The 56,152-nt window shown below is 68.2% G+C and carries 52 protein-coding genes and 5 pseudogenes (1 of these 57 cut by a window edge); 29 read left to right on the top strand and 28 right to left on the bottom strand.

Going from position 1 to position 56,152, the window contains the following annotated elements:
* The 3 genes in view from ACFPZ3_RS53985 to ACFPZ3_RS53975 are tightly spaced (each overlapping or abutting the next) and all read left to right on the top strand, a layout consistent with a single transcriptional unit that may run on beyond the window.
* A protein-coding gene (locus tag ACFPZ3_RS53985; RefSeq protein WP_379522249.1) for an SDR family NAD(P)-dependent oxidoreductase crosses the window boundary here: on the top strand, positions 1-199 show its 3' portion. Its footprint begins 494 nt before the window's first position; only the last 199 of its 693 coding nucleotides appear in the window; its start codon lies off the left edge, out of view; its stop codon occupies positions 197-199.
* Positions 196-1,419: an FAD-dependent oxidoreductase gene (locus ACFPZ3_RS53980; protein WP_379522248.1), complete on the top strand. Its 1,224-nt coding sequence runs from the start codon at positions 196-198 to the stop codon at positions 1,417-1,419. Before ACFPZ3_RS53985 ends, ACFPZ3_RS53980 begins: the two co-directional genes overlap by 4 nt.
* Positions 1,416-2,378 carry a phosphotriesterase family protein gene (locus ACFPZ3_RS53975; RefSeq protein ID WP_379522247.1) on the top strand — a complete coding sequence of 321 codons (963 nt, stop codon included), beginning with the start codon at positions 1,416-1,418 and terminating at the stop codon, positions 2,376-2,378. The genes ACFPZ3_RS53980 and ACFPZ3_RS53975 overlap by 4 nt, the downstream gene beginning before the upstream one ends.
* A 4-nt stretch (positions 2,379-2,382) precedes the next feature.
* Here ACFPZ3_RS53975 and ACFPZ3_RS53970 read toward each other — a convergent pair whose 3' ends face one another.
* Positions 2,383-3,210 carry a poly(ethylene terephthalate) hydrolase family protein gene (locus ACFPZ3_RS53970; protein WP_379522246.1) on the bottom strand — a complete coding sequence of 276 codons (828 nt, stop codon included), beginning with the start codon at positions 3,208-3,210 and terminating at the stop codon, positions 2,383-2,385.
* Between the two features lie 76 nt (positions 3,211-3,286).
* Here ACFPZ3_RS53970 and ACFPZ3_RS53965 point away from each other — a divergent pair, with 76 nt between their 5' ends.
* The 4 genes from ACFPZ3_RS53965 (at position 3,287) to ACFPZ3_RS53950 (ending at position 7,385) form a co-directional block, all read left to right on the top strand.
* On the top strand, positions 3,287-4,597 hold the full coding sequence (locus ACFPZ3_RS53965; RefSeq protein WP_379522266.1) for a M28 family metallopeptidase: 1,311 nt from the start codon (positions 3,287-3,289) through the stop codon (positions 4,595-4,597).
* Between the two features lie 480 nt (positions 4,598-5,077).
* On the top strand, positions 5,078-5,668 hold the full coding sequence (locus ACFPZ3_RS53960) for a Pr6Pr family membrane protein (RefSeq protein ID WP_379522245.1): 591 nt from the start codon (positions 5,078-5,080) through the stop codon (positions 5,666-5,668).
* A gap of 369 nt (positions 5,669-6,037) precedes the next feature.
* On the top strand, positions 6,038-6,457 hold the full coding sequence (locus tag ACFPZ3_RS53955) for an RNA polymerase sigma factor (protein WP_379522244.1): 420 nt from the start codon (positions 6,038-6,040) through the stop codon (positions 6,455-6,457).
* A complete protein-coding gene (locus ACFPZ3_RS53950) occupies positions 6,447-7,385 on the top strand; it encodes a CU044_5270 family protein (protein WP_379522243.1) in 939 nt (312 codons plus the stop codon). Before ACFPZ3_RS53955 ends, ACFPZ3_RS53950 begins: the two co-directional genes overlap by 11 nt.
* A 59-nt stretch (positions 7,386-7,444) precedes the next feature.
* Here ACFPZ3_RS53950 and ACFPZ3_RS53945 read toward each other — a convergent pair.
* Positions 7,445-7,612 (bottom strand): annotated as a pseudogene (locus tag ACFPZ3_RS53945) (helix-turn-helix domain-containing protein); the annotation flags it as partial.
* A 90-nt stretch (positions 7,613-7,702) separates the two neighbouring features.
* Here ACFPZ3_RS53945 and ACFPZ3_RS53940 point away from each other — a divergent pair.
* From ACFPZ3_RS53940 to ACFPZ3_RS53930, 3 genes are all read left to right on the top strand, one after another.
* Positions 7,703-8,494, top strand: coding sequence for an alpha/beta hydrolase (locus tag ACFPZ3_RS53940; RefSeq protein ID WP_379522242.1), 792 nt, complete (start codon positions 7,703-7,705; stop codon positions 8,492-8,494).
* Between the two features lie 34 nt (positions 8,495-8,528).
* On the top strand, positions 8,529-8,846 hold the full coding sequence (locus ACFPZ3_RS53935) for a DUF885 family protein (RefSeq protein WP_379522241.1): 318 nt from the start codon (positions 8,529-8,531) through the stop codon (positions 8,844-8,846).
* 1,417 nt (positions 8,847-10,263) lie between these two features.
* Positions 10,264-15,777: an ATP-binding protein gene (locus tag ACFPZ3_RS53930; RefSeq protein ID WP_379522240.1), complete on the top strand. Its 5,514-nt coding sequence runs from the start codon at positions 10,264-10,266 to the stop codon at positions 15,775-15,777.
* Between the two features lie 440 nt (positions 15,778-16,217).
* On the opposite strand, the gene ACFPZ3_RS53925 is transcribed toward ACFPZ3_RS53930, so the two are convergent.
* From ACFPZ3_RS53925 to ACFPZ3_RS53910, 4 genes are all read right to left on the bottom strand, one after another.
* Positions 16,218-17,231: a hemolysin family protein gene (locus tag ACFPZ3_RS53925; protein WP_379522239.1), complete on the bottom strand. Its 1,014-nt coding sequence runs from the start codon at positions 17,229-17,231 to the stop codon at positions 16,218-16,220.
* Entirely contained in the window at positions 17,228-18,574 is a 1,347-nt protein-coding gene (locus tag ACFPZ3_RS53920; RefSeq protein WP_379522238.1) for a hemolysin family protein, read from the bottom strand. The genes ACFPZ3_RS53925 and ACFPZ3_RS53920 overlap by 4 nt, the downstream gene beginning before the upstream one ends.
* A gap of 506 nt (positions 18,575-19,080) precedes the next feature.
* A complete protein-coding gene (locus tag ACFPZ3_RS53915) occupies positions 19,081-19,368 on the bottom strand; it encodes a hypothetical protein (protein ID WP_379522237.1) in 288 nt (95 codons plus the stop codon).
* 327 nt (positions 19,369-19,695) lie between these two features.
* Positions 19,696-20,223, bottom strand: coding sequence for a hypothetical protein (locus tag ACFPZ3_RS53910; RefSeq protein WP_379522236.1), 528 nt, complete (start codon positions 20,221-20,223; stop codon positions 19,696-19,698).
* A 12-nt stretch (positions 20,224-20,235) separates the two neighbouring features.
* Between ACFPZ3_RS53910 and ACFPZ3_RS53905 the strand changes: the two genes are divergently transcribed.
* Entirely contained in the window at positions 20,236-20,367 is a 132-nt protein-coding gene (locus tag ACFPZ3_RS53905) for a hypothetical protein (RefSeq protein WP_379522235.1), read from the top strand.
* Positions 20,367-20,717, top strand: a complete 351-nt coding sequence (locus ACFPZ3_RS53900; protein ID WP_379522234.1) for a hypothetical protein — start codon at positions 20,367-20,369, stop codon at positions 20,715-20,717. The genes ACFPZ3_RS53905 and ACFPZ3_RS53900 overlap by 1 nt, the downstream gene beginning before the upstream one ends.
* 56 nt (positions 20,718-20,773) lie before the next feature.
* Here ACFPZ3_RS53900 and ACFPZ3_RS53895 read toward each other — a convergent pair whose 3' ends face one another.
* Positions 20,774-21,436 carry a DUF4097 family beta strand repeat-containing protein gene (locus tag ACFPZ3_RS53895; protein WP_379522265.1) on the bottom strand — a complete coding sequence of 221 codons (663 nt, stop codon included), beginning with the start codon at positions 21,434-21,436 and terminating at the stop codon, positions 20,774-20,776.
* A gap of 342 nt (positions 21,437-21,778) precedes the next feature.
* Complete coding sequence (locus tag ACFPZ3_RS53890; RefSeq protein ID WP_379522233.1) at positions 21,779-23,041, bottom strand: serine hydrolase domain-containing protein; 1,263 nt, start codon at positions 23,039-23,041, stop codon at positions 21,779-21,781.
* Positions 23,042-23,239: 198 nt separating this feature from the next.
* Between ACFPZ3_RS53890 and ACFPZ3_RS53885 the strand changes: the two genes are divergently transcribed.
* On the top strand, positions 23,240-23,899 hold the full coding sequence (locus ACFPZ3_RS53885) for a GbsR/MarR family transcriptional regulator (protein WP_379522232.1): 660 nt from the start codon (positions 23,240-23,242) through the stop codon (positions 23,897-23,899).
* 116 nt (positions 23,900-24,015) lie between these two features.
* On the opposite strand, the gene ACFPZ3_RS53880 is transcribed toward ACFPZ3_RS53885, so the two are convergent.
* On the bottom strand, positions 24,016-24,555 hold the full coding sequence (locus ACFPZ3_RS53880) for a hypothetical protein (protein ID WP_379522231.1): 540 nt from the start codon (positions 24,553-24,555) through the stop codon (positions 24,016-24,018).
* A 528-nt stretch (positions 24,556-25,083) separates the two neighbouring features.
* On the opposite strand from ACFPZ3_RS53880, the gene ACFPZ3_RS53875 reads away from it, so the two are divergent.
* Positions 25,084-26,625 (top strand): serine/threonine-protein kinase, encoded by a 1,542-nt coding sequence (locus ACFPZ3_RS53875; RefSeq protein WP_379522230.1) that lies wholly within the window; start codon positions 25,084-25,086, stop codon positions 26,623-26,625.
* Positions 26,626-27,109: 484 nt separating this feature from the next.
* On the opposite strand, the gene ACFPZ3_RS53870 is transcribed toward ACFPZ3_RS53875, so the two are convergent.
* On the bottom strand, positions 27,110-28,090 hold the full coding sequence (locus tag ACFPZ3_RS53870; protein WP_379522229.1) for a tetratricopeptide repeat protein: 981 nt from the start codon (positions 28,088-28,090) through the stop codon (positions 27,110-27,112).
* A gap of 469 nt (positions 28,091-28,559) precedes the next feature.
* On the opposite strand from ACFPZ3_RS53870, the gene ACFPZ3_RS53865 reads away from it, so the two are divergent.
* From ACFPZ3_RS53865 to ACFPZ3_RS53855, 3 genes are all read left to right on the top strand, one after another.
* Entirely contained in the window at positions 28,560-28,775 is a 216-nt protein-coding gene (locus tag ACFPZ3_RS53865) for a hypothetical protein (RefSeq protein ID WP_379522228.1), read from the top strand.
* A gap of 85 nt (positions 28,776-28,860) precedes the next feature.
* Entirely contained in the window at positions 28,861-29,565 is a 705-nt protein-coding gene (locus ACFPZ3_RS53860) for a DUF4097 family beta strand repeat-containing protein (RefSeq protein ID WP_379522227.1), read from the top strand.
* 414 nt (positions 29,566-29,979) lie between these two features.
* Positions 29,980-30,249 carry an SDR family oxidoreductase gene (locus ACFPZ3_RS53855; RefSeq protein ID WP_379522264.1) on the top strand — a complete coding sequence of 90 codons (270 nt, stop codon included), beginning with the start codon at positions 29,980-29,982 and terminating at the stop codon, positions 30,247-30,249.
* An 820-nt stretch (positions 30,250-31,069) separates the two neighbouring features.
* Here the strand turns inward: ACFPZ3_RS53855 and ACFPZ3_RS53850 are convergent.
* Positions 31,070-31,783: a WD40 repeat domain-containing protein gene (locus ACFPZ3_RS53850; RefSeq protein WP_379522226.1), complete on the bottom strand. Its 714-nt coding sequence runs from the start codon at positions 31,781-31,783 to the stop codon at positions 31,070-31,072.
* A gap of 174 nt (positions 31,784-31,957) precedes the next feature.
* Between ACFPZ3_RS53850 and ACFPZ3_RS53845 the strand changes: the two genes are divergently transcribed.
* Positions 31,958-32,500 carry a hypothetical protein gene (locus tag ACFPZ3_RS53845; protein WP_379522225.1) on the top strand — a complete coding sequence of 181 codons (543 nt, stop codon included), beginning with the start codon at positions 31,958-31,960 and terminating at the stop codon, positions 32,498-32,500.
* Positions 32,501-32,563: 63 nt separating this feature from the next.
* On the opposite strand, the gene ACFPZ3_RS53840 is transcribed toward ACFPZ3_RS53845, so the two are convergent.
* Both ACFPZ3_RS53840 and ACFPZ3_RS53835 read right to left on the bottom strand, forming a co-directional pair.
* Positions 32,564-33,166, bottom strand: coding sequence for a dihydrofolate reductase family protein (locus ACFPZ3_RS53840; protein WP_379522224.1), 603 nt, complete (start codon positions 33,164-33,166; stop codon positions 32,564-32,566).
* A gap of 622 nt (positions 33,167-33,788) precedes the next feature.
* Complete coding sequence (locus ACFPZ3_RS53835) at positions 33,789-34,655, bottom strand: hypothetical protein (protein WP_379522223.1); 867 nt, start codon at positions 34,653-34,655, stop codon at positions 33,789-33,791.
* Positions 34,656-34,758: 103 nt separating this feature from the next.
* On the opposite strand from ACFPZ3_RS53835, the gene ACFPZ3_RS53830 reads away from it, so the two are divergent.
* On the top strand, positions 34,759-34,980 hold the full coding sequence (locus ACFPZ3_RS53830; protein WP_379522222.1) for a recombinase family protein: 222 nt from the start codon (positions 34,759-34,761) through the stop codon (positions 34,978-34,980).
* An 81-nt stretch (positions 34,981-35,061) separates the two neighbouring features.
* Here the strand turns inward: ACFPZ3_RS53830 and ACFPZ3_RS53825 are convergent, their stop codons facing one another.
* Positions 35,062-35,631 (bottom strand): TetR/AcrR family transcriptional regulator, encoded by a 570-nt coding sequence (locus ACFPZ3_RS53825; RefSeq protein ID WP_379522221.1) that lies wholly within the window; start codon positions 35,629-35,631, stop codon positions 35,062-35,064.
* An 89-nt stretch (positions 35,632-35,720) separates the two neighbouring features.
* Here ACFPZ3_RS53825 and ACFPZ3_RS53820 point away from each other — a divergent pair, with 89 nt between their 5' ends.
* Entirely contained in the window at positions 35,721-37,181 is a 1,461-nt protein-coding gene (locus tag ACFPZ3_RS53820; protein WP_379522220.1) for an MFS transporter, read from the top strand.
* A gap of 504 nt (positions 37,182-37,685) precedes the next feature.
* Here the strand turns inward: ACFPZ3_RS53820 and ACFPZ3_RS53815 are convergent.
* From ACFPZ3_RS53815 to ACFPZ3_RS53805, 3 genes are all read right to left on the bottom strand, one after another.
* Positions 37,686-38,795, bottom strand: a complete 1,110-nt coding sequence (locus tag ACFPZ3_RS53815; RefSeq protein WP_379522219.1) for a hypothetical protein — start codon at positions 38,793-38,795, stop codon at positions 37,686-37,688.
* 210 nt (positions 38,796-39,005) lie between these two features.
* Complete coding sequence (locus tag ACFPZ3_RS53810; protein WP_379522218.1) at positions 39,006-40,010, bottom strand: helix-turn-helix domain-containing protein; 1,005 nt, start codon at positions 40,008-40,010, stop codon at positions 39,006-39,008.
* A gap of 42 nt (positions 40,011-40,052) precedes the next feature.
* Positions 40,053-40,499 carry a MerR family transcriptional regulator gene (locus tag ACFPZ3_RS53805; RefSeq protein WP_379522217.1) on the bottom strand — a complete coding sequence of 149 codons (447 nt, stop codon included), beginning with the start codon at positions 40,497-40,499 and terminating at the stop codon, positions 40,053-40,055.
* 17 nt (positions 40,500-40,516) lie between these two features.
* Here ACFPZ3_RS53805 and ACFPZ3_RS53800 point away from each other — a divergent pair.
* Positions 40,517-41,775: pseudogene (locus tag ACFPZ3_RS53800) on the top strand (IS256 family transposase).
* Positions 41,775-42,137 (top strand): hypothetical protein, encoded by a 363-nt coding sequence (locus ACFPZ3_RS53795; RefSeq protein ID WP_379522216.1) that lies wholly within the window; start codon positions 41,775-41,777, stop codon positions 42,135-42,137. The pseudogene ACFPZ3_RS53800 and the gene ACFPZ3_RS53795 overlap by 1 nt, the downstream one beginning before the upstream one ends.
* A 39-nt stretch (positions 42,138-42,176) precedes the next feature.
* On the opposite strand, the pseudogene ACFPZ3_RS53790 reads toward ACFPZ3_RS53795, so the two are convergent.
* Positions 42,177-42,257 (bottom strand): annotated as a pseudogene (locus tag ACFPZ3_RS53790) (MerR family DNA-binding transcriptional regulator); the annotation flags it as partial.
* A 49-nt stretch (positions 42,258-42,306) separates the two neighbouring features.
* On the opposite strand from ACFPZ3_RS53790, the gene ACFPZ3_RS53785 reads away from it, so the two are divergent.
* Entirely contained in the window at positions 42,307-43,191 is an 885-nt protein-coding gene (locus ACFPZ3_RS53785; RefSeq protein ID WP_379522215.1) for an NAD(P)-dependent oxidoreductase, read from the top strand.
* Positions 43,192-43,685: 494 nt separating this feature from the next.
* Here the strand turns inward: ACFPZ3_RS53785 and ACFPZ3_RS53780 are convergent, their stop codons facing one another.
* On the bottom strand, positions 43,686-43,820 hold the full coding sequence (locus ACFPZ3_RS53780) for a hypothetical protein (protein ID WP_379522214.1): 135 nt from the start codon (positions 43,818-43,820) through the stop codon (positions 43,686-43,688).
* 403 nt (positions 43,821-44,223) lie between these two features.
* Between ACFPZ3_RS53780 and ACFPZ3_RS53775 the strand changes: the two genes are divergently transcribed.
* Positions 44,224-44,574 carry a YciI family protein gene (locus tag ACFPZ3_RS53775; RefSeq protein ID WP_379522213.1) on the top strand — a complete coding sequence of 117 codons (351 nt, stop codon included), beginning with the start codon at positions 44,224-44,226 and terminating at the stop codon, positions 44,572-44,574.
* Between the two features lie 230 nt (positions 44,575-44,804).
* Positions 44,805-44,951: pseudogene (locus ACFPZ3_RS53770) on the top strand (IS5/IS1182 family transposase); the annotation flags it as partial.
* Between the two features lie 384 nt (positions 44,952-45,335).
* Here the strand turns inward: ACFPZ3_RS53770 and ACFPZ3_RS53765 are convergent.
* The gene (locus ACFPZ3_RS53765) at positions 45,336-45,620 is read right to left on the bottom strand and encodes a hypothetical protein (RefSeq protein WP_379522212.1); all 285 of its coding nucleotides are present in this window, start codon (positions 45,618-45,620) and stop codon (positions 45,336-45,338) included.
* A 25-nt stretch (positions 45,621-45,645) separates the two neighbouring features.
* Here ACFPZ3_RS53765 and ACFPZ3_RS53760 point away from each other — a divergent pair, with 25 nt between their 5' ends.
* The 3 genes from ACFPZ3_RS53760 (at position 45,646) to ACFPZ3_RS53750 (ending at position 47,606) form a co-directional block, all read left to right on the top strand.
* Positions 45,646-46,059: a Rossmann-fold NAD(P)-binding domain-containing protein gene (locus ACFPZ3_RS53760; RefSeq protein ID WP_379522211.1), complete on the top strand. Its 414-nt coding sequence runs from the start codon at positions 45,646-45,648 to the stop codon at positions 46,057-46,059.
* Between the two features lie 31 nt (positions 46,060-46,090).
* Positions 46,091-47,236, top strand: coding sequence for an FAD-dependent monooxygenase (locus ACFPZ3_RS53755; RefSeq protein ID WP_379522210.1), 1,146 nt, complete (start codon positions 46,091-46,093; stop codon positions 47,234-47,236).
* Between the two features lie 226 nt (positions 47,237-47,462).
* The gene (locus tag ACFPZ3_RS53750) at positions 47,463-47,606 is read left to right on the top strand and encodes a hypothetical protein (protein WP_379522209.1); all 144 of its coding nucleotides are present in this window, start codon (positions 47,463-47,465) and stop codon (positions 47,604-47,606) included.
* A 27-nt stretch (positions 47,607-47,633) separates the two neighbouring features.
* Here ACFPZ3_RS53750 and ACFPZ3_RS53745 read toward each other — a convergent pair whose 3' ends face one another.
* The 8 genes and pseudogenes from ACFPZ3_RS53745 to ACFPZ3_RS53710 all read right to left on the bottom strand — a co-directional run bounded on the left by ACFPZ3_RS53745 (position 47,634) and on the right by ACFPZ3_RS53710 (position 54,389).
* Entirely contained in the window at positions 47,634-47,798 is a 165-nt protein-coding gene (locus tag ACFPZ3_RS53745; protein WP_379522263.1) for a hypothetical protein, read from the bottom strand.
* A gap of 136 nt (positions 47,799-47,934) precedes the next feature.
* Positions 47,935-48,063: pseudogene (locus ACFPZ3_RS53740) on the bottom strand (CocE/NonD family hydrolase C-terminal non-catalytic domain-containing protein); the annotation flags it as partial.
* Positions 48,060-48,290: a hypothetical protein gene (locus ACFPZ3_RS53735; protein WP_379522208.1), complete on the bottom strand. Its 231-nt coding sequence runs from the start codon at positions 48,288-48,290 to the stop codon at positions 48,060-48,062. The gene ACFPZ3_RS53735 and the pseudogene ACFPZ3_RS53740, both read right to left, overlap by 4 nt.
* 414 nt (positions 48,291-48,704) lie before the next feature.
* On the bottom strand, positions 48,705-49,700 hold the full coding sequence (locus ACFPZ3_RS53730; protein ID WP_379522207.1) for a hydroxyacid dehydrogenase: 996 nt from the start codon (positions 49,698-49,700) through the stop codon (positions 48,705-48,707).
* Positions 49,701-49,809: 109 nt separating this feature from the next.
* Entirely contained in the window at positions 49,810-50,739 is a 930-nt protein-coding gene (locus tag ACFPZ3_RS53725) for a carbohydrate ABC transporter permease (protein WP_379522206.1), read from the bottom strand.
* The gene (locus ACFPZ3_RS53720) at positions 50,736-51,656 is read right to left on the bottom strand and encodes a carbohydrate ABC transporter permease (RefSeq protein WP_379522205.1); all 921 of its coding nucleotides are present in this window, start codon (positions 51,654-51,656) and stop codon (positions 50,736-50,738) included. Before ACFPZ3_RS53720 ends, ACFPZ3_RS53725 begins: the two co-directional genes overlap by 4 nt.
* 11 nt (positions 51,657-51,667) lie before the next feature.
* Positions 51,668-52,999: an ABC transporter substrate-binding protein gene (locus ACFPZ3_RS53715; protein WP_379522204.1), complete on the bottom strand. Its 1,332-nt coding sequence runs from the start codon at positions 52,997-52,999 to the stop codon at positions 51,668-51,670.
* Positions 53,000-53,309: 310 nt separating this feature from the next.
* Positions 53,310-54,389 (bottom strand): LacI family DNA-binding transcriptional regulator, encoded by a 1,080-nt coding sequence (locus tag ACFPZ3_RS53710; protein WP_379522203.1) that lies wholly within the window; start codon positions 54,387-54,389, stop codon positions 53,310-53,312.
* Between the two features lie 443 nt (positions 54,390-54,832).
* Between ACFPZ3_RS53710 and ACFPZ3_RS53705 the strand changes: the two genes are divergently transcribed.
* The coding region (locus tag ACFPZ3_RS53705) for an alginate lyase family protein (protein ID WP_379522202.1) at positions 54,833-56,152 on the top strand (1,320 nt) is incomplete at its 3' end.

The raw sequence follows: 56,152 nt of genomic DNA, 5'->3' as shown, positions 1-56,152 counted from the left end.
TCTCGTGGCCACGCCGATGAGTCTTCGTGCGCGTACGTCCGCTTCCGTCAAGGCCAGGATGCCCGCGCTGATGCCGCTCGGCGCGGCGCCCTGCCTGCCGGAGGAAGTGGCGCAGGCCGTGTTGTGGCTGCTCTCGCCGTCGTCGGGGCGGACCACGGGCGCGGTCATTCCCGTCGACGGAGGGTGGCATCTGCGGTGAACGTCCTGTGGGAAGGTGACGTGGTCGTCGCGGGTGGCGGCAGCGCCGGGTGCGCCGCCGCCGTCGCGGCCGTGCGTACCGGAGCGTCGTGCCTGCTGGTGGAGCCGGCGGGCTTCCTCGGCGGCACCGGTGTCGCCGTGCTCGACACCTTCTACGGCTTCTACGCCCCCGGTCCGGTCTCGCGCAGGGTGGTCGGCGGGATCGGCTGGGAGGTGTGCGAACGGCTCTTCGCCGCCGGCGCCGCCTTCGAGCGGCCCAACACCTACGGGGCCGGCACCGGCCTCACCTACGAGCCCGAGGAGCTCAAGCTCGTCTGGGACGAGCTCACCTCCGAGGCGAGCGTGCTCCTGCACGCCCGGGTCTGCGCGTACGTGCCTGGCGTCGGGGTCGAGGTGGAGACCGTGGCCGGACGGTTCCTGGTCAAGGCCCGGGTGATCGTGGACGCGACGGGCGACGGCGAGGTGGCCTGGCGGGCCGGCGCCGCGCTGGAGCGCCCCGGCCTGCGGGCGCAGCCGATGACGGCCACGTTCCGGCTGGGCGGGGTGGACCTTTCCGCGACGAGTTCGCCGGAGTTGCACGCGCTGATGGCCGACGCCGACCTGCCCAGGCGCGAGGGTTCGGTGCACAGGACCGTCAACGACGGGATCGTGCACACCAATCTCACCCGGGTGAGCGGGCTCGACCCGACCGACCCGTTCGAGCTGTCACGCGCCGAACGTGAAGGACGTGCGCAGGTGCGCGAGTACGTCCGCTTCCTGCGCGCCAAGGTGCCCGGGTACGAGTCGGCGGTGCTGCTGAGCACGTCGGTACGGATCGGCGTGCGGGAGTCGCGGCGCCTCATCGGTCGATATGTCCTGACTTCTGATGACGTATTGGCCGGCAGGGATTTCCCCGACACGATCGCCCGGTGTGGCGCGCCCATCGAGGACCACGCCGCCGGATCGGCCACCCGATGGGAGTACGTGCACGACTACGGGACCTACGGAATCCCGTACCGATGCCTGCTGCCCGTCGAGGTCGGCGGGCTGATCGTGGCCGGGCGGTGCCTGTCGGCGACGCACGACGCCCACGCCTCGGCCCGGTCGATGGGGCAGTGCATGGCGATGGGGCAGGCGGCCGGGACGGCCGCGGCGCTGGCCGTACAGGCCGGGCTGGATCCCGGGGCGGTGGACGTGGAGGTGCTGCGCGCCCGGCTGCGCGAGGAAGGAGCGCTCCTGTGACGCTGGGACCGGTTCGCACGGTGCTGGGGGACGTGGACTCGCTCGGTGTGACATATGCGCATGAGCACTTCTTCATGACCGGTGACTGGCCCGTCCGCAATGAACCCGACTACCGGCTGGACTCCCTGGACGCGGCCGTCGCCGAGGTGACGGCGGCCCAGCGGCTCGGGCTGTCGGCGGTGGTGGAGATGACGCCGCTGGGGTTCGGCCGCAGCCCGTCGCTGATGAAGGCACTGGCCGAGCGGACCGGACTGCACGTGATCGCGGTGACCGGCTTCCACAAGAGCGCCTACTACAGCGACGCCCACTGGCTGCACCACTACACGCCCGAGGAGATCACCGAGCTGCTGGTCGCGGAGATCGAGCTGGGCATGGACGAGTACGGGCTGGTCGGGCCGCTGGTGCGGCGGTCGTCCGCCCGCGCGGGAGCCATCAAGATCGCGACCGCTTACCACGCTTTCGGGCGCGGGGTGGAGCGGCTGGCGGGCGCGGTGGCGCACGCCGCCGTCCGCACCGGCGTGCCCGTCGTGACCCACTGCGACAAGGGCACCATGGGGCACGAGTTGCTGGACGCGCTGGCGCTCTGCGGGGTGGCGGCCGATCGGGTGGTGCTGGGGCACATCGACCACAACCCCGATGCCGGATATCTCATCTCATTGGCGGAGAGGGGGGCGTATCTGGCCTTCGACCGTCCCGGGCGGATCAAGTACGGGCCGGACAGCGAGATCGTCGCACTCGTCGCGGAGCTGGCCGGGCGCGGGCTCGGGCATCGGCTGCTGTTCGGCATGGACCTGGCGCGGCGGTCGTACTGGCCCGGGCTGGGCGGCGGGCCCGGGCTGACCTACCTGCTGGAGCGGTTCGTGCCCCGGCTGGAGGCGGCGGGGCTGGGGGAGGTGGCCGAGTCGGCGCTGACCGGCAACCCGCGCGCCGCCTTCGCGCTGCGCCCGGCCGTCCCGTGACGGCTCAGGGCAGGTTCTTCTCCGTCTGGTTCTGCCAGTCGGCGTTGGTGTTGATCTCGGGTGAGGCGCCCGCGAACGCGCCGCGCGCGTAGGTGTCGCCCTGGAGCTGGTACATCAGCCACGCCGTCACGTACCCGAGGAAGCCGCCGCCCGTGCCCTGGATCGTGTTGTGCCCGGCGCCCTTGAGCAGCGCCTTCGCCGCCGCGCCCGGGACCTGGCCGTAGTACGTCTGCAGCGCCGAGTCGGGCGAGATGATCACGTCGGTGGACCCGCTGACGAACAGCACCGGGCAGGCCAGCTGGCTCACCGAGAAGCTGTCCCCGGCGCCCACCCAGATCGGGGCGGGCAGCGCGATGGGCACGACGGTGTCGATCAGGCCGCCGGACTTGGTGGCGGTGTTCACCGAGCCGCCCGCGCCCTGGGAGTGGCCGACCGCGCCGACCTTGGTCACGTCGAGCTTGCCGTAGAAGACGCTGGAGGCGTCGGTGTTCCTGGCGATCAGGTACTGCGCCGCGGCGATCATCTCGGACCCGGTGCCCGTCGTGGTGTCGGTGGAGGCGACCACGGCGAACCCCCAGGAGGCCAGCTGGTTGAGCAGCCCCGGATACTGCGTGGGCACCGCGTTGGTCCCGTTGCCCCAGGTGACGATGGGGTGCAGGACGCCTCCGGCGCCGAGGTCGGCCGGGTAGTAGAGCTTGTACCCCGGCGCGTCGGCGGTCGCGACCGTCCACGGTCCGGCGACCTCGTAGTGCGCCTCGATGGTGTCGGCGGCCTGGGCCGGACTGGCCAGGAGTCCCAGTAAGACCGCGACGGTGAGCACGACCAGCTTCATACAAACTCCCAAATTTGTACGGATGACCGGAACTCTTGCTTCACAAGCGGGCCTTGTCAATGGTTGGATCGTGGCCATGGAGCACATGCCGTCCGCCGCCGAGATGCTCGGCTGGATCGAGACCGTCGTGGGGCAGGGCATCCGCCGCCCCGGCTACCCGGCGGACGCGTGGACCGAGCAGTGGCTGGCCGAGCGCCTGTCGGGCTTCGGCCTGGAAGTCTCGCTCGAACCGGTCGAGGTGCGGCGCTGGCAACCGGGCACCGGGCTGCTCCGACTCGACGACGGCACCTCGTGGACCGGCCTGCCGCTGCCGTTCACGGCGCCGGCCAGGAGCCTGCGGGGCCGGATCGCGCGGCTGGCCGACGCCCGGCCGGGCGACATCGTGGTGGACGAGCTGACCTTCACCGAGCTGCCGCAGTCGTTCGTCAGGACGCTCGCGACCTCGGCCTACGACCCTGAGGGCAGCTTCGACACGCTCGTGCAGACGATCCCGTTCGGCCCGCGGATGATGGAGGTCGTCGAGCCCGCCCTGGCCGCCGGGGCCGCGGGTTTCGTCGGCGCGTTGACCGGCCTGCCCTGGGACACCCGCGACTACTACGTGCCGTACGACGCGATCGAGCGCCCGATCCCCGGCCTGTGGCTGTCCGGGACGGACGCCCGCCGGCTCCTGGCCCGGCTCCCGTGCGAGGGAGAGCTGATCGCCGAATCCACCCTCGACACCGTGACCACCCACAACGTCGTCGCCACCCTCCCCGGCGCCTCCCCGCACACGGTCATCGTCGCATCACACCACGACGCCCCGTGGGCCTCGGCCGTCGAGGACGCCTCCGGTCTGGCCCTCGTCCTGGCCACCGCACGCCACTGGGCTCGCGTCCCGGCGCGGGAGCGCCCGCACAATCTGACATTTCTGCTCACCTCCGGCCACATGGCCCACGCGGCGGGCACCCGCGCCTTCATCGATCGCCACCGGCCGGAGCTTGCGAATGTGGTGCTTCAGTTACATCTGGAGCACGCCGCGCTGCGCTGCGAGGCGGTGGACGGCAAGCTCGTGCCGACCACCGACCCGGAGGTCAGGTGGTGGTTCACCACGCGGGCTCCCCAACTGGAGAAACTGGTCGCCACGACGCTGGAGGCGGAGGACCTGCGGCGCTCGTTCGTCCTGCCGCCCGACGTGTTCTCGCCGATGCCGCCCACGGACGGCGCGTTCTTCCATCCCGAGGGCGTGCCGCTGGTGCACTTCCTGTCGGCGCCGATGTACCTGTTCGACTCGGCGGACACGATCGACAAGGTCGACGTGGCAGGGCTCGAGCCGCTGGCTCGCGCGGCCGTCCGGATCGTGGCGGGCACCGCCGGCTGGACACCGGCCGAGCTCCGGGTCGCTCCATGACGGGCGGCCTGGTGGCCTTCCCACGACGATGGTGGGCTGGCGAAAGGCCTTGCCGGCAAGGCACCGCCGCGTGCCCCGGGCCGTAAACAGGGCCCGACCCGCAACCTGCTGGAGCACCTGCGCCACCGCAGCACTGACGTGTTGCGCTTCGCCGACATTCCGGGCCTCGTGCCCTTCACCAATAACACCGGTGAGCGCGCGCCGCGGCCGGTCAAGACCGTGAATGTTTTACCCTGGCGCTAACGTGATCACGATGTTCCGCCTGCCCGTTCCCTGCGCAGCCGTCCTGACTGTTGCGGGCCGCGCCGATGTTGAGCGTGCGCACGTCGTTCGACGGCCCCGTGTCGAAGTACGCGGGCGACATCCTCTGCACCGTGCTGATCTGCACGCTCGGGAGATCCCGGCCGCGCCGCGGCCGTTGCGGGGCAGCACGTTCGACCCGGCCCGGGCCGCGCACCCGCGCTGGTTACGGAGAGTCGGATGACGGCGTGGCGGATCCTGCTGGTTGCGGCGGCCGTCGCAGGCCTGGTGTGCCTGGCGACGTCGATCGGCCGCCCGTGGGCATACTTCACGGTGCAGAGCAACGTCATGCTCGCGCTCTACTACGGCTGGCGGCTGGTCAACGACCGGAGGAAACCAGCCTCCGCCGACGTCAAAGGCGCGGTGACCCTGTACCTGCTGGTCACATGCCTGGTCAACTACGTCTCGCGGGACCTGGCCAACCCGCTGGCAATGCTGGCCGGCGGCGGGATACGCGGGCTGGGCAACTTCCTGCTGCATTACGTGACGCCCGTCATGGCGCTGGTCGACTGGGCCGCTTTCGACCGGTCGCGCCGAGTCCGCTGGGCGGCGCCGTTCGCCTGGCTGGGCTACCCGCTCCTGTACGGCGCCTTCGTGCTTCTTGCCAGCCCCAATCTGCCCCGCCGCTACGTCTACCCGTTTCTGAACGTGGAACGACTGGGCTGGCCGGCCGTCGCGTCGGCGTCGCTCGCAGCGCTGGCCGCCTTCGTGGTGCTCGGCTACGCCCTGCTCGGCATCCACCGGCTCACGGCCGAACCCGCGGACCCCTGAGCCCGCGCCGCATCCGTGCACAGCACACGCACCGTGGACGGGCGCACCCAGCCGGACCGCGGCACCGCCCGGGACGGGACGAAGGCGACCCTCACGCCCTACTCGATCTTGAGTCCGTGAATGCTTACCCTCAATTCGCACCTATCGCAGCGTTCCACTCCATTCAATGGACAGCTCTCCAGCATGGCCTGGAAGGCCGGTTGCTCAGCTGGAGCAGGCGGTGCCGCCGGCCGCCATCCAAGCTGGCCGGCCGCATCGTTGGGGTGCGTGCACTTTGACCTCGACGAAGCAATCTGTCACGCCGAGAACCCGAATCCCGGCTCCGGGTGAAAGCAGGTGACGAGAACGACGAAACGGAGTTCGAACTTGATGCCGGACACAGATCTGGACGACGCGGAGGTGATCAGACGTGCCCGGAGCGATCCCGGCGCCTTCTCGGCGCTGTTCGACCGGCACGCCCCGGCCCTTCACCGGTACGTCACCAGACGCCTCGGCGACTCGCTGGCCGACGACGTGGTGGCGGAGACGTTCCCGGCCGCATTCCGGCGGCTCGGCCGCTACGACACCGCGTACCGCGACGCCCGGCCCTGGTTGTACGGCATCGCCGCCAACCTCATCGGCAAGCACCGGCGCGCGGAGCTGAGGGCGTACGAGGCGCTGACCAGGAGCGGGACGGACGTGGTGGCCGAGAGCTACGCCGACCGGGTGGAGGCGCGGGTGGCGGCAGGGGCCCGGGCCGCGCTGGGCGGCGTCGATCCGAGCGGGGAGGAGCCCGGCCGTGGACGATGATCTGAGATTGCTGACCGAGTTGCGGGCCGACGCCCCGGAACCGGATGCCGACCGCCTGCGCACGCTGCGCGCCCGTGCCATGAAGCCGTCCAGGAGGCGGCGCCGGTTCCTGCTGCTGCCCTCCGTGCTGGCGCTCGCGTTGGCCGTCGCCGCGGCGGCCGTGACGCTGAACGGCGACATCGGCTTGGGCGTCCAGCTTCCCGCTCCTGCCGTGCATACCGAGCTCTTGTCGACGTCCGTGCTGCGGCAGGCCGCGCTGGTGGCCGAGCGGCGCGAACGGGACGACGTGCCGAGAGCCGATCAGTGGGTGTACCGGAAGGTGGCCATCGAGCAGGCCACACCTCTCGTACAGGAGTACTGGACCCGCTACGACGGCACCGAACACGCCTACCGCGAGAACGGGGGCCCGATGGAGCGGCGGCGAGCCGAGGTCACGTCGGACGAACTGACGCCCAGGCAGTACGCGGCTAAGCTGGCGGCCCTGCCCACCGACCCGCGCAAGCTGCTGGCCCACGTCAAGAAGGACCCGCACTGGCTCGCCGAGCCGAAGGGCGGCTTGGAGGAGAGCCCGGACGAGATGGCGTTCCGGGTGTTGTCGCTCTACCTGGAGCAGGAGGTCGCCACGCCTCCCCGGCTGGAGGCGGCCATCTTCCGCGCGCTCGCCGAGATCCCGGGGATCCGGGTGGAGCGGGACGTGCGTGACGCGGCGGGCCGGGAGGGCATCGGCCTGGCGCTGGAGGGTGGTGAGCAGTCTCTCGCGCGGTCGTACATCGTGCTCGACCCGGAGACGTACCGGTTCCTCGGCCGGCGCGTGAACACGCTGCGGGACGAGGTCCTCGACGGCGAGGTGCTGTCCAGGAAGGGCGACACGTACGCCACCGCCGAGCTGGGCACCGGGGTGGTGGACCAGCCCGGGCGGCTGCCCTGACATAGGCCCCGGTCAGCCGCGCCGGCCGGGAGGGTGTGGTCCATGGCGGCCGGCGCGAGGCCGGCCCGGGTGGGCCATCTCCGGTTGACCACCGGGCGGCTGGTGCCCGCCGGCGCGGCGACCGCCTCGAACGTCAGCTTGGCGTAGCCGGCCTCGGTCAGGATCCGCCAGGTCGCCGCCAGGATGGCGTGCTCCAGCCGCTGTCCGCGTCGCCGTGTGGCCGTCACTCGATCGCTCCTTTAGATGCGCTTCGCATCTTACATCTGCTAGCGTCCGGAGGGTCATTAGATACGTACCGCATCTTAAGGGGAGAGTTCGTGATCACCACGAGCAGTGTTCACACCGAGGGCGCACAGATCGTCTACGACCACCAGGGCAGCGGCCCGCCGCTGCTGCTGATCTCCGGCGGTGGCGGCGACGCCGCCCGTCACCAGCGCCTGGCCGCCCTGCTCGCCGGGCAGTACACGGTGGTCAGCTACGACCGGCGCTGCAACTCCCGCAGCACCGGCGACACCAGCCAGGACCTGGACATGGCCCAGCAGGCCCGCGACGCCGTCGCCGTCATCCGCGCGATGGGCCACCAGCGGGCCTACGTTTTCGGCAACAGCTGCGGCGCCTCCATCGGCCTCGAACTGGCCGCCTGCCACCCGGAAGCGATCATCAAACTCATCGCCCACGAGCCACCGGTCATGTCCATCCTGCCCGACGGCCGCCACTGGCAGACGTTCATGGACGGCGCCCACGACACCTTCCTGGCCGAGGGCGACGTCGCGGCCATGAAGGTGTTCCACTCCTCCTTCGTCGGCTTCGAAGAGTCCACGATCGCCCGCATCTCGGCCGAGAACATCACCCCCAACAGCGAGTTCTTCCTGTCGCGGGAGTTCCTGCCGATCACCTACCACGTGCCCGACCTCGACCGGATCCGCGCCAACGGGGTGGCGATGGTCAGCGCCGCCGGGAGCGCCAGCACCGGCGCGTTCTACGCGCGCACCGCGAAGGTCGTCGCCGAGCGCACCGGCTGCCCGTACGCCGAGTTCCCGGGCAACCACATCGCCTTCATCAGCGATCCCGAGCCCTTCGCCCAAGTGCTGCGCGAGAGCCTGCGTTGACGGCTTCGTCCGAGGATTCGAGTGGAGCCTCTACGTGGCCGCCGGCCACGGCATGCTCGGCCTCACACTCGCCCCCGCGACGGCCGAGGCGATCGCGGACCTCATCACCGGAAACGAGATCGGCGATTCCGAGCTTCTGCGCCTGCGTGCGAAGGTCCGCGCACGGCTCGGCGCCGACTTCGACGTGCGGAAGTTTCATCGCGCCGTGCTGGGCCCCGGGGGAATGCCGTTTCCCTTGCTGGAGTGGCATATCGACCGAACCTTCGAGGCTCACGTGAACACTCCGCTGCAAGGGGAGGCTCACGTCGCAACCTTGGCCGACCCCACCCCTCACGTTCCGGGACCTGGGTGAATCCTTCGGCGGGCCTGGCCGGACGGGACGCGGCACAGGAGACCAGAGGCCCTCGATGATCGAGGTGTTGCGAAGCCAGTTGAATCCGCCCTGACTGCCCGCATCCGAGTGGTGAATCGAACCGCGCGCGGAGGCGGAGGTTGCGTAGCCGGGTGAGCGATTAGAAGAACTGGAATGACTACACTCTGTCTACAGTGAGATGCACCTTGTAACATTCACGTATGGTCCGAGGGCGTCACCGCCGACCGTCTCGTGGAGGCATTCTCCTCAGCGCCGAACAGCTCTCTATGCTGGCTCTCGTCGGCACCATAGTGTCCGCCTGCTCAATGATCACCGACATAGCCGGAGGCGTCCAAGGTGACGCACCCGCTCCCACTGTCGTCGCCGGGCCTACCGTCACTGTGACGGCGCCCTTGCCTGGACAGACTCTCGGCGGCTATCGACAGGGCGATGACTGTCCAAGCCATCTCATTGACTTCCGGTTCGCCCCGGATGGCACGGTAGAGGTTCCCTCCTCCTGTTTGACCCCGCTCGGGACGTTCAAGATCAGCTAACACTCCGTGGCGGGCTGCGCGGTGCCGTCGTCATCATCCGGCAACTCGCCCTGGATTCCCCGAGCGTAAGCCGCAGCGGTGACGTGGGGGAGGGCCTGTTGGGAGCGTGTTCGGGGTGAGTTCCGTGCACCTCGGCCGCTCACGCCCGCCTTCAGCGCGCTTACCTACTGTTGCGTGAGAGCATCCATCCGGAATTTGTCGGTGACGTGGGGCAGAGTGATCGCATGAGCGATTCGCCTGCCACCCGCGTCCTAGCCGACGCCCCCAGCGTTACTGCCGCGCATCCGGAGGCCACACCCACTGGGGCAGGTGCCCATGCCCCGAATGATCGGGCCAAGAGCACTCCCCTGGGAGCCGAGTCTCTGCTCTGCTCCACCTGCCACGGCGTCATCATCGAGGTGAACCCAGGCTCCTACACCATCCTGCGCGGCCAGCTGATTCTCAGCAACGGGTATTGCCCAGGAAACTGTCCCAGCCCAGAACGTCCGTGAAACGATGATCACCCCTCGGCGAGCAGGGCGGCCATCTCAGGATGGGGCGGGACACGCAGGACGGAGAACGCGTTCCCAGTGACACGGAACCAGCGGGTCCACCTGTCGTCTTTGTCGCTGCTTGACAAACTGACCACCTTCGCCGGCGGCCGGCCCGAACGGACCCCCGAGCCCACGAGCCGCTACGCGACCACGACCACACCAATCGTATGGCACACCACACCGGCAGGTACGCTTGTGTGATCCCTACAACTCCGGCCGCGAAACACGCGTAGTCCCCGCCATTCCGGGATCCCGGGGGCAGCCGAGAGTATGTTGCCCAGTTAGGGCGGGGACGGCCGCCGTGTCACCGGTTTCGAAAGGCCCGTTTCCGTGTTCAGTCGTGTCGCCATCGTCAACCGCGGTGAAGCCGCCATGCGGCTCATCCACGCCGTTCGAGATCTAGCCGCGGAGACGGGGGCTCGGATCGAGACCGTCGCCCTGTTCACGGACTCCGACCGTACGGCCACGTTCGTCCGCGAGGCGGACATCGCCTACGACCTGGGGCTTGCCGCCAACCGGCCCTATCTGGACCGCGCGGTCCTCAAGAAGGCCCTGGTCGAGACCGGTGCCGACGCGGCCTGGGTCGGTTGGGGCTTCGTGGCGGAGGATCCAGCGTTCGCCGACCTGTGCGCCGAGATCGGCGTGACGTTCGTCGGTCCGAGCGCCGAGGCGATGCGCAAGCTGGGCGACAAGATCGGCTCGAAGCTGATCGCCGAAGAGGTCGGCGTGCCCGTCGCGCCGTGGAGCCGCGGTCCGGTGGAGACACTGGAGGAGGCGAAGGCGGCGGCGGATCGGATCGGCTACCCGTTGATGCTGAAGGCGACCGCGGGCGGCGGTGGTCGTGGTATCCGGATGGTCTCCGACTCCGACGAGCTGACCCGGGCCTACGAGCTGACGCGCCAGGAAGCCGCGCGCGCGTTCGGCAGTGGCGTCGTGTTCCTGGAGCGCCTCGTGACGGGTGCCCGGCACGTCGAGGTGCAGGTCATCGCGGACGGGCAGGGCACCGCGTGGGCGCTGGGCGTACGCGACTGCTCCGTGCAGCGGCGCAACCAGAAGATCATCGAGGAGTCCGCCTCCCCGGTCCTCGACGCCGAGCAGGTCGCCGAACTGAAGGCGGCGGCCGAGCGGCTCATGCTCGCGGTGGACTATCAGGGCGCGGGCACCGTCGAGTTTCTCTACCACCCCGGTGAGCGGCAGTTCGCGTTCCTGGAGGTCAACACGCGCCTGCAGGTCGAGCACCCGATCACCGAGATCACCACCGGTGTCGACCTGGTGAAGGCCCAGTTGCATGTCGCGGCGGGCGTCAAGCTCGAGGGCGACGCGCCCGAGGAGTGGGGCCACGCCGTTGAGGCGCGTCTCAACGCCGAGGACCCCGACCGCGACTTCGCACCCTCACCCGGCCGGATCGCGCGGCTGGCGCTGCCCAGCGGCCCCGGCGTCCGGGTGGACACCGGGTTCAGCGAGGGCGACACGATCCCCGCCGACTTCGACTCGATGATCGCCAAGATCATCGCACACGGCCGTGACCGTACGGAGGCGTTGGCTCGCCTGCGCCGCGCGATGACGCAGACGACCGTCATCATCGAGGGCGGCGTGACGAACAAGGGCTTCGTCCGCATGCTGCTCGACGAGCCCGCGGTGATCGACGGGTCCGCCGACACCGGCTGGATCGATCGCGTACGCGCCCAGGGCGATCTCGTGTCGCACCAGCACTCCGCGATCGCGCTGATCGCCGCCGCCGTCGAGGCATACGAGGACGAGGAGGCCGTGACGCGGCAGCGCTTCCTGTCCACCGCGCACGGCGGCCGTCCGCAGTCTCAGCACGAGAGCGGTCGTGCGCTGGAGCTCAAGCTCCGCGACGTCGGCTACCGCGTCCAGGTCGCCCGCACCGGCGGCCACCGGTTCCGCATCGGCCTCTCGGCGGGCGGCCCCGAGCACGCGGCCGACGTCGACATCGAACGCTTCGACGAGCACAGCGGCCGGATCACCGTCAACGGTGTCCGCTTCAAGGTCGTCACGAGCACTCACGGCCCGATCCACCTGGTCGAGGTCGACGGCATCACACACCGGATCAGCCGCGATGAGGGCGGCATCGTGCGCTCGCCCGTGCCCGCGCTCGTGGTGGCCACGCCGCTGCAGGCGGGCGACGAGGTCGAGGCCGGTGCGCCGCTGCTCGTGGTCGAGAGCATGAAGATGGAGACCGTGCTGCGCGCGCCGTTCCGCGGCCGCGTACGGGAGCTCGCGGTGTCGGTCGGCAGCCAGGTGGAGGCGGGCGCCCGCCTGCTCCGCCTGGAGCCGCTGGGCGACGGCGACGAGGCGGCCGGGCCGGTGGCTCTGGCGAAGGAAGTCGAGCTGGACCTACCGTCCGAGCCGGTGGACGTGCCCGCGGCCGAGCGGGCCACGCGTGGTCTGCAGGATCTGCGCAACCTCCTGCTGGGCTTCGACATCGACTCGCAGGATGAGAAGCGCCTGCTCGCCAACTACCTGGCTGCGCGCGCCGAGCTCGTCGCTGCGGGCAAGCATGAGCCGGTCGGTGAGGTCGAGCTGCTGCGCCTGTTCGCCGCCCTGAGCGAGCTGAGCCGCAACCGGCACGCCGGCGAGGAGTCGAAGTCCGACTCCGCGGTGCACAGCCCCCGCGAATACTTCCACACCTACCTGCAATACCTCGACCCGGACCGGGCCGGGCTGTCGGAGAGCTTCCAGCAACGGCTCACGCACGTGCTGTCCTACTACGGCGTCCAAGGCCTCGAACGCACGCCGGAGCTGGAGGACGCGGTCTTCCGGATCTTCCTGGCCCAGCGGCGCGCGTCCGCCGACGTCGCCGTGGTGACGACCCTGCTGCGCCAGTGGGCGAAGGAGTTCCCGCCCGCCGAGGCGGACCGGGTCACCATCGGCCTGGAGCTGGAGCACCTGATCGCCGCCACCCAGGTCCGGTTCCCCGCCGTCGCGGACCTGGCGCGCGGCGTCGTGTTCGCCTGGTTCGCCCAGCCGGTGCTGCGCCGTACCCGCGCCACGGTCTACACGGCCGTGCGCAAGCATCTGCGCCACCTCGACCAGCACCCGGACGCGCCAGACCGCGCCGAGCGGATCTCCGCGATGGTCGCCAGCGCGGAGCCGCTCGTCCGGCTGGTCGGCCGGCGGATCGGCCGCGAAGGCGCGGACCCCGTGCCGCTGCTGGAGGTGCTGAGCCGCCGCTACTACGGCAGCCGCGCGCTCAGTGACATCCGGGTGCGCGCGGTGGCAGGCTGCACGTTCGTCGTCGCCGACCACCGCACCGCGACCGGCAACGTCCGCGTCGTGACCACCGCGGTCGACTTCCCGGCCCTGGCCGAGGCGGTCAAGGCTGTCGACGAGTTCGCCCATGACGGTGAGCTGGTGGCCGACGTCTACCTGAACTGGTCGGACAGTCCGGGCGACCCCGACGAGATGGCCACGCGCCTGCGCGAGGTCCTGGTCGCGCAGCAGCCGTCGAACCGGGTCAGCCGCATCACCACGACCGTCGCCGGCAACAGCGGCGCCGTGATGCACCACCACTTCACCTTCCGCCCGCCCGCGGCTGGCCCTGTGGCCGGCCCCGCGGCCGGTTTCGTGGAGGAACAGCTGCTGCGCGGTCTGCACCCGCGCATCGCCGAGCGCATGCAGCTGGAGCGGTTGCGCGACTTCGACCTCACCCGGCTGCCCTCGCCCGACGAGGAGGTCTACCTCTTCCGGGCCACGGCACGGCAGAATCCGTCCGACGAGCGTCTCGTCGCCCTGGGTCAGGTACGCGACCTGACCCCGCTGCGCGACGACGACGGCAGGCTCGTCGCGCTGCCCGCTGCCGAGAACATCCTGGCCACGTGTCTCGACGCGATCCGCCGGGCCAGGAAGCCCGGCGCGAAGACCTCCGCCACGAACCGCATCGTCATCTACGTGTGGCCACCGACCGACCTTTCGCCGGACGACCTCGACACGGTGGCGAAGCGCGTGTTGCCGACGACGGCGGGCGCGGGCCTGGAGGAGGTGCTGTTCCTCGGCAGGCGCCGCGACAGCGCCACCGGTGAGCTCGTCGACATCGCCGTCCAGATCGGCTACGACGTGGGCTCCGGCGTGCGGCTGTCCGTCGTGCCGCCGCCTTCCGAGCCCATCGAGCCACTGGACGACTACCGCCAGGAAGTGCTGCGCGCGCACAGCCGCGGCACGCACCACCCGTACGAGCTGACCGGCATGCTCGCCGGGCCGTTCGGCTCGTTCACCGAGTACGACATGGACGAGCACTCGAAGCTGGTGCCGGTCAACCGGCCCAAGGGACGCAACACCGCCGCGCTCGTCGCGGGTGTCGTCAGCACGCCCACGCCGCGCCACCCGGAGGGCATGACGCGCGTCGTGCTCCTGGGCGACCCGACGAAAGCGCTCGGGGCTCTGTCCGAGCCCGAGTGCGCGCGGGTGATCGCCGCGCTCGACCTGGCCGAGCAGCTGCGGGTGCCGCTGGAGTGGTTCGCGCTCTCGGCGGGCGCCCGGATCTCGATGTCGTCCGGTACGGAGAACATGGACTGGGTGGCGGCAGCCCTGAAGCGGATCGTGACCTTCACCCAGGACGGCGGCGAGATCAACATCGTGGTCGCGGGCATCAACGTCGGCGCCCAGCCGTATTGGAACGCCGAGGCCACGATGCTCATGCACACCAAGGGCATCCTGGTGATGACGCCGGACTCCGCTATGGTGCTGACGGGCAAGCAGTCGCTCGACTTCTCCGGCGGGGTGTCGGCCGAGGACAACCACGGCATCGGCGGATACGACCGGATCATGGGCCCGAATGGCCAGGCGCAGTACTGGGCACCGGACATCCGCGGTGCACGGGAAGTCCTGATGTCGCACTACGACCACACCTACGTCGCTCCGGGGGAGAGCGGACCGCGCAAGACGGTCACCAGCGACCCGGTGGACCGGGACGTGTCGACGTTCCCGCACTCCGTGCCGGACAGCGACTTCACGACAGTGGGCCAGATCTTCTCCATCGAGTCCAACCCCGACCGCAAGAAGCCGTTCGACATCCGCACGGTCATGCGCGCGCTGTCCGATCAGGACCACCCGGTGCTGGAGCGGTGGGCGGGCATGGCCGACGCGGACACCGCCGCGGTCCAGGACGTCCACCTGGGTGGCCGGCCGGTGTGCCTGCTGGGCATCGAGTCCCGGTCCGTGCCGCGTCGCGGCTTCCCGCCCACCGACGGCCCGGACACCTACACCGCCGGCACCTTGTTCCCGCGCTCGTCCAAGAAGGCCGCTCGGGCCATCAACGCCGCCAGCGGAAACCGTCCGCTGGTCGTGCTGGCCAACCTGTCAGGGTTCGACGGGTCGCCCGAGTCGATGCGCAAACTGCAGTTGGAGTACGGCGCGGAGATCGGCCGCGCGGTCGTGAACTTCAAGGGCCCCATCGTGTTCTGCGTGATCTCGCGCTACCACGGCGGCGCGTTCGTGGTGTTCTCCAAGGCGCTCAACCCGAACATGACCGTGCTCGCGGTCGAGGGCTCGTTCGCCTCGGTGCTCGGCGGTGCTCCGGCAGCCGCGGTGGTCTTCGCGCGCGACGTCGACAAGCGGACCGGAAACGATCCCCGTGTGCTCGCGCTCGCCGCCCGGGTCGCCGAGGCGCCGGCCGCCACGCGGGCCGCGTTGGCCGCCGAGCTGGCCGAGCTGCGGTCGTCCGTGCGGGCCGAGAAGCTCACCGAGGTGGCCACCGAGTTCGACCGCGTGCACAGCATCCAGCGGGCGGTCGACGTCGGCTCGGTCGACGCGATCATCAGCTGCGCCGAGCTGCGGCCACGAATCATCGAGGCGGTGGAGAAGGGCCTCGCCCGACAGCTTTGACCTGCTCCTGGGCGGCACTGCGCGGCTGAGCCGCCTGGATGCCGGGGTGACGGTGGTATCGGCGACCGGCTCGTGGCGTTCCATCGGCTCGCCGGCCCGGTCGCGACCGCGACCGGGCCGGACAAGCCGATGTTCATCCTGCAGGGCGGCCGCGACTACCAGGTGAGGTGGACTATTGGGCGTTCCTCCTTGCCGATCTCCCGGAGGCCCCGGCACACTCTCCGACGCCTCGCGGGCGAACGCCGCCTCGCAGACGGCCGGTGCTCCCTCGTCCTTGTGAGCGCGCAGACTGGGGGTATCACCTCCGTAGCGGAAGAGGTTGTGGTTCTGGGTGTCTGGTAGCTGGTCGGGGCGAGGGGATGCGCAGATTCCGGCTGTCCTGTTATGGCTGCTGGTCTGGGTCCTGAATCTGTACGAGCTCCTGTTGGCGATCTGAGGCGTCAGGCGGTGACCAGCAGGGTGGTCAGCAGGTCATCGAGGGCGATGAGCCCGGCCACCGTTCCGTCGCTGCCGCGGACCAGGCCGATCTGACTGTGCGCGTCCCGCAGCCGGCCCACCGCGTCGGAGACGGGCAGGTCGGGCGGCAGCGTGGGCAGGCGGTAGGCCAGCTTGCCGGCGGTCGTCGCGGTGCTGCGGCGGCGGGCCAGGTAGGCGTCACGGAGGTGGATGACGCCGATCGGGTCGGTGACGGGGCCGACGATCAGGCGGGAGCGGCCGGCGCGTACGGCGGCGTCGACGACCTGCTGCGGTGTGGCGCCGGCGGGTACGGTCACGATCCGGTCCGGTGGGGTGATCAGGTCGGCGATGGGGGCGTTCGGGGCCTGGAGGGTTTGGCTGAGTATGGCGTGGTCGTCGGCCTCGATGAGGCCGAGTCGGCGCGACTCCTCCACCAGGTGCTGGAGCTGGGCGGGGGTGCGAGGGTTGACCTTCTCGCCCCCGGGATGGACTTTGAACAGTCGCAGCAGGCCGTTGGTGATCGCGTTCAGGGCGCTGATCAGGGGCCGGACGAGCAGGGTGAAGGCGCGGAACGGCAGCGCCAGGATGGTGGCCGAGCGTTCGGGATGGGCGATGGCCCACGACTTGGGGGCCATCTCGCCCAGCACCATGTGCAGGAACGTCACCAGCGCCAGCGCGATGACGAAGGAGACCGCGTGCGCGACGGCCTCGGGCACGCCGATGGTGTGGAAGAGCGGGGTCAGGGTGCCGGCGATCAAGGGTTCGGAGACCACGCCGAGGCCGAGCGAGCAGAGGGTGATGCCGAGCTGGGCGCCGGCCAGCATGAGTGAGAGTTCCTTGATGCCGGACAGGGCGGCGGAGGCGGCGCGGCTGCCCTGGGCCGCGGCCTTCTCCAGACGGTGGCGTTTGGCGGCGACCAGGGCGAACTCGGAGGCGACGAAGAAGCCGTTGGCGATGAGGAGGAGCAGGGTGAGGATCAGGCCGGTGGTCAGGTTCACGACTGCTCCTCGGGGGCCTGGCGGTAGGGGGTGAGCCGGACGCGTTCTGGGACGTGCCGGTTGAGGGCCAGGACCTCGATGCGCGCGTGTGTGGGGGCGCCGGGGTCGAGGGTGGCGGGCAGGTCGGCGGTGATGACGTCTCCGGGTACGGCGAAGCGGCCGAGCCGGTGCAGGATGAGTCCGGCCAGGGTGTCGTATTCGTCCTCGTCGGGCAGGTTGAGGCCGGTCTCCAGGGCGATCTCGTCGATGCGCAGGCCGGCGTTCAGGTCCCAGCCGTCGTCGCGGCGTACCGCGGTGGGGGTGTCGGCGTCGTTCTCGTCGGCGATCTCGCCGACGAGTTCCTCGGCGACGTCCTCCCAGGTGAGCAGGCCGGCCAGACCGCCGTGCTCGTCCACCACGCAGGCGACCTCCTCGCCGCGGGCGTGCAGCTGTGCGACGAGGTCGGGCAGGGAGAGGGAGAAGGGGACGATGAGCACGTCACGGCTGACGTCCGCGATGCGGGTGGTGGCGGCCTTGTCGACGGGTACGGCAGCGGCGTCGCGCAGGCTGACCAGTCCGATCACGTCGTTCATGGTGGAGCCGAGCACCGGGTAGTGAGTGTGGCCGTGGGCGGCGATGAGCTCGTCCAGGTCGGCGACGGTGGCCGTGCCGCTGATGGCGACGACCTCGACGCGGGGCACCATGACCTCTTCGGCGGTGTGGTCGGAGAAGGCCAGGGCGCGTTCGAGGACGTCGGCCTGGCTGCCGGGCAGCTTGCCGTGGGCCTCGGACTCGCCGATGATGTGGCCGAGCTCTTCCAGGGTGGCGCCGTGGTGCAGTTCTTCGACCGGTTCGATGCCGACGGCCCGCAGGAGTTTGTTGGCGGCGGTGTCGAACAGCTTGATGACCGGGCCGGCGATCGTCATGTAGATGAGGGTGGAGCCGGCGAGGGCGCGGGCCAGCGGCTCAGGTCTGGCCAGGGCGAAGTTCTTGGGGGCGAGCTCGCCGAGCACCATCTGGATGACGGTGGCCAGCGCGAAGCCGATCGCCAGCGCGACACCGCCGACCATGCCCTCGGGCATGCCCAGCGCGGCGAGCGCGGGGGCGATCAGCTCGGCCAGGGCGGGGCGGGCGATGAAGCCGACGACGAGGGCGGTGACGGTGATGCCGAGCTGCGCGCCGGACAGCATGAACGACAGCCGTTCCATCACCTGGACGGCCTTGGCGGCCTTCTTGTCGCCGGCGGCGGCCTGCTGGGACAGAGCGAGCCGGTCGGCGCTGACGTAGGCGAACTCCTGGGCGACGAAGTAGCCGGTGGCGAGCGTCAGAAGAAAGATGGCCAGCAGACCGAGAAACACGCTCACCTGTTCCGCTCCTTTCCGCCGTAGTGGCATCGACATGGCGGCACATGAGGGCAGGCTCACCCGCAGGCGTTCGTACGGACGGTAACTGATCCGCCCGCACCACGGGTAACCGGGACGCATCTTGGCGTGGCAGAGCCGGCAGGCCGCCGCGTGCGGATGTCCTCACTACGATGATCAAGCATTGTGATCTTCGCCTGAGGTGGTCGAAGGCGTCGGGGCAAGAACGCGTTCGTGGCGTCCTGGAGAGCAGGCTCGTGCGGCGAGCCGTCATCATCGGTATGGAGACCAGCTCCTCCCTGATGGACCGCACAGGACGGGAGATTCGGCTCGAAGAACGCGAATGGTGGCATTTCGGGCCCTCGTCGGCTCAGGCGAACCGGGCGATGAGGTGCGGTCGTGTCCGAGCTTGTGGCCGCGAGAATGGCGCTTACCAGGGAAGACACCCAAGAGCCCCGAATCCTGTAGTGGTTCGAGGCTCCCGGGAGTTAGCTGCCGTATCCGCCCTTCTACGGAATGAACACGCTCGCGCCGACTATCTCTTTACCGTCGCCCGGCCACACCGTCCCGGTGATCATGCCCTGGCAGTTCGGCAGGAGGTAGGCGACGGCCACATCGTCGGTCAGGTTGTAAACGAAGGGATCTGCGCTGTTGGCGGTGTAGCAGCCGCTGGGGTCAACGTACTCCGCCCTGTTGATGTAGAGGGTGCCGCTCGCGGCGGAGACCGGGCTCGCCAGGCTTACGGCGAGTGCGGCGGCGGCAGTGAGGGTGACGAGGGCGGTCGTGGTGCGGAGCATGGGCGACTTCCTGTCCTGTAGGGGTTCGCGCCGTGGCGCTGTCTTCCCCTACAGGGTGCACTTTAAGTGTTCCTCCAACTACTGTCAGTAGTGACAGTGTCGGATGCGAGACCCACTTCAATGAGCACATCGTCACCCACAGGCAATGATCGGACGGCCGGAGTGCCGCGGTCCGCAGCGGATGGATCAAGCCGTTCACCGCGGTCGCATGGCCGGCCCGGACGAGATCAAGGCCGTCATCGGGTCCCGGCTTCCCGCATCAAGCGGGAGCGGGACAGCACGGCCGGACCTCGCCGTCCGGCGATTTTCTGGAGCTCTGGTATGGCTCTAGTACTTGCGGCAGTCGTGCTTGGCGAGAAACAGCGACATCCCAGCGACCCGGTTGTCCTTGTAGGACAGGTAGAAGAGGTAATAGGCCTTCCTGTTACCCGGCACGCCGGCAGTGGGGAAGCCTCCCGGGCCGGACCGCAGGTCGGGGTAGGCGGCTTTGAGCTGCCTCTTGGTGGAGCCGAAGCCGATGCCCTTGGGCGTCTTCATGCCGGCGTGCGCGACGATCATGGTGAGCCCGTACTTCTTGGATATGACCGCCCCGACCTGGTACTCGCCGTACGGCTTCTCCTTCAGGTCCCAGCCCGTGCACCCGGCGTGGTCCCCCACTGGTTTGCGGACGATCCTGCCGGTCGCCTTGGCCTTCGTGGCGCTCATGCCGAGCTTCAGGCTGCCATACCCGTAGGGCCCCAGCGTGGCCTTCTGAGCGGCGAGCGCGGGGGGCGCGACGGCGACCGACGTGACTGCCACCGCCAGCGCCACCGCCAGCACCGAGCGTCTGATTGGTAAGGCGTTCGATTGGTTCATTGCCCTTGCTCCTTGATCGACTCGATCGAGCTGATCACTTTAGCAATGGCGCGGCCCGGCCTCGGCAATTCGGCGGAACCTCCTGCTCTCAAAGACGCGTCGGCGCCGCCGCATGAGCAGAGCCCCGGCGGTCTTGAGCTCTGATGCGGTATGGCGCGGTTGACCCCCGGTTCCAGTGGAAGGGCTGGAAGTACCGCCACGCGCGCACGTGCTGGGCACCAGCCGCTGGGACGGCGCGGCCTGGGACCGCCAGGAGGTCAACGACCAGCTCGCCGAGCAGTGGACATCGTGGCCGCCCGGCAAAGGAGTCCTCGCCCCGGCCACCCGGCTGGAACCCCGGCCCCATCGCCGCCCCGCTGCCCCTGCTCGCTCACGCCCGCGCCTTCCTCGCCACGGCCGTGGCCGCCGATCGAGCGGCCGGCGCCACCTGGGCCGAGATCGTCGCCGTGCTCGACGTCAGTGCCGACACCGTGGTCTGCCGCTACCACACCTGATCAACGACTAAGCACACCATGGCCGAGCAGGGCATCCCCTTGGTCGGCTTGCCCCTTCACAGGCTGCGGGCGGTGATGTCCCCGTTGGAGGTGGTGGCGTGGATGTCGAGTTCGGTGGTGCCGTCGTTCTTGAGGGCGTTGGTGATGCGGCCGTGGCTGGTGCCGGCGTCCAGGGCGGCCGAGACTCCGCCGGCGGCGATGATCGAGATGTCGCCGGACTGGGTGCGCAGCACGACTCTGCCGCCGGTGGCCTCGGCGATCCGGATGTCACCCCGTGCGGTACTGATCTCCGCGGGACCACCCAGCCGGCCGACCTCGACGTCACCGTCGACCGCGGTGAGCCGGACGCCGGCGGCCTCATCGATCGTGATCCGGCTGTAGGCGCCTTCGAAGGCGACGTCGCCGAGCCGCCCGACGGTCCGGAGTTCGGCGCTGGCCGCCTTGGCCTCGATGCGGGAGCCGGCGGGCAGCTTGACCGTCACCTCGATGGATCCGGACGGGCCGAGGTACTGGTTCTTCTCCGGGGTCTCGATCCGCAGGACGCCGTCGGCGTACGCGACCGTGGTCTGCTCCGCCGCCTTCACATCACGGCTCTTGGAGGCGTTCGCGGGCAGGACCTCTACCTCGGTGTCGGCCCGGTCAGAGGCGATGAACTCAACGCGTCCCGCGGGGATGTTCAGGACGGCGGAGATCGGGGCGGGGATGTCGAACTTCTGCATCATGTACTCCTTGTGCTGCGTTGTTGTCGATTTTGCGAGACCCGTTCCGGCGTGGCGCTCATGGGCTTCCACGAGCGCCGCATCAGGGCCAGGGGTGAGCTGTCCAGTTCGCGGCCCCGAGGCCGCAATCGCTGAATCGTTCATGCGTCGACCATCGCCGACCGCACTGATACCGGGCTGTCGCCGTCCTGACGCCGCCGCTGACGCACGGGTCCCGGGCGTAGCCGCCGAGGTGGTTTCGGGGTTGGGCTGAGCCAGGCCCACTCGGTTGGGACGGTGGGTTTGAGGACGTTGCCTGCGGTGCCCGCTCGTTGATGAGCCCGGCTGCCGCCACGGCCCCGTCTACTCGGCTGCCCCGGCCTGCCCGCCGCAGAACGCCGCCTTGACGAGCCCGTCCAGCATCTTCGGATACTTGGCGAAGTCGAATGCGGCGTCGCCGGCGGTCAGCGAGGCGGTCAGGGTCTTGCTGCCGTCAGGCGTGCTGTACATCAGCGCCGCGTAGCCCCCCGGCGGGTTGCCATTGTGGTTGAGAACGGTGCCGCAGGTCGGGCCCAGGTCCTGCACGAACATTCCGAGGCCGTAGCGGCCGTAGAGGGGGTCGCTCTCCGGGTGCGGCTTACGCATCTCGGCCAGCAGCTCGGCCGGCAGGAGCTGGCCGCCGTTCAGCGCGGAGAAGAACGTGTGGAGATCCCTGGTGGTCGAGATCATGTCACCGGCGCCGGCTACCAGGGAGAGGTTCTGGCGGGAGACGTCGGCCACCTTCCACTGACCGGCGTCCTGGTAGCGGAAGTAGCCGTGGGCGTACGGCCTGGGCAGCTGCGTGCGATTGCCCGGCACCACGGTGCCCTTCAGCCCGAGCGGCCCCAGAATCCGCCGCTTCAGCTCCGCGTCGAACGAGCGGCCGGTGACCTTCTCGATCAGCAGCCTGGCCAGCGTGTAGTTGGTGTTGGAGTAGCTCCAGTCCTTCCCCGGCTCAAACCGCGCCGGCTTGGACAACGCGAACCGCACCAGCTCCTCCGGCCGGTACGAGTGGAACCGGTTGTCCAGCCACTCCTTGCCCGTCGCGGGGAGCCCCGGAACCCATGTCCCGTCGGGGTCGGAGTCGCCGGTGTAGTTGAACAGTCCGCTGGTGTGCTGCAGCAGCATCCGCACCGTGATCCGCCGGTCCAGCCCGAGCTTGGGCAGGTAGCCGGCCACCGGGGCGTCCAGCCCGATCTCGCCCTCGGCCACCAGCTGCAACACCACGGTCGCATGGAAGGTCTTGGTGACGCTGCCCACCCAGAAATGCCCGTTCGTCGGCGGCTTCGCGCTCGCGTCCAGCTTGCGCACCCCGGCGCTGCCGACCCACTCGCCCCGCTGATCGTGCACGCGCAGCTGCACCCCGAGGAAACCGGCATCGACGAACGCCTGGATGGCCTTCTGCAGCTCCGGGCGGTCCTGTCCCACGGCGGCCGTCGGCGCGACCACGCGGCTGTCCGCGGCGGCCGCTGCAGGTGTGGCCGCCCCGGCCAGCAGCGCGGCCGCCAGCGCCGTGACCGCCACGCGCCGGGAGGCGTGCGGCGTCCGGGCCCTGTTGTCTTTGGGGGCATGGGGGGATTCACTCATGGTCGATCCTCTTTTCGCGATAGTACGTGTTTTGCGCAGCTCGAAAGCTATGTTGCATTCGGAATTCCGTCAATCGCGAAAATGCACTTATCCCAGGTGAATGGTCACATTTTGGAGCAATGACGCTGAGCTCGAATGCAAGACACTGTTGCAATGACTGGCGGCGAAGACAACACTGGCGGCATGCCAGGAGCACGATTGACCCAGCAGGAGCGCGAGCGCATCGCGTCCGGGCTCGCCGACAAGCTCTCCTACGGCGAGATCTCCAGGCGGCTCGACCGGCCGACCTCGACGATCACCCGGGAGATCACACGCAATGGCGGACCCAACGACTACCGGCCCCAGCAAGCACACCAGGCGACGATCCAGCGAGCCCGGCGCGGCACACCGGCACCCCCACATGCGGACACACCGCCGGTCGCCACAATGGAACAGGAGATCCTCGAGATGGCGGTCAGAGCGGGGATGCCGAGGACAGCCGCGCGCGTGCACCACGACCTGGCGCTGTCCGAGGACGGCAGGCGCACCGCAGCCGAGCTGACCCACAGGCTGAGGGTCAGTCCGGCCTCCGTCTCCGTCGCCGTGAACTTCCTGGTCCAGCAGGGATTTGTGCGTCGCGAGCGCGATCCGCGGCGGCGTCGCGACATCTACGTGATCGACGACGACGCCTGGTACAACGCGATCATGACCAGCGAGCGGCAGACACTCCAGACGGCGCGGGCCACGATGGCGGTGGCCGAGACCTACGGGCTCGACACTCCCGTGGGACAACGGCTGGCCAAGACAGCGGCGTACCTGGAACGCGTCAGCCTGGACATCATGGAATCGGCCGACCGCTGGCGCACCCTCCTGGCGTGACAGGACTCCAGCGAACCCACGTGGCGATCCGGCTGACCAGTTCCCGCAGGATGGCCGACTTCGGTTCGAGGTAGATCGTTTCGATTTCCCAGCGCTGGTGGTAGAGGACGATGAAGTCACGGGCGGGGTAGCGGCGCTGGTCGAGCAGGGTGGTGATCAGCCGGTAGCGGACGGTTCGCCGGTTGCCGCCGGAGAGGGTGACGGTGATGTGGGCGACCCGGATCGCGTCCGCCCAGCATGCTGGTCCACGACCCGTCGGGCAATGTGGCCAGCCGGCTGTTCTTGCAGCGGATCAGCAGGTCCCTCGCAGCGCTGGCGATCGCCGTGACGAGGGCTTTGACCGCGAGGTTCCGGTTGGCCGGCAGCACCATCCCCGCTCGCAGGCAACCGAACAGGGCGGGCGCATAGCGGGTCTCGCCGGTCGTGAACGGGCCGAAGGTCGCCGCGAGCACGGTACGGGTGCCGCACACGACCCCGGCCGGCAGCCGGACCAGGGGATAGCCCGACCCGCCGTGCGAGCCGCTTTGATGCCTGTACGGGGCCAGGTTCGCCGGGCTGTCGGGCACCGACATCGTGGTGCCGTCGAGCGCGCAGACCAGATGCCCCCGCCACCGCAGCGCACCCGCCGGCCAGTCGCGATTTCCGCCAGGCAACATTCTCTGGCGCTGCGGGAGGACGGCCGCGTCATCACGTGGGGCCCAACCTGCCTGCGAACCTGACGGTGCCCGCCGAAGCGCAGTCCGGTGTCACCTCGACATCCCCGCTGAGGCGCAGTGCGGGGTGAGCGCCATCTCGTGTGGGTACCTTTGCTTGTCCGTGCTGTGACGGAACGCCGAGACTGAGTCATCTCGGCCGCGGGCACGCCGTCGATGATCCGTTCGATGCCGCCTGTGGAATCCGCACGCTGAAGGCCGGCGAAAACGATCCCGCTCACCTCGGATGAGCCCGGCAGAGGCGCGTCGGGCGCAACCCACACCCTCAGGTACATCAGCGCGCCAGATCCTGGCGGGCCAGTATCCCGGCGGCGGCGATCTCCGCAGGCGAATCAACTGACTTCGCGGCCCTGCCGTCTCAATGTCACCTTCGACGAGTCGTACGCCATCGCGCCCCTCTAGTATCGGGATCTTCCCTGACATGACAAGGACGCAACGTATGAACGAGGCCGAACTTCGCGGGGCAGCGCGATGACTTTGCTCGTAGGGCGCTATCGGCTGTTATCGGAGCTCGGCCAAGGCGGCATGGGCACGGTCTGGCAGGCGATGGACGAACTGCTGCGCCAGGAGGTCGCCATCAAGGAGGTCCGGCTGCCCCCGGACCTCGACGAGGCATCGCGTACCGAACTGACCGAACGCACCCTCCGCGAGGCGAGGGCCGCGGCGCGCCTGCGTTCGCATCCGTCGATTGTCACCATTCTCGACGTCGTCCTCGACAACGGGCGGCCGTGGATCGTCATGGAGCTGGTACGCGGCCGTTCGCTGGACCGGGCGGTACGCGATGACGGCCCGCTGCCGGTACGCCAGGTGGCCTGGATCGGCCTGCGCATGCTGGACGCCCTCGGGGCCGCGCATGCATCGGGCATCCTGCACCGGGACGTCAAGCCGGCCAACGTCATGCTCACCGACGACGGGCGGGTGCTGCTGACCGACTTCGGCATCGCGACCGTCGCCGGGGATGCCGCGCTCACCCAGACGGGGTTGCTGACCGGTTCGCCCGGCTATATCGCCCCTGAGCGCCTGCGCGGCGAGTCCGATGGGCCGCCGGCGGATCTGTGGTCGCTCGGCGTCACATTGTTCACCGCGGTGGAGGGCAGTGCTCCGTTCGCCCGTGCGAACTCGGCCGCGATCATGGCCGCCGTCCTCATGCAGGAACCCGCGCCGCCCCGGCTGGCGGGCCCGCTCGGCCCTGTGCTGGCCGCGATCCTGGAGAAGAACCCGGTACGCCGCTGCCCACCGGACCGGGCGGCCGAGTGGCTGAACGCCATCGCGCAAGGCGCCCCGACGACCGGTCCGGCCGTGCAAGGCCGCCCCATGGCCGGCCCGACCTTGAACCGCCCGGCCTTGAACCGGGAGCATTCAGAGCAAGCCGCCTCCGGTCACCGGCACAAGCGCCGCCGGACACCGATCGTTGTGGGGGCCGCGATTGCCGTGGCGCTGGTCGCGACGGCGGGCGCGGTGGTCCTGGTACAGGTCCTGCCGGACCGTAGCGCCACGATCGGCAGCCCGGTCACCTCCCGTGCCACCTCCTCGGCGTCCAGCTCGTCCAAGGCACAGGTCCTCTTCAAGCGCGACATCGAGGCGTGCAAGCTGCTGACCACAGCCAAGGTGAGCGTGTTGTTCGACCGTCCGATGAAACGCGATGCGTTCGTGGTCACGGCCTCCTGTAGCTGGGTCAACGCGGCGGACATGACGCGTCTGAACATCCAGGTGGTTCGTCTGAACACCGTCTCATTGGCTCACACCAGCCAGCAGGAGGCGGTCAAGTCCCTGAAGAGCCGGAAGAACCACACCCCGGGGTCGAGCCTCCGCAAGGGCCCGAACGTGGGCGACGAGGCGTACACCTTCGCCAACCAGGAAACCGCGTTCGGCGCGATGATGTACTACACCGAGATCCACTTCCGCATGACGAACGTGTGGGTGAGCATCACCAGCCAACGCCGCCGACCTGGAGCCACCACCACCGATCAGGTGGCTCAACTCGTCGCGGCGGCCATCAACAAGCGCCGCTGACCCTCTCACCCGACTGGCAACGAAGCCGTCGCCCCGCCGAACGCCGCTGTCGGTGGACCTGCCCAGCACACTTGCGACGTTGGCGCCGGCATCGGGGCGGAGTTGAAGGTGGTGCGGGGCACGCTGGGGCATGTCAGCATCGTGAGACGTGAATCCACGACCCGGTCAGGCCGCGCGGACCGGTAGTGGGCGGTGAGTTGCGTGGAAGGCGTTGCTCCAGGCCTGCCGCCAGGGCCAGTGCCGGGGCAGGCGGAAGGCCACGCGTCCTGGGGCCTCGCTGACACCGCCCGCGCACGATCCCGCCTGACGGCCGAGCACCCTCGAGACGTCATAGCACTCGCACGGCGGAACCATCGCGGTGCCCGGTCCTGATCAACGACAGGCCGAACCAATCGGCGGGTCGGACACCGTCCTCGTGGCGGCGGTATCTGGGCCGTGCGGCCGCAATCTTCGTGGCCGTTGACGCTTTCGTTCGCGGGGCCGCTCAGCGGGGCCGGGGAAGGCCGAGTTTCTCCCGCAGTTCCACCAGCCCTCGTGTGCGTCGCTCGTCCCGCCAGTCCTCGACATGGGTGTAGAGCGCGAGTACCAGCCTGCGCCCGCGCTCGTACCGTTCGTCGCTCCAGGTCTTCAGGCGTTCCAGTCCCGCGTGGACCGGCCCGAAGTCCGCGGGGAACAGATGGAGACCGATGTCAACGAGCGCGGGACGGCTGACCTCCTTCAAAGAGAGGGCGGACTCGAAAGGCTGCCGCACTACGTCGCCCTCGCTCACGCCGCTGTGCTCCATCTGGTCATGGACGAGGTCCAAGCTGAACGCCTCGCCCGCCAGCAACTCGCCGTACCGGACGGTGACCCAGGGGTGCAGCCCCGCGTTTCCGCCTCTGGCCGGGTGGGACTTTCCGGCCGCGTACTGGAGCACTTCACCCGCCTGGTCCTTTTCGTCCTGGCTGATGAGTATGTGCCCTTCGAGGAAGGCGGCGTAGCCGGCGAACAGGCTGTCGCACATCGTTCGCGCGTACTTCAGCGGCTCCAGCGCCGCGGCCGGCTCGCCGCTTTGGAGCAGGAGGTTGCCGAGGAAGAGGGCGGCGAGGTCCCCGGTCTCCATGCCCTTGTGGACGTGAGCGGCCTGCTCGAAGCCTTCCCTGGCCGTGTCCGGGTCGCCGGTGAGCTGGGCCGCGAGGCTCCGAAGGAGCACCCGATCCGAGTCCAGGGACAGGTAGGCCGGGAGATCCGGAGCGAGCATCACGGCGGCCAAGGGGCCGAGCCAGGGATCTTCTCCCGCGGCCACCTGCTCCAGCCATGTCCGGTTGGAGGCGCCGAGCCCGTTCTCGCCGAGTTCGATGCCCGCCAGCGCCATGGCAGCGTGCCCGGACACGGTGGTACGTCCCGTGCCGGCGATCGTGGTCAGCAGGGCCCGCGCTTGCGGAGCGTCACGCCCTGTAGGCCGCCAGCCCGCGTTCGACCTCATCCGGCACTGGGCTCAGGGGGTCGGGGGGAAGCGGAAGGGCCCCTCCGTGGGAGTCCAGCAGGGATTGATCGGTCATGTGGCTGCTTTCTCGCAGGAGAGTTTCGCGCGATCATGCCCCGAGCGACCGACACTTGATCGCGGACGGTCAGAAACGGTGGGCCGGCACGACCACCCTCCGGACACGAGTACCAGTGGCGTCGCTGGGCCGTGCACGCTCCCCGGCAGCGCAAGAGGTGAGGCTGGCACTACCAGTGATCAGGGTGCCGACAGCAATGCCGCTCGTTGCGGCCCAATCTAGGGTTTCGAGCGTGACGTTTTCTCGCGCGACAGCGACCGGCGGGCTCGCCCCTGGCTGCCTTGCCACCGCGTTCCCCGCCGAAGCCGCGGCCGCGCAAACCGTGGCCCGCGGTACCGTGGTCTCCTCGACTCAGGTGGAGACACCACGCTGTACCGGGGCGATGTGGCCTCGGTGAACGAGAAATCCACCGATCGCGCCGCGGCGTTGCTGTTCGCGGGGGCCGGGCATGCGGTGTCTGCCCCTGACTATCTCGGCCTGGGCACGGGGCCCGGCCATCACACCTACGCGGACCCGCTGAAGGAGCTGCTGACCGCGCTCGACTCCACCTGCGGCTGGAAGCCGGACGTTCCGGTGGTGGCCGCCGGCTTCACGGGGAATCGGGCTTGATCCGTCCGGTCCCAGTCATGTCCTCAGAAACGATTCCAGGGATCAACCAAGGCCGGTACCTCCGAATCACTCAGAATCGAACATCATGAAGATGCAGAGAATGGCGATGATCGCGGGCCCTCTCGGGCTCGTGGCAGTGTTGGCCGGGTGCGGCACCACCGGGTCGCTGGATGAGGACGCCGTGTCGTACGACGTCACCGACGAGGTGGCGGCGCTGCACGTCGAAGCCGATTCCGGGACCGTCGACGTGGTCGAGTCGGATCGTCGGGGCATCCGCGTCACGGAGCGGCTGAACTGGCGCAAGGACAAGCCGAAGACCAGCCACAAGGTGCAAGGTGACACGCTGGAGCTGACGTTCACCTGCCCCAACACGTGGGGCTGGGGCGCCATAGGCACGTCCTGCGACGTGAGCTACCAGGTCGAGGTGCCCAGGGGACTCCGCGTCAAGGTGGGCTCCGACTCGGGGAACCTGACGCTGAAGAACCTGTCGGGCGAGCTGGAAGCCACCACCGACTCCGGGGCGATCCAGGCCAGTGAGTTGACGGGCAAGCAGGTCGTCACGAAGACCGACTCGGGCGACATGAACCTGGCCTTCGCCGGGCAGCCCGACCAGGTCACGACCACCACGGATTCGGGTAAGACCGTGATCCAGGTGCCACAGGGGCCGTACAACATCGTGACCAAGACGGACTCCGGCAACCAGGACATCAAGGCCGCGAGTGTCCCCTCGGCCCAGCGTACGATCAAGCTGTCCAGCGACTCCGGGGACATGGAGGTCATGACGCCCTGATGGGCGCCTCCGAGAGGCTGTCGTGCGTCTGATGCGGACATCTCGCACCGGACGCGATCGTGCCGAACGAGGTGGTGAGGAGGCCAGCAGGATGGGTGGGGTGGCGTCCACACGCAGCCGGTGCTGCGGGTTGGGAATGGGCGTGGGCTGCCCCAGCAACCGGCGATCCGGGCCAGCGCGGGCGGGCTGCACCTCATGTCCCTGGCCCGCGGCGCCTGCCGGCGCAGGAGCGAGGCATACTCCGTGTAGTCGGCGACCGGCAGGTGGGAATCCTGGCAGAACACCGGCGTACTGACCCTCACCTCCTCGTCTCTCTCGGCGTTCGCCGCCTGGTACGGGCCGCCGGTGTCGATGGCCACCAGCAGCTGGGCGAGTTCCGCCCAGTTGGGGTTGTAAAGTCCGGCGAACGCCAGCCTGGCCTGGAACGGCGGCCGGGACGGGATCCTGGTCAACGTCGTGGCGCCGGGCTTCACCCTGACCGACAGCCGCCCCGACATTCCGGCGTTCGTCACCGACGCCCTCGCCGCCGCCACCCCCACCCCCACCCCCACCCACAGGCTTTCCACCTCCGACGACGTGGCCAACCTCATCGTCTTCCTGGGCTCGGGAGCCAACGGCAACCTCACCGGCGAGGTGATCCGGGACGGCTCCGCCGCCGCACGCGCACCACACATCGGCGGATAGAAGCCTCAACCTCTCCACCACACGAGCGGGCGTGGGAGCGGTTCGCCCAGGTCACCCCGCTACTCAGTAACAGCGCTCCGAGGCTTTGCGGTGAAAGCACTGGGTGTGCCCCTGCGGGATGAGGTGGCGCTGGTGCGGCCCAGATCCAAGGTCGAGTTGTACGCGGTGATCCGTCGCGATTCTCGCGCTGGGATGTCCATCCGGCAATCCAGAGTGAGACGTCGCGCGGATAGGGGCGTCTGCCGGGTGAGGATGTGACACAGGCACGGAGCCTCAAGATCACGTAGTATCGATTTCCTGGATCCGGCGGGCGGTCCCGCCGCGGCGCTCGCCGCCCTGCGGGCCGCCGACTGGTCCTGCTACGACCTCGGGCGCGACATCGTGCCCCTGCGGGAGGCGCTCGCTGACACCAACGCGACCGGCGTGTGGGACCCGTTCGGCGCCGACAGCGAGCCGAACGCCGACCAGGTGGGAGAGGCATTCGTGCAGCTCTCCCTCAGCGAATGCCTCACGCGAGAGGGCGACGCCGCGGCGGGGGACGCGGCGCTTTCGAGCGCCTTGAAGACCGCACGCGAGATGAACGACCCGCTGCTGGAGGGCCGTGTGCTCCTCGCGATGGGTCAGTACGGCGAGGCTTCCGGCGTCATCGCGAGTGCGGGAGCCCATGCCTGGCATGCCAAGGACAGGCCATCGCCCAGCTGGCCCGCCGCTGCCCGGCGCGGCGGGAGATGGGGAGGACTATCGGCGAATGCCTGGCCACCGATCATGGGGGACTGGATCGGTGGTCTGCGCCGAGAACTTCTCGATCGGATCCTCATCGTCAACGCCCGCCACTTACGGTGCAGATTGATCTGTACGGCTCATTCGGCGGCAGATAGAGCTGCCACTCCCGCCGAGTGAGCGAACGCCCCGCGACTCCACAGACCGCCCGTACAAGGTCACCTGGAACGTTCAGCTGCCACAACTGCGCCTCACCGTCGACACCGACCGCCAGCATCGTCCCCTCGGGGGCGAAAGCAAGCCCGGAGACACTGTCGTGCTGGGTGTTGAACTCTTGAACGAGTCCCCGAGTCACCGGATCCCACAGGCGGACCACCTTGCCCCAACCCGCTGAGGCCAGGATGGAGCCGTCCGGGCTGAAGGCGAGCGCGAACACCCCGTTGCTGTGGGCGTTGAGCTCTCCTTGCGGCCGTCTGGTCGCCGCGTTCCACAGGCGAACGGTGCCGCGAGCGTCGCCGGTGGCCAGTACGGTCCCGGTGGGGTTGAAGGCCATCGCGTGGACGCTGTCGACGTGGCCGCTGAGTTCGCCGACCTGACGTAGCGTCGCCGGGTTCCACAGCGGGACGGTCTCGCTCTGACCGCCGACGGCCAGGATCGAGCTGTCCGGGCTGAAGGCGAGCGCGTAGGCCGAAGAGCCAGGCGCCTTGAGGGCGCCGATCAGCCGGCGAGTGCGGAGGTTCCATAGCTGTATCGAGGAGCCGTCACCGACCGCGAGCATCGAGCCGTCAGGGCTGAAGGCGATCACGTCGATCATTGTCTCGTCACTGGGGAATGAGTCTCCGGGCCGCCAGGTCGCCGTATCCCGCAGTTGTGCTTTCGAGCCACCGGTGGCCAGCATGGAACTGTCCGGGCTGAAGTCCAGCGCCCCGATGCGATCAGCCTTGGCGCCAAGGACGCCGACCTCGGCGCCGGTGGCGGGATCCCACAGTTGAACGCCTCCGCGCAGGCTGCTGCCGGTGGCCAGGAGCGAGCCGTCGCGGGGATAGGCGAGGACGCTGACGGAGCCGTTGCCGATCTTGATCGTCCTGGCCGGCCGCCAGGTGGACGCTGCCCACAGGGGAACATCCGGCTAGGCCCCGAGCTTGCAAAAGCGAAGCCAGGCCGGCCGGCCCCCCGCGATGTCCTGAGCGCGGTGTTCGATGCGGGGAACCTCAAGCTGAATCCGTTCTTCGAGAGCCCGGTGGTTACGGAGCCCGGCAAGACCGCTCCGGCCGTCTCGGTGGGCAGCGGTAAGAGCGGACATATCGAGCTCTACAAGGGGTACTTCGGCGAAGAGCCGGCGGCACTCCACACCTACATGAACCCGCCCAAGCCACTCAGCGACCCTGACGGGCGCATGCTCATCCTGCTCCACGAACTGGCGCATCTCATGGGCACGCTACCGGGAAACGAAGACTTCAAGGACATCAGGGAGAAGCTCGTCTATCCGTTCAACGCGCAGATCGTCCGTGACTGCGTCAAGAATCACTGACCCGACTGCCAAGCCGGTCACCGGCATGGAGGTCATCGCTGTAATCATAGGAGGTTCAGGTCGTCACGTTGCATACTGCGGGCGTCCGGTGGGCCGGTAGACCTGGAGCGTTATGCCCTTCGGGAAAGTGCGCGAGTCGACCAGGTCGAGCGCGATGTCCGGGCCGGAGTCAGGGAACAGCCGCGTGCCCTGCCCGACGACCACCGGGACGATGAGCAGATTCATCTCATCGACAAGGTCGTTCTCCAGCAGCCAGCGGACCAGTCTGCCACTGCCGTGCACCTGTAGCTCACCTCCCGGCTTGTCCTTCAGCTCTGCGATGGCGGCCGCGACGTCTCCGGACAGGACGGTCGTGTCCGCCCATCGCGATTCGGTGAGCGTGGTCGATGCCACATATTTGGGCCGCGTGTTCAAGGCATCCGCGACGGGGCCGCTGCCCAGATCCATCGTCCCCCAGTAGCCGGCAAAAAACTCATACGTCCACCGGCCGAACAGGAACGCGTCGGCACGCTGGTAGATCTGGTTGACGAGCGTTCCGGCCTGGTCGTCAAAGTGCCCCAGAGCCCACCCGTCGCGCTTGAATCCGGCCATGCGCTCCTCCTTCGACGGGCCGTTTCCCTGCATCACACCGTCGACGGAGACTTGCGTGGTGGTCGTCAGTTTCATGATCGTGGTTCTCTTTTCGCTGGTCTGGTCGTCGGCCGGTTCGACCGTACTGATTTCACGGATGGTAACGCGGGTAGCGCTCTCGGCTACCGGACATCAGGCGACTTCGTGGCCTGGACCGGCTGTTCGACTCACCGACCGCGCTGCGCTTCAGTTCCTTCCACGCGCTGCCGCCTGGCACGGCTTCAACCTCGCCGCCCCAGGTGCGGTGGGAGGTGGAGATAGCCGACCCTGCCGCCTCCTGGTCACGGCCGCCGTCGACCGTTATCTCGACCGGACCGGGCGTCAGGACCGGTGACGAAGCCGTCCAGGAGAACCGAGTTAGTCGCGATGATTCGATTCATGACGTTCACCTTGTGCTACGAGCTCGCCGGCGAACAGATGCAAATGTCACCCGGCGAACAGTGAGTTCCGCCAGTTGTCCGCGTACTCCTTTGAGCCGTTAGCTGGGGTCACCCCAGGAGCGTCTGAGGGCCTACGACGCGGGCTAGGTGTGACTACACCACGCCCACCGCACACCGCTGTGAAGGGCCGGCCGGACAGGACGTTCGCGCAGTTCGCCCGCGACTACGCCGGCCAGCTCAGCGGGTCACACTGCGGGAGGGAGCCGACGGCGCGGGGGTCAGTCCGATGGGTGCAGTCGTAGCCACAACTCGGCACGTTCGACATGAAGCTCCCGCCCGAGCTGCCGATACGCCTCGCCCATCAGGCGTACGGCCGCGCGATCATAACTCGTCAGCGACTTGAGCACGCACAGCGCCGAGCCAGGATAGCCATCGGCGAGGAATCGCCCGGCCAGCGGCCCGTAGTCATCGGAGTCCCACGGGCGGTCCACCCGTACGGTGCCGGGCGCGAACGCCGCCGCGTCGGCGAGCACGCCGATGCCGTCGCCGGTCGGCTCGTACCGCCATCCCTGAGGGACCGCCGGACGGATCGCCCGCTTCGAGCGGGCCCCTGCCGTGATCTGCGAGGAGCCGAGGTCGGGGCGCAGGTCGAGGGCGCGGCACACCGCCGCCCAGCGCGTGTCCTCGGCAGGAGACTTCCGCCCGCTCCCAGGCCCGCCCCAGTTCGCCACACTGCCGACGAGCAGGTTCTCCAGCGCCTCTTTGGTGTTGTCGCCGAGCCAGACCGCGCGATCGTCGACCGGCGCGAACGACACACACAGGTGGTCCTCCGCATCCACCTCCGGAGCTAGCACCGCCCACCCGTAATGCAGCGCGTCACCACCGTTCCAGCAGAAGGGGAGGATTTCGAGCGGCTGAAAGTGGTAGGCGAGTTCGCCGCACAGAGCCTGCGGATCGTCGCTGCCGGGCGGCTGGCCGAGAAGACTCGGGTCGATGTCCCCGCAGAAAAGGTCACCACCCCGGTCGATCCACTCCGCGTAGCGCCACACGTCCGGATCTTTCGGGTCCAGCTCGTCCATGAGGAACTCGACCAGCGAGACGAACGTGCCAGGCAACTGGAATGTTCGATGCAGAGGGTGGTGCAAGACGACCTCCAGACTGATCGTGATCTTGTAGGAAGCGTAGAGCAACGCGCCTGGGCGAAACGGGGAGAGCCACGAACCGACCCGACCTGAGAGAATCGCGGGCGTGACCGGCGTCCTGCAGCCGCCCACTGACCCGCTGGCCGCTTTCCCCGCCCATCGCAGCGAGATCCGCATCGGCTACGCCCGCGTCTCCACCGCCGGGCAGAACCTCGAACGCCAACTCGACACGCTCAAGGCCGCCGCGCGGCCGCACCGGCGGCCGACCCACCGTCATTACCCGCAGAAGCCGGAGCGCCAGCAGATACGCCCCAGGTCCTGCGGCTAGAGAGGCCAAAGAAGCCCAGTGGAACTAGCTCGTCGACGGCGGTCGACAGGTAGCGGCTGTTCCACAGCGCGACGGACTGGATCAGGCGAGCAACCGGTCGACCAGCCCGTCGAGGTAGTCAGGGGTGAGCGGGCCCGCGCCGAACAGGACGCGCATGTAGATCGGCGCCAGGAGATGGTCCAGCACCTCCAGTACGTCAGGCGGGTCCTCGCCACGGTCGCGGGCGCGGTCGAGCACGGCCTGCAACTGCCTGGTGCGGTCAGCCAGGAGCTCGTCGCGCGCCTGAAGGCCCTGCTGGCCCTCGCCTGACAGCGCGAGAGTCAGCCGCACCAGCGCCAGGCCATCGGGTCCGGTGACCTCGCGGGCCACGTTGGCGGCGTGGGTCCGCAGGTCGCCGGCCAGGCTGCCGGTGTCAGGCATCGGCGACTGCGCGTTGAGCCGGGTCAGCAGCACATCGCTGAGCAGCGCTTGAAGGTTGCCCCACCGGCGGTAGAGGCTGGTGTCGGCCACGCCCGCGCGGGCCGCGATGTCGCCGACGGTGAAGTTTCCGTAGCCACGCTCGCTGACCAGGTCGGTAACGGCCTGGTGCACTGCCGCGCGGACCCGGGCGCTGCGCCCGCCGGGCCGCCTGGCCCGCCCCTGCTCATCCATACCCCCACCTTAACGCAGTCGAGACTTGCGTTAGAGCCTACGAGGGTCTATGTTAACGCAGTCATTAACTGCTTTTAGGAGGGATGTGCGTGAAAGCGTTGCTCACCCTGACCTGTGCAGGTCAGTTCATGGTGCTGCTCGACAACACGATCGTCGGCGCTGCCCTGCCCGACATGCAGCAGCGGCTCCACACCGGGCTGACCGGCCTGCAGTGGATCGTCGACGCCTATGTGCTGCTGGTGGCCATGCTGCTGCTGTCGGGCGGCGTCTTCGCCGACCGGTTCGGCCGCAGGCGGGTGTTCCTGGCCGGGGTGGTGGTGTTCACGGCCGCGTCGGTGGTGTGTGCGCTCGCGCCGTCGATCGGCTGGCTGATCGCCGGGCGGGTGCTGCAGGGCGTCGGGGCCGCGGCGCTGAGCCCCGCCTCACTAGCGCTGCTCGCCGCCGCGTATCCCGCCCCGAGGGAGCGCGTCAGAGCGATCGGGTTGTGGGCCGGGTTCAGCGGCATCGGCCTGGCCGCCGGACCGCTGGCGGGCGGGATCCTGGTGGAGTCCTTCGGCTGGCCCGCCATCTTCCTGGTCAACGTCCCCATCGGGGCGGTCCTGCTGCTGGCCGGGCTGCGCGTGCTGGGGGAGTCCCGCAACCCGAGCGCGCCGCCGATCGACGTCCCCGGCACGGTCCTGTCCGCCGCGGGCGTGGGCGCTGTGACCTACGGCCTGATCGAGGGCGGTTCCCGAGGCTGGACCTCGCCGGTGATCCTGGGCAGTTTCGCCGCCGGACTGGCGCTCCTGGCCGCGTTCGTCGTGGTCGAGGGTCGTGTGTCGACGCCGATGCTGCCGCTCCGGCTGTTCCGTCAGCGGCTGTTCACGGTGTCCAACACGGCGATGGTCGTGGTCGGGTTCGCACTGATGGGGTCGTCGTTCTTCTTCTCCCAGTTCTTCGTCTACGTCCAGGGCGCTTCGATCTTGGTCGCCGGACTGCGGACCCTGCCCGTCTCGCTGGCCATGGTGATCGTCAGCCCGTACGCGGGCCGGTTCGCGGCCAGGTACGGCTTCCGCGTCGTCGTCAGCATCGGCCTGGCGCTGGCCGGGCTGGGGCTGCTGGCGCTGGGCTTCGTCCACGCCGATACCGGCTACGGGAACGTGTGGTGGCGGCTGGCGGTCGTCGGCATCGGGTTCGCTCTCACCATGTCGCCGCTGACCGGGGCCGCAATCCAGGCGGTCAGCCCGCAGGAGGGCGGTCTCGCCTCGGGCGTCAGCAGCACCACCCGGCAGATCGGCGCGGTGCTCGGCGTGGCGGTGCTCGGGGCGATCGTCCACACGCGGGAGTCCGGCGGCGCCTCCTTCGAATCCGGCCTCAACAGCGCCTTCCTCGCGGCGGGGGCCATGACGCTGGCCTGCGCCGTATTCACCGGCCTGTGGCTGACCGCAGCCCGGACGCCGAGGGGCATCCAGGTCGAACAGTCAGGAGGCCAAGCAGTCAGTGAGCCGCCGCTGACAGCTCCTCCCAGCCGGCCGTCGCCCCCTATGACGAATGCCGACGGGAGAAGGTAACAGGTCCGGTCTCCTGCGGGAATCCAGACACTGTTCGAAAATGTCAGAAGGCCGTCTACCTGAGCATTCGCGATGACGCGACATCATTCATCACCGGTCGGCGGCTGCTCGGGCGGATAGTCGATCCGCTGGAAGCAGGGGCTGGCGTGCCTCAGCTGAGGTCGCTGACCTCGTGCTTCTTATGCTGGTGGGTTATCGGTAGTGTGGTCGGACGGGCGAGAGAGGCCGGAGGGAGACCGCCGGTCGCGGACGGGTCCTGCACGGAAGCCGTCCTAGGTACCAGGGCAGCGCTTGCCTCCGCTGCTGCGTGTGCCACTTCAGGCAGCACCGTGGCGTACAGATCGGAAGTCATCGCGAGGCTGGAGTGGCGCAGCATAGCAGAGGTGATCTTCATGTCGTTGCCCGCCGCGAGCGACAGCGTTGCCGCGCCGTGACGAAGGTCGTGCAGCCGGATGGGCGGCAGGCCGGCTGTGAAAGAGCCGTGTGAAGCGGTGACTCACCGCATCAGGGTTGAGCTCTGAGCCGTCTTCTCTGGTGAAGATGCGACCACTGTCCTGCCACGCGGAGCCCCATTGCTGCTTTTCTCGAATTGCCGTGCGCGGTGCGTGTGCAGGGCAGCGAGGGTACCCCTGTCGAGGCGACCACACCGTCGGAGGACTCGGTCTTCGGATCTCCCTCTTCGACCTGGCCGTCTAGGACTATGAGCTGCTTGGCCACCGACAGCACACCCTCATCGAGGTCAAGATCGATCCAGCGGACGCCGCACGCCTCGCCACGGCGCAAACCACGGAAGGCGACCAGATGGAACAAGGCGTAGAGCCGGTCGGCTATGGCGTGGTCGAGGAACGTGCCGAGCTGGGCGGGTGTCCACACCATGACGGGGGAAGGGCGCAGGTCGGTGAGACCCCAGACATGAAAAGGGGTGGTGCGCGGACGAGCAGGATCGGCTCGGAGTGTTCGCAGGCGTTCCTCGAAGGCCTGGTTGAACGCCTCGACCCGGGTTTTGGTCCACACCATACCCTTGGCTCTCTTGCCTGGACCCAGACTTACCAGGGAAGCGGCGTTGAAGGTGACCAGATGCTCGCGCATGGCGTCGGCGAGCACGGTCTGGATCGTGGCCTTGACCCGTTGTTTCGTCGTGTGCCCGGTCAGCCGTTTATGTCGCATGGACCTGCGAGTCTCTAGGTCGTCGGACTTGCGGGCCGCCATGATGTCGGCGTTCTTCTCATCGATATGGGTGAAAACTCGCTCGACGGTGCCGGCGAAAATGCGATCCAGCCGGACCTGGTCGAGGATCTCGCTGACGTGCACGTCATGGTGCATGATGTAAGCACGTAGAGTGGTTTTACGGAGGTCCTTGAGGCGGCGGTGTCGATCCACCCACGTGTTCCAGTACTCGCCGAAGGTCATGGACTGCAGCGGTTGTCCGGTGTTGAACTTGCGGCGCAGTTCTTCGTAGTCGGGCAGAGGCTTTCGTTTCCTATGGGCAGCCTTGATCATGGCGAGGATCTCCATCCGCGCCTCGTGGGCGTCAGGCCCGTCCGCCGGAATGTCGAGCAGGCGTCCGGCCTGCTCGTAGTAGGAGATCAGGGTCGGTTTCGGTGGAGAAGCCACCCAGCCGAAGGTAGATACGTTTGCCGTCGGGTCCGGCTGGCACCTCTTCCTTGCCGTACCAGGTACCGTGATGGGGATTCCAGGAACCGTTCGCACGGCGCAGTTTGGGGCATCTCGTGCCCAGTTCGCGGCCGCCCTTTTGGCATTTGCAGCGTTTGTATCCGTTGCCTGTCATCACGTGCCTACCTCGCCCCCGTTTCTCGATATCGTTCACCAATCTTCTGTGCGTCCCGGCAGTCTTCGGCGGTGACGCCCAGTTGAATGGGCCAGTTCTACCACCGACTCGTGTGAATCATTGTCCTTGCGTCGCAGGCCGATGCGGGCCGCCAGGCTTTCGAGGTAGTCAAGCCGATCGTGGGGCTCCCGATCGGCGATGTCCTGTAGACGACGGTCGATCTCCGCCACGACATCGTTAGTAGGGTGTGAGAACCCCAGGGCGTAGGAGTTGATAACCGGCACGGCAACCTCGAGTATCCCAGCACGTACCAGTACGTCGGCGAAGTGGCGGATGATGTCCGGAACTACTTGAGTCGGGCTTCTCGGGATCTTCCCGGCGAACAGTTCGCGCAGACGAAGGAGATCGGACACCACGCTGTGGCGCTGGCGGACGTCATCGGAGGGTGGGGTCAGATCTCGCCCGGTTCCCATGACCTCCAAGGTCTGCTTGAGCTTGTCGTAGCCGGCGGACGCGTGGTGCCAGGACGATGTGTCCAGCCATACCGTGACCGCCTGATCGGCCTCGTCGGTATCCACTTTTCGTGCCGAGAGGAATCCTGTGAAGGCGGTTCGGCTGTCTTCCTCGCTGAGACGGTGGCGCAGGCGAGCCCAGACGAGCAGGAACTGCGCATACTGATCCTTGGCGATCCTTCCTTCATGGGTAACGGCCCGAGTCAGATCGTGAAGGTCACGCCCTTCGCCGCTCTCGGGGGGAAGCGGGAGCTCCGCAAGGGGGACGCCGAACACGCGTGCCATGGCGATGGCCTCATCCACGCTGATGGTGCGGCGGCTGCCGTCGACCTTCGCATTGATGATCTTCGAAATTGCCGATTGATGGGTCGGGCAACCGACGTTGGTCAGCTCTTGGGCCATGCGCTCCTGAGACCAGCCCCGCCGCCGCATCTCCCAGGCGACCCGCAAGGCAACGTTGTTCTCACTGAGGTTATGAAAGTCATGATCATGAGTATGCGATGCCTCGGACGAGACGTGTCGCTCCATCGCAGATCCACTGGGTTCCTAGCCGAAAACCCAACAGATCGCTCAGGCGGGCACGGGCTCCTGGTCAGCATCGTCAAAGGGTGGGTAGCTCTTGCTGGCCATTCGATCGGCCGCATCAATGTAGTCGGCAAGAGCGTCGCGGGATTGAGCGAGCCTGGCCATCTGCTCGTCCAGTCGCTGCAGCCGTGACCGCATCGCGGCCAGCAACTCGGGACATCCGAGCAGTTCCGGGGCCTCTCCGACCGCACAGGGCAGCAGGTATGCGATGTCCTCAGAGGACAAACCGGCACCAAGCAGATGCCGGATCTGCTTCACCCGCAGCACGGCGCTCTCGTCGTACTCGCGGTAACCGTTCGCGCCCCGGTCTGCCTCCAGCAGGAGGAATGATCGAAACCTGTGGATCTGCCGGGAAGGGGTGTACCTTCCCGGATCACCCGATGATGGTTTCGAGATAAGGCCGACGCGCCAACGTCGGTCGGGAAGGCACACCCGTGCCGCTTACCGTAGTGCCCGAGCCACCCGCTGACGACCGCACCCCCGCATCCGCTGGCTCTTCGTCGCTGATCGATCAGATCGTCCGCGACGGCGCCCGCAAGATGCTCGCCGCCGCACTCCAAGCCGAGGTCGACGCCTACATTGCTGCCTTCGCCGATGAGCGTGACGAGCACGGCCGCCGCCTGGTCGTGCGCAACGGCTACCACGCTCCGCGCGAGATCCTCACCGCGGCCGGCGCGATCGAGGTGAAGGCCCCGCGGGTCAACGACAAGCGCATCGACGAGACCACGGGCGAGCGCAAGCGGTTCTCCTCGGCGATCCTGCCGGCCTGGGCGCGCAAGAGCCCTTCCATCGGCGAGGTGTTGCCGCTGCTGTATCTGCATGGCTTGTCCAGCGGCGACTTCGTCCCGGCGCTGGGGCAGTTCCTCGGCTCGAGTTCGGGCCTGTCGGCGTCGGTCATCACCAGGCTCACCGAGCAGTGGAAGGGCGAGCAGCGCGCTTTCGCCGGCCGCGATCTGTCTGGGGTGGACTACGTCTACCTGTGGGTGGACGGCATCCACGTCAGTATCCGGCTGGAGGAGCACAAGCTGTGCCTGCTGGTGATGATCGGCGTGCGCGCTGACGGCCGCAAGGAGCTCGTAGCGCTCACGGACGGCTATCGCGAGTCGCGCGAGTCATGGGCCGACCTGCTGCGCGACTGCAAAGGCGCGGAATGCGCGCTCCCGTGCTGGCGATCGGGGACGGCGCGCTCGGCTTCTGGTCGGCGTTGCGGGAGGTGTTTCCGCAGGCCAAGGAGCAGAGGTGCTGGTTTCACAAGATCGCTAACGTGTTGGGGGCGCTCCCGAAGTCGGCCCACCCGGGCGCCAAGAAGGCGCTGGCTGAGATCTGGAACGCCGAGGACAAGGAGCACGCTGAGGCCGCGGTGAAGGACTTCCAGGCCGCCTACGGTGCCAAGTTTCCCAAGGCTGTTGCCAAGGTCACCGATGACCTGGGGGAACTGCTGGTCTTCTACGACTTCCCGGCCGAGCACTGGGTGCATCTGCGCACGACCAACCCGATCGAGTCGACCTTCGCCACCGTTCGCCACCGGACCAAGGTCACCAAGGGGCCGGGCTCACGCGCCGCCGGACTGGCCATGGCCTTCAAGCTGATCGAGTCGGCCCAGGCCCGCTGGCGCGCGGTCAACGCGCCCCACCTCGTCGCCCTGGTCCGTGCCGGAGCCCGCTTTGAGAAGGGGCGCCTGATCGAACGTGAGGAGCAAGCAGCCTGATGACGACCCACGAGCCGCTGACCGCTGAGGAACTGGCTGCCATTGAAGAACGGGCCGAGGTGGCAACTCCAGGGCCGTGGTTCATCCGGCTTCTCGACGACGAGGATGCCATGAACCTCGTGGCCATCAGTACCGTTCCCGACACCGGCCACGGTGAACGCTGGCCGGACTTCGATCATCACGAGATCGTGGCCGCAACCCTCATCCAGCAACCTCGCTACGTCGACGTCGCCGACGCACGCTGGGATGAGAACGCCCAGTTCATCGCGAACGCCCGCCAAGACATCCCTCGGCTGATCACCGAGATCAAACGACTCCGTCAGCTACTCGCCGAAAAGGGCCGCCAAGACCTCGAGGCGTAACAAGGCTCACCACCGATCCACAGGTATTGACAATTACTCCTCCAGCAGACCCTGGGCCTCGTAGTAGCGCAACTGATGGGCGTTCACGCCCGTCCGACGGCTCAGTTCCCCGATCAGCATCGATCCCTCACTTGACCTTCACACCGGTATCAACGTTGACGATGCTGCCATGAACAGCAAAACCGATACACCCGTGACAGTCATCGGACTCGGACTGATGGGCCGGGCACTGGCCGGCGCGTTCTTGAAAGCCGGGCATCCCACAACCGTGTGGAACCGTACGACCTTTAAGGCCGACCAGTTGGTGGCCGACGGTGCACGGCTGGCGCCAACGGTTGGCGACGCGCTCAAGGCAGGTTCCCTGACGATCATCTGCGTCACCGACTACCAGGCCATGCACGAGTTGCTCGGCGCGAGCGATAGCGAGCTGGACGGCAAGATGTTGATCAATCTGACCTCGGGCGACTCGGCCCAGGCCCGGGAAGCCGCCCAATGGGCCGAGCAGCGAGGCGCCCATTACCTGGACGGCGCCATCATGGCCATCCCGTCGACGATCGGGACCGCCGAGGCGGTCATTCTGCACAGCGGGCCGCAGTCGGACTTCGAGGCGCACAAGTCAACGCTCGACGCGCTCGGCACCGTCACCTACCTTGGTGCGGACCATGGGCTGGCGTCCCTGTATGACGTGGCCGGCCTCGCCATGATGTGGAGCGTCCTGAATGCCTGGCTCCAGGGCACGGCCCTGCTCAGGACGGCCGGTGTTGACGCCGCAACGTATGCGCTGTTTGCGCAGCAGATCGCTGCCGGTGTGGCCGAATGGTTGCCTGGGTATGCGGAGCAGATCGACAGCGGCTCCTTCCCGGCCGAGGTGTCGGCCCTGGAGACCGACGCGCGGGCGATGGCACATCTGATCGAGGAGAGCGAGGCGGTGGGTGTCAACGCCGAACTGCCGAAGTTGATCAAGGCGATGGCAGACCGCGCGATCGCCGCCGGACACGGTGGGGAGCAGTATCCCGTGCTGATCGAAGAATTCAGCAAACCCCGCAACGACTGACCGATCCCAATAGCGGGATCTCAGCGGTCTCGGTGAAGACAACGCCGTGCAGGATCCCTGGGAAACGATCATCTCTATCCTGGGAAGCGATCTTCCAGGGCCGCGACCCACCCCAGCTCACACCCACTCGTGAACACCCCTCGGTGAGTTCGCCGTCTTTGGGCTTCTTGAACGGCATCCTGAACACCTCTCTGGCCCCCTCGTAGCCCAGGTCGGTGAGCGTGATCAGGCCGGTCTCGGTCGCGGTGAGCGACAGGGCCTGCAGCAGGCCGTGGGTGCGGACGCAGGTGTGACAGGTGGAGCGCGGTCTCCCGGCGGACGTCGAGTACGGCGGTATAGGTGATACTGGATGGCAAGTGAAGCCTCTCGCTGTGAACTTGATCTCTTCGCAAAGACCAGTTCTAGCAGGGGCTTCCCCCATGTCCGGGGACAGGAGGCGAGGACGGCCCACGGGCTACGCAGCGTGATCGACGATCACCGGGAAGGCTCAGTGTCTACGAAACCGGGCGGCCTCCAGACCACCTTGCCGTCCAGCCGCGCGCGGCGATCCCGCGTATCTGCTCACCGTCGAGCAAGCGTCGCCAGGTCTGTTCGTAGCCGTCGTCGTCGCTGACCTCGATCTCGAACAACGCTTTGAAACTACGAGCCAACACTTCCCAGCCGGCGCAGTCGGATCCGGTCAGGGGCTGATCTCCACCATGGTGCCCCACGGCCAGGGTCAGCGGTGGGCGCAGCTCAGGAAGCAGGTCAGCACCGCGTCAAACGTGGCGGCCGGCCCGAGTCGGGACAGCGGCCGCCGGTGCCGGTGCTGGGCGGTGACGATCTCGGGCAGCGCGACGAGGTCGGGCTGCCAGGAAGAACGCGCGGCCGTGGACCCGCACGAATGCCTCTTCGCTCCATGCCGCGTGAGAACTGCCTCTTGAGCCATGTCGATTCCGGCGGTGCGTGATCGACGCGTTGGCGGAGGGGATGGGCAGGAGGTCCCGTCACCATCGCACGAACTCGATCAGGTACTCACCCAGGAAGGAACCAATGAAATACATGCTGATGCAGTTCGGTGACGAAACCGCCCTGAGCGGCAAGCCTCAGGAATGGGTCCAGCAAATGATCAAATTCATGACCGAGTTCACGGAAGGGCTGAAGAGGTCCGGTGAACTGCTGGCCGACGAAGGGCTGGCACTCGCGCCGAATGCGAAGGTCGTCAGCCTCGAGGAGGGCGCGGTGGAGGTGCGGGACGGCACGTTCGCTGAGCCCAGCCAATCACTGGCCGGCTGGTGGTTGGTGGACGTCGCGGATGAGACGAGAGCGCTGGAGCTCGCCCGTCAGATCGTCGCCGGAGCCGGCGAACCGGTGGAGGTCCGCCGATGCCACGAACTCCCGTGACGTGAATCGATATTTCCGAGGCTCGTGGTCAACGACGCGCGCCCATCCTCCCGCCACCGCGGGAGGATGGGCGCTGTCATTTCTCCCCGGCATCCTCGCGCTTGTTGATCAACAAACCGCTGTTCTTCGCCGCGCGCGGAAATGTTCCCCGGGCGCCTCAAAAAGAAGATCACTACTACTGAGGTCGGGATTGAAACACCTTCTCAAGCCCGCACTCTGCAACACCCCGCATCCATGGGATCGGCGAACGGGCGAACACCCTGCTCAAGACCACGTTCACAGCCTTGCGACGAGTCAGCCTCGACCCGAGCCGGATCAACCCAATCGCCGCCGCGGCCCTCGTCCTGCTTCAACTGGAGCACGGACGGAACGTGTAAGGCGATCACGAACCGCAACCAGCGGTTACAGGGAAAGGTTCAGAAATGCTGACGGATCTCCGCGGCGTTGGTGAGCGGGTGTTGCTGGCTCGGTCTGTGTGACAGCCGCGTGTGGATCCGTACCGAGGACCTCCACCTCGCCCCCGAACAGTCCGGATGCGGGCTGAGATGGAGGGTGACGCCGTGCGCTGCCAGGAGGTCGAGCCGGGTTCTCCCCTGGCCAACTGCAATGGACCACGGTGCCAGGTCCGCGAGCGGCGCCTGCCTCGCGAGGTGGTTCTACGCGTGAGTTCTTGTCCAACCTAAGGCGTCGCAGCTCAGCGCCATCCCATGCCTCAAATTCAACGGAGCAGGACACCCAGCTTCGGCCTTCGTTGGGAAAGGTCATCTGGAGTGGGTGGCCTGATGCTGCTGCCAGCGGTGCAGCAAGGTGGGGATCTCCTTGAGCATGAACTGGTAGAAGTCGCGCATCTGCGTCAGCCGTCGATGCGCGGGATCGCTGGCCGTGGTCGTGGCGATGCCGGTCTCGGCGGCGGCGAGCATGAGCTGGGTGACGGTGTTCTGGCTGGTGAACAGAGTGGCCCAGGCGTCGTCGCGGCCGCATCCCGTGGTGGCTGCGCCGCCTGGAGAAAGGCGGCCGGGTGCTGGCCCCCGGCCCGGCCGACGCACCCCTGCAGTACATCGATGCCGCGACATGGCGGCCTGGATGCTCACGGCCGCCGGGCGAGGCCTCGGCGGCGCCTTCACCGTGACCGGTCGCCCGGGCGCGGTCACGATCGGGCAATTGCTGGAGACGGCGCTGGAAGTGACCGCCTTCGACGCCGAGTTGGTGTGGGCGCCGCCGGAGCTCCTGCAGCAGCAGGGCGTGTCGCTGGGCATGGAGTTCGGGCTGCGCCTGCCGGACGGCGGCGCGCCGAACGGCATGCACGACGCCGACGTCAGCGCCGCCTTCGCCGCCGGCCTGACCTGCCGCCCGCTGGCCGACACGCTCGCCGACACCTGGGCCTGGCTGCAGGCCGAAGGCGACCCCGCCCCGCGCCCGGACGCCCCCTCACCGGACACCTGGCTCGACCCCGCCGCCGAACAGCGCGTCCTCGACCAGCTCTAACCCCTCAACTGACTTCAGCAAGGAACCTTCTATGCGCGCCATCATCATCGGATCCGGCATCGCCGGCCTGGCCGCCGCCCTGCGGCTGTCCCAGATCGGCTGGGACAGCCTCATCATCGAACGCGCCCCCAAGCGCCGCAGCGGCGGCTACGGCGTCAGCTTCGGCGGCATCGGCTACGACGCCGCCGAACGCATGGGCATCCTGCCCGACCTCCTCCAGCGGGCCTTCGTCACCGAAGAACTCGTCTACCACAAGCCCAACGGCGAGCGGAGCTTCACCCTCACCCGTGAGACCATCGCCGCCACCATGGGCCCCCGGACGATGAACATCTTGCGCGGCGACATCGAAACCGTGCTGTACGACAAGGCCCGCGACACCGCCGAGATCCGCTTTGCCACCACCATCACCGCCGTCGACCAGGATGCGCAGGCCGTGCACGTCACCCTCAGCGACGGCAGCACCGAACACGCCGACCTGCTGATCGGCGCCGACGGCCTGCACTCGGCCACCCGCGCCCTGGTCTTCGGCCCCGAGGAGGACTACCTGCTCGACCTGGAACACAGGGTCGCCGTCTACATGCTCGACAAGCGCCCCGCCTCCATCGCGCCTGGCACCACCGGCACCCTGTCCGCGGGCGGCCGCACCGTCGCGGTCATCAGCGCCGGAGACGGCCGCAACGTCGCCTTCTTCGGCTACCGCACCACACGCGGCCACCGCGGCGACGACCCCGCCACCGTGCTGCCCCAGGTCTACGGCGATCTCGGCTGGGTCATTCCCGAGGTCCTGGCGGGCATGGCGAGGACCGACTCGGTCTACTTCGACACCATCAGCCAAGTCGTGGCCCCCACCTGGAGCCACGGCCGCGTGATCCTGCTCGGCGACGCCGCCTGGTGCGTCACCCTGTTCGCCGGCTACGGCTCCGCCCTGGCCGTCGGCGGCGCCGACCGGCTCGGCACCGAACTGGAGCGCCACCCCGGCGATCTGCCGGCCGCCCTGGCCGCCTGGGAGGCCGAGTTGCGCCCGGAAGTGGACAAGAAACAGAAACTCGGCCGACGGGTCAAAGGCGTCTACGCCCCCGCCAACCCGCTGCTGCTGTGGCTGACCCAGCTGCCGCTGCGCCTGGCCGCACTGCCGCCGGTGCGCCGGCACATGACCCGGCGCTACATCAAAGGCTGATCCACCGGCTCCGCAACGCCGCCCCAGCGAACATCCGCCTGCCCTGACCCGGCTGTCCACGTCCAAGGCCACTGACCCACGCCCCCGAAAATGGTCACTGAGCAGACGGCGGCTGCCGGCTCAACATGGGGGTTGCGCTCAGGGACGAGCAGGCGGGCCCACAGGGCGAGCGGATCGGTCTCGAGCATCCGGTACGCCGCCTCTGGCCGGTTTGGAGGAAGGGCCAATGGCCGGGCCCGCGCACGTCCACCTCGCCGTAGCCGCCGCGGCGAGCACCGGCAACCGGTGGCCCCAGAAGTATCAAGAGATCGGGGAGTGCGGGCTTCGCGGCCTGGCGGTCGGGCTGAGCGCGCTGCTCGTGGCGGACTGAGCCCCGCCGATGAGCAGTGGCAGCGAGTCAGGTGGTCGGCGAGACGGGCAGGACGATGGCTGAGGGGCGTGCGGGGTCGTGGTGGGCCTGCTGATCGGCGACCCGCATCGCGGTGGCGGTGGCGAGCGGCTCGCCGGTGCCGAGGTTGCGGTCCCAGCGGGGAAAGGCGCCGCTGGCGACCTGGAGGCGGATGCGGTGCCCTTGCTTGAAGCGGTGCGGTAGGCCACAGCTCGATGGTGATCAGCGTGTCGATCGGCTGGTCGCCGGCGATGCGGCGCAGCGCCTCGGACACGTGGGTGATCTTCCCGGAGGGGGCGACGTCGCTCAGCCGGACGTAGAAGTCGGTGTGCGCCAGGCTGGAGGTCACGTGTAGTTCCGCGGCCGGGATGCCGATGACGTCGAGATCGGCCGGCAGCGGGGCACCGGTGTAGGTCAGGACATCGCTACGGCCCTTCAGGACGCGCTCACCCGACTTGCGGGCGGTCCCATGATCCGGGACATGCCCAAGACGGCGGGGGTCGGGTCGGCCGGGTCGTAGCGGTAGCGATCCGGTGTCGAGTGCGGTGCTCCGGCGGTGGACAGGCCGCCGCCGGATTGCAGGTGCCAGCGCTCGGGCCGGGCGTCGGCCGGAGGGTAGAGGGGCAGGTCACGCCACTGATTGGCGCCCTGGAGGTAGACACGCACCGGCGACTTCCGCACGCCCTCGTGATCTTCCAGGAGGTGGGCTCGAAGCACAGTGAAGCCGGAACGGGCCTCCCGTCAGGGAGATCGGTTACTAACCCCGTGACGGCGACCACCTTCACCTAAGGGCGGCTCGCCCGAGGGTGAGATCCCCTCGGGAGACCCGACCTTATTGTTTGCGTCCGAACTTTCGATCTTGGTAGCCAGAGAGGTTAGGCGTGGCGGGCCATCTTGACGGCCGAGATGAGCAATATGACGGCCGGGGTGGGGATGAGTATCAGGTCCGGGATCGCGCCGAGCAGTAGGCCGCCTCCATCTCCTCCTTCTTGGCCACCGAGGGGTCGGTCCCTTCCCACGGCACGCCGGCCCAGGAGGCGTTCTCGACGGCCGTGCGGTGGGTGGGGCTCCCGTACGGAATCAGGCCGCAGTGTCGAGATCGTGGTAGTGGATTCGGTGGAGTAGCGGGGTTCCGGTGACCAGGCGTTCGAGCTCGTCGGCGACCGCGGCGCCCATCCTGGACAGCTCGTTGCCCTGGGAGCCGGCGATGTGCGGGGTGAGAAAGACGTTGGGCAGGTTGAACAGGACGGAGTGGCTGGGGAGCGGTTCGGGAGTGGTGACGTCGAGGATCGCGGAGATGCGGCCGGTCTTGAGCTCGTCGATGAGCGCATCGGTGTCGATCAGCGAGCCCTGTGCGGTGTTGATCAGCACGGCGCCGTCGGGCAACAGGGCAAGCCGGTCGCGATTGAGAAGGTGGCGGGTCTGCGGGGTCGCGGGGGCGTGCAGGCTGATGATGTCGCTAGTGGCCAGTAGCTCCTCGAGTTCGAGGCGTGGCACGTCGGCGGAGGTGGCGTAGGGGTCGTACAGGCGGACCGTGAAGTCATGCCGTAGGAGATGGGAGATCACCTGCCGCCCGATGCGCGAGGCTCCGACGATGCCGACCCGGCGTCCGTAGTTGCCGACGTCAGCTATCACCTCGGCCGGCGTGAACCTCCTGTCGCTGCGGTAACGCTCGCGCAGTCCGAACACGCCCTTGCCGGCCAGCAGGATCGCGCCGACGGTGTATTCGGCCACCGGGATCGCGTTCGCCTGGGCCGCCGACGACACCACGATGCCCCGGTCCCAGACAGCCTTGGTCAGATGCGCCTTGACGGTGCCGGCCGCGTGCAGGACGGCCCTGAGCCTGGGTGCGGAGTGCAGGAAGGCGTCGGTGAGCGGCGGGCAGCCCCAGCCGGTGATGAGGATCTCCAATTCCGGCAGCAACGCGGCGATCCGGGGATCGTCCAGCTGCTCAATGGCGAAAGCCGGATCGATATCAGTGTGCTGCGCGATCCGGTTCGCAACCGTATGCGGAAACAGCAGCGGCAGATGTACGGGACGCAGGGCGAACAAGGCCTTTGGGCGGTCGCTGGTCACAAGAAGGTCCCCTGAGTTCACAGTCATCGTCGAGGCGGGTGGCGGTTGGTGATGCGAGGTAGGCGAGTCGGATTCGTGGCGCTTGACCAGCCGGAACAGCGCGGCGGCGCTACTTGAGGCTGCCGAGCGTGACACCTGAGCGCCAATAGCGCTGCATCGAGATCATCAAGGCGACCATGGGGATCAGCGAGATGATCGAGCCGACCACGACCAGGCCGCTGAGGTCGGTCGAGCTGTCCACCTTGACCTTCAGCCACGAATACAGGCCCAGCATGACCGGCCACTTGTACTGGTCGCGCAGGTAGACCAGCGGGCCGAAGAAGGAGTTCCAGGACCCGACGAAGCCGAGCAGGAAGATCGTCGCGGCGCCGGTGGACATCAGCCGCGCACCGATGGTGAAGAAGATGCGGTATTCCCCTGCCCCGTCGATGCGGGCGGCCTCGAGCAGTTCCGGCGGGATGGCGCCTTCGGCGTACACCTTGGCAAGGTAGACGGAGAACGCACTGAAGAAGCTCGGAACGATGATCGCCCAGGGAGTGTCGATCATGTTCAGGTCCGTGTAGAGCAGGAAGGACGGGATCGTGAGCAGCGCCCCCGGCACCAGGAAGGAGGCGATGATGGCGCCCATCATCACGCCGCGCCCGCGGAAGCGGTACATCGCCAGGCCGTAGCCGCAGGCGACGCAGACCAGAGTCATGCCCGCGGTGCCGGTGAAACCGTAGAAGATGGTGTTCCACATCCAGGTCAGGAAGATGCCGTCCTGGTAGGCGAACAGGCCACTGATGTTGTCCCACAGCCGGAACTCGGCGAACCACAGCCCGTTGGTGGTGTACAGGTCGCCCTGGCTCTTGGTGGCGGCCACGATCAGCCACCAGACGGGTGCCACCGAGTAGACGGTGAAGGCGACCAGGCCGACGATAACGATGATCTTGGTGTGGGAGCCGTGCTGGACGGTTCCCTTGGCGGCCCGGCGGCGCCGCCGGTCGGTGCCGACCGGCGAGGCGGGGCGCTTCGTGGCGCCTTGTGTGGTTGTGGTCATGAGGTCGGTGTCTTGTTCGTGAGGCGGTAGAAGACGGCCGATACCGCGCCGACGACGAGGGCCAGGATGATGGACAGGGCGGCGGCGTAGTTGAAGTCCCCTTGCGCGAACGCCCAGTCGTAGATGGCCATGATCGGCGTGAAGTCGCGCGTGATGGTCTCGGGCGTCATCGAGCGGAAGAGCATGGGGTCGCTGAAGATCTGCAGAGTGCCGATGATGCTGAGCACGGTGGTGAGGATCAGTGAGCGACGGATCATGGGCACCTTGATGGACCACGCGATGCGCGGCTCGGAAGCGCCGTCGACGCGGGCGCTCTCGAAGATCTCCCGCGGCACTGCCTGCAGGTCGGCGTAGACGATGAGCATGTTGAAGCCAATGCCGCTCCAGGCCATGAGGTTGCCGATCGACAACCAGATCAGCTCACCGCCGTAGAAGTCGGCGTCGATGCCGAACAGGGCGAAGAACGGGGTGAGCGGGCCGACGGCTGGACTGTAGAGGTAGATCCAGATCAGGGTGGCCACGATCCCCGGGATCATGTACGGGATCAGCAGCGGGAGACGGAAGCGCGCGGCCGCGCGGCGCGACGCGGCGTCCACGAGCAGCGCCATGACGATGCTGATGACCTGGATGAGGGGGATGCTGATGGCGGCGAAGAGCCCGACCCTGCCCATGCTGGACCAGAATTTGGCGTCGCCCATGCCGTGCAGGAAGTTGTCCAACCCGGCGAACTCGACCGTCTTCGCGCCGAAGCCGAGGCCCGAGCCTTTCTGCGTGAACATGCTCTCGCGCAGCGCCAGCACGATCGGCACCACGGTGAACAGCGCGAACCCGAGGAAGAACGGGATGGTGAAGGAGGCACCCTGCAGGGCGGCGGTTCGCCGCCAAGCCCCGGAGCTCCCGGGCGCGTGTGCTGCCATGGACATGACGCTCAGCCTTCGACGTTGATGTTCTTCGTCTTCAGGTCGTCGACGGTGAACTTCTGCATGTGCTCGAGCGCCTGCCGGACGGTGATCTTCTTGGTGACGATCTTCGCCCACTGGTCCTGCAGCTCGGAGAAGACGCCCGTGTAGTTCGGGCCAAGCACCCAGGGGTCCTTGCCTGCCTGCACGGCCTTGAGGACGATGTCCGCGGCCTCGCCGCGACGCTCGCCGAAGAGCTTCTCCGGCACCGCCGAGTCGATCCACGGGGACGGGTCGGGGATCGCGCCGGGCCAGCTGTACTGCTTGGTGTCCGGCTGGTAGGAGGCGTCGACGGCGTCCTTGCTGGTCGCCATCCACACGCCGGCCTCCACCGCCTCCTTCACGTTCGCGCAGCCCTTGGGCACCAGCAGCGCGCCGCCGTGGGCCGGGGTCACGAACGCGGGGGCGCCGGCGAACTGAGGCAGGTCGATGGGCTGCCAGTCTCCCAGCGACTTCTTGTAGTTGAGCTCGTAGGTACCGAGTTGCCAGGTCTGGGTCGGCAGGGAGACCATCTTGCCCGAGTCGAAGTAGCTGATCAGGGCGGGCCGGTCCTGGTAGGTCTGGTTGGCCACCAGGCCGTTGTCGACCAGTTGCTGGATGACGTCGCCTGCCTTGAGCGACTGCGGCGACAGGAAGTCGACCTTCCACGTGTCACCTTCGATCTTGTACCATGTGCCGCCCGCCTGCTGGACCAGGTTGACCAGGTTGGAGGGGTCCTCGCCGGCGAGATTCATCACGTAGACGCCGTGCTTCTTGAACTCCTTGCCCGCCGCGATCAGGTCGTCCCACGTCTTGGGCACCGCTACGCCGTGCTTGTCGTACACCGCCCGGTTGATCATCATGAACGACGGCGCGAAGCCGGTCGGGATGCCGAAGAACCGATCTCCCGCCTTGGCGCCGGCGTAGGAGGCCTCGTTGTACACGCCTTTGCTGGTGTACGGCTGGAACACCTCGGTGACGTCGGTGAGCAGGCCCTCGCCGACCAGGCCCGGCACCTCACCGAAATTCTTCACCAGGCACGGCACATCCTGTCCGGCTGCGACGACGTTGCGCAGGTTGGCCGCGGTACCCGGGTTGTCGGCCTGTTTGACCACCTTGAGCTTGATGTGCTCGTGGGTGGCGTTGAACTTCGCCACGATCGGGTCGAGGGACTTGCTCTCGTCCCACGACCACCAGGTGAGGGTGACCGGCGCCGAGCCCGTGCTCGCCGGGCTGCCGGAGTCCTGGGCGCTGCAGCCGGTCAGCGCGGTGGCCATCGCCAGACTCGCTGTGACTGTGATGCTCGCGTACCCGCGGTTCATGGCACCGCTCCTTTGCAGGTAGGGATCGCCGCTGTGGATAGGGGATCGCCGCGCAGGGCGACGGCCGAGTTGAGACCGGCTTATAGAAACCGTTGTCTACGCAGAAGTTAGAACTCGCCGACGGTCGTGGGCAAGATGTCAGGCGGATAAATCTCGCGTTACGCTCAACTTTCACCGAGGCGAAGGCGCGCGACCTGCCGCCCGGTGCGGGCCCACATGAGTACGCGTCGAAGACAGCGTTTCCTCTGGTCTTCGCAGGAGGACGCCGACCTGCCTGAGTTCGCTCCCGGCCCGGCCTGCCGGCACGCGGCTACGCCGTGGCCGGCCGGCCGACGGACTGGCGAAGGACCACATGGGTGCCCAGCACCTGGTGCTGCTCCGCCCTGCCCACCGGCCGATCGAGAGCCACCCGGACGGCGGCACGGCCCAGCTCCTCGTAGGGGACATGGACCGTGGTCAGGCTGGGGCGCAGGTCGGTGGCCAGCGGGATGTCGTCGTAGCCCACGATGGAGACATCGCCGGGAACGCTGAGCCCGGCGTCGTAGACGGCGGCCATGGCGCCACCGGCGATGACGTCGGTCTCGGCGAAGATCGCGGTGAAGTCGCGGCCGCTGCCCAACCGGGCGCTCACCCGCTCGTAGCCGGACGCCCGGCTGAACTCCGTGTCGAGCTCGAACAGGCCTTCGTCCACGGGGACGCCCATGTCGGCCATCGCCCGGCGAAATCCGGAGAGACGGCCCGTGGTCGTGGTGAAGGCCGGGTCGCCGCCGACGTAGAGGATTCTGCGGTGCCCGCGGCCGATGAGGTGGCTGGACAGCGCATAGGCACCGCCCTCGTTGTCGTACTCCACGACCGTCGCCGGAATCCCGGGCCCCAGAGACGGGCGGCCGCACAGGACCAGCCGCGACCTGGCGGCGTCGAGCGACCGGGCGATGTCGGTCATCCGTGCCTGGTAGGCGGCACTGTCGTAGGTCCCGCCGATCAGGAACACCGCCGCGGCCCGTTGCTCACGCATGAGCTGGATCGCCGCCAGCTCGCGAGAGGGATCTCCGTCGGTGGTGGCCACCAGGCAGATGTGCCCGCGCTGCGCGGCCTCCTGCTCCACGCCGTGCACAGCCGCGGCGAAGGCCGGACCGCGTACGTCGTTGACGATGAAACCGACCGTACGGGTTGCCCCCCCGCCCAGCACGCGAGCATGGGTGTTGGCGACGTAATTCAGCTCTCTGATCGCGCGCTGGACTCGCAGCCGGGTGCCCTGAGCCACTGGATAGTTGCCGGCCACGACGCGCGAGACCGTGGACAGGGAGACACCGGCGAGCTCGGCCACGTCCTTGATCGTGCTCTGGCGATGATCGACCTCGTCCGGCGCGTCGTTCTTTCGTCTGGCCACGCAGCCAGCTTAGAGAGCGGCGCCCACTCCTGCCTACGACCGATGGTAACGATTTCTATCGGCGCTCTGCCGATTCGTCAGGTGAGATGAGGCGACGGCGTCGACTGCGAAGAAGAGGCGGAGATCGGCTGAGGAGTTCGACTCGACATGCATTCCTGCAGTTAATGCCCCTGTTCTGGAGGCATTTCGGCTCACAGATCGCGCCATGGAATGCTGCGCGCTTTGTAACGCTGTTGTAACGACGGCTTGTGCAAGTGCGTCGGCCGATCTAGTTTCCAGACAACGATTTCTATCGACCGTTCCCGGCATCGTCTTCAGCGTCGCCGTCACCCTTCGCATCACTCAGCGAGGCGCGTCGATGCCCCGCACAGGATCTCCACAGCGGTGCGTTCCCACTGTCGCGTTCTCCCTGGTCCTGGTGAGCGCTTTGGAGAGGAGAGGTCTTGTCAGCCATCCATCCCCACTCAGGCCCCCATCGTCGCGACCTGTTCAAGGTGGCTCTGGCCGCCGGAATCGTCGCGGCCGTGCCCGTACACGCCGCCCCGGCCCAGGCCTCCGCGGCGATCACGCACCCCGGCCTCCTGCACACGCAGGGGGATCTCAGCCGGATGGCCGCCCGGGTGAACGCCGGCGTACAGCCCTGGAAGGCCGGCTGGGACCGGCTCGTGGCCAACGGCCACGCGCAGAGCACCTGGACGGCGAACCCGCAGGCCACCATCATCCGCGGCGGTACGGGCGAGAACTACGGCATCCTCTACAACGACATCCACGCCGCCTACCAGAACGCGTTACGGTGGCGGATCAGCGGGAACACGGCACACGGGAACGCGGCGCGGGACATCCTCAATGCCTGGTCGGCCACCCTCGCCACGGTGACGGGCAACGCCGACCGCTTCCTGGCCGGGGGCATCTACGGCTACCAGTTCGCCAACGCGGCCGAGCTCATGCGCGGCTACTCCGGCTTCGACCTGGCCCGCTTCCAGACGATGATGCGCGGCGTCTTCTACCCGCTCAACGACCACTTCCTGGTCAACCACAACGGAGCCTGCATCACCAACTACTGGGCCAACTGGGACCTGTGCACCATGAACTCGATCCTCGCGATCGGGGTGCTCTGCGACGACCAGGCGCTGGTCGATCGGGCGATCGACTACTTCAGGAACGGCGCGGGCAACGGCTCCATCATGCACGCCGTCCCGTTCCTGCACGACGGCGGGCTCGCGCAGTGGCAGGAGAGCGGCCGCGATCAGGGACACACCATGATGGGTGTCGGGCAGATGGGCACTTTCTGCGAAATGGCCTGGAATCAGGGCGTGGACCTGTACGGCTACGCCGACAACCGGTTCGCGCGGGCCTGCGAGTACATCGCCAAGTACAACCTGGGCGAGTCGGTCCCCTTCACGACCTACACCTGGGGCAGCGGCACGAACTGCGCCCAGTTCACCCACACCGTGATCTCTTCCGCCAGCAGGGAACAGCTCCGGCCTGTCTGGGAGACCGTCTACAACCACTACGCGGGTCGCCGAGGCCTGGCGATGCCCTACACGGCCAGGGCGGCCGCGGCGGTCAGGGCGGAGGGCGGCGGCGGAGACTACGGGAGCACCAGCGGCGGGTTCGACCAACTCGGGTTCGGCACTCTGGTCCACACCCGCGACGGGGCGTCGATCGTCTCCGGCGGGACGTACAAGCTGGTGTGCGAGCGCAGCGGTAAGGCGCTGGACAACGGCAGCACCGCGGCAGAAGGGGCGGCGGTCGTGCAGTGG

It is taken from the genome of Nonomuraea insulae (assembly GCF_042656245.1).
The sequence above is the reverse complement of the archived record's forward strand: the minus strand, read 5'-3'. Positions and strand labels throughout refer to the sequence as shown.

Bases quoted from the DNA above. Each gene is read 5' to 3' on its own strand.
- ACFPZ3_RS53960 (WP_379522245.1), top strand. From the start codon at position 5,078: ATGACGGCGTGGCGGATCCTGCTGGTTGCGGCGGCCGTCGCAGGCCTG.
- ACFPZ3_RS53755 (WP_379522210.1), top strand. From the start codon at position 46,091: ATGCGCGCCATCATCATCGGATCCGGCATCGCCGGCCTGGCCGCCGCC.
- ACFPZ3_RS53860 (WP_379522227.1), top strand. From the start codon at position 28,861: ATGAAGATGCAGAGAATGGCGATGATCGCGGGCCCTCTCGGGCTCGTG.
- ACFPZ3_RS53880 (WP_379522231.1), bottom strand. From the start codon at position 24,555: ATGTTGCCTGGCGGAAATCGCGACTGGCCGGCGGGTGCGCTGCGGTGG.
- ACFPZ3_RS53970 (WP_379522246.1), bottom strand. From the start codon at position 3,210: ATGAAGCTGGTCGTGCTCACCGTCGCGGTCTTACTGGGACTCCTGGCC.
- ACFPZ3_RS53900 (WP_379522234.1), top strand. From the start codon at position 20,367: ATGCGGTATGGCGCGGTTGACCCCCGGTTCCAGTGGAAGGGCTGGAAG.
- ACFPZ3_RS53785 (WP_379522215.1), top strand. From the start codon at position 42,307: ATGAACAGCAAAACCGATACACCCGTGACAGTCATCGGACTCGGACTG.
- ACFPZ3_RS53725 (WP_379522206.1), bottom strand. From the start codon at position 50,739: ATGACCACAACCACACAAGGCGCCACGAAGCGCCCCGCCTCGCCGGTC.
- ACFPZ3_RS53890 (WP_379522233.1), bottom strand. From the start codon at position 23,041: ATGAGTGAATCCCCCCATGCCCCCAAAGACAACAGGGCCCGGACGCCG.
- ACFPZ3_RS53825 (WP_379522221.1), bottom strand. From the start codon at position 35,631: ATGGATGAGCAGGGGCGGGCCAGGCGGCCCGGCGGGCGCAGCGCCCGG.
- ACFPZ3_RS53965 (WP_379522266.1), top strand. From the start codon at position 3,287: ATGGAGCACATGCCGTCCGCCGCCGAGATGCTCGGCTGGATCGAGACC.
- ACFPZ3_RS53715 (WP_379522204.1), bottom strand. From the start codon at position 52,999: ATGAACCGCGGGTACGCGAGCATCACAGTCACAGCGAGTCTGGCGATG.
- ACFPZ3_RS53875 (WP_379522230.1), top strand. From the start codon at position 25,084: ATGACTTTGCTCGTAGGGCGCTATCGGCTGTTATCGGAGCTCGGCCAA.
- ACFPZ3_RS53870 (WP_379522229.1), bottom strand. From the start codon at position 28,090: ATGAGGTCGAACGCGGGCTGGCGGCCTACAGGGCGTGACGCTCCGCAA.
- ACFPZ3_RS53895 (WP_379522265.1), bottom strand. From the start codon at position 21,436: ATGCAGAAGTTCGACATCCCCGCCCCGATCTCCGCCGTCCTGAACATC.
- ACFPZ3_RS53810 (WP_379522218.1), bottom strand. From the start codon at position 40,010: ATGGAGCGACACGTCTCGTCCGAGGCATCGCATACTCATGATCATGAC.
- ACFPZ3_RS53955 (WP_379522244.1), top strand. From the start codon at position 6,038: ATGCCGGACACAGATCTGGACGACGCGGAGGTGATCAGACGTGCCCGG.
- ACFPZ3_RS53840 (WP_379522224.1), bottom strand. From the start codon at position 33,166: ATGAAACTGACGACCACCACGCAAGTCTCCGTCGACGGTGTGATGCAG.
- ACFPZ3_RS53760 (WP_379522211.1), top strand. From the start codon at position 45,646: ATGGCGGCCTGGATGCTCACGGCCGCCGGGCGAGGCCTCGGCGGCGCC.
- ACFPZ3_RS53775 (WP_379522213.1), top strand. From the start codon at position 44,224: ATGAAATACATGCTGATGCAGTTCGGTGACGAAACCGCCCTGAGCGGC.
- ACFPZ3_RS53795 (WP_379522216.1), top strand. From the start codon at position 41,775: ATGACGACCCACGAGCCGCTGACCGCTGAGGAACTGGCTGCCATTGAA.
- ACFPZ3_RS53910 (WP_379522236.1), bottom strand. From the start codon at position 20,223: ATGAACCAATCGAACGCCTTACCAATCAGACGCTCGGTGCTGGCGGTG.
- ACFPZ3_RS53720 (WP_379522205.1), bottom strand. From the start codon at position 51,656: ATGGCAGCACACGCGCCCGGGAGCTCCGGGGCTTGGCGGCGAACCGCC.
- ACFPZ3_RS53850 (WP_379522226.1), bottom strand. From the start codon at position 31,783: ATGATCGACGTGATCGCCTTCAGCCCTGACGGCTCGATGCTCGCGGTC.
- ACFPZ3_RS53915 (WP_379522237.1), bottom strand. From the start codon at position 19,368: ATGCTCCGCACCACGACCGCCCTCGTCACCCTCACTGCCGCCGCCGCA.
- ACFPZ3_RS53750 (WP_379522209.1), top strand. From the start codon at position 47,463: ATGGCCGGGCCCGCGCACGTCCACCTCGCCGTAGCCGCCGCGGCGAGC.